39 protein-coding genes, 1 tRNA gene and 1 riboswitch are annotated in these 47,807 nt (G+C 66.1%); of the genes, 15 read left to right on the forward strand and 25 right to left on the reverse strand.

Annotation, left to right across the window (positions count from 1 at the left end):
* Positions 1-144 precede the first annotated feature (144 nt).
* Positions 145-381: an accessory factor UbiK family protein gene (locus tag DZC52_RS06745; protein WP_116650368.1), complete on the reverse strand. Its 237-nt coding sequence runs from the start codon at positions 379-381 to the stop codon at positions 145-147.
* Positions 382-560: 179 nt separating this feature from the next.
* On the opposite strand from DZC52_RS06745, the gene DZC52_RS06750 reads away from it, so the two are divergent.
* The 4 genes from DZC52_RS06750 to DZC52_RS06765 all read left to right on the forward strand — a co-directional run bounded on the left by DZC52_RS06750 (position 561) and on the right by DZC52_RS06765 (position 5,543).
* A complete protein-coding gene (locus DZC52_RS06750) occupies positions 561-899 on the forward strand; it encodes a P-II family nitrogen regulator (RefSeq protein ID WP_116650369.1) in 339 nt (112 codons plus the stop codon).
* Positions 900-1,009: 110 nt separating this feature from the next.
* A complete protein-coding gene (locus tag DZC52_RS06755; RefSeq protein ID WP_116650370.1) occupies positions 1,010-2,923 on the forward strand; it encodes a M1 family metallopeptidase in 1,914 nt (637 codons plus the stop codon).
* A gap of 294 nt (positions 2,924-3,217) precedes the next feature.
* Complete coding sequence (gene sufT / locus DZC52_RS06760; RefSeq protein WP_116650371.1) at positions 3,218-3,769, forward strand: putative Fe-S cluster assembly protein SufT; 552 nt, start codon at positions 3,218-3,220, stop codon at positions 3,767-3,769.
* The gene (locus DZC52_RS06765; RefSeq protein WP_147307630.1) at positions 3,750-5,543 is read left to right on the forward strand and encodes a SpoIID/LytB domain-containing protein; all 1,794 of its coding nucleotides are present in this window, start codon (positions 3,750-3,752) and stop codon (positions 5,541-5,543) included. Before sufT ends, DZC52_RS06765 begins: the two co-directional genes overlap by 20 nt.
* A gap of 65 nt (positions 5,544-5,608) precedes the next feature.
* Here the strand turns inward: DZC52_RS06765 and DZC52_RS06770 are convergent, their stop codons facing one another.
* The 3 genes from DZC52_RS06770 to DZC52_RS06780 all read right to left on the reverse strand — a co-directional run bounded on the left by DZC52_RS06770 (position 5,609) and on the right by DZC52_RS06780 (position 11,185).
* Positions 5,609-7,402 carry a TonB-dependent receptor domain-containing protein gene (locus DZC52_RS06770; protein ID WP_116650373.1) on the reverse strand — a complete coding sequence of 598 codons (1,794 nt, stop codon included), beginning with the start codon at positions 7,400-7,402 and terminating at the stop codon, positions 5,609-5,611.
* 118 nt (positions 7,403-7,520) lie between these two features.
* A riboswitch (cobalamin riboswitch) is annotated at positions 7,521-7,763 on the reverse strand.
* 57 nt (positions 7,764-7,820) lie between these two features.
* Entirely contained in the window at positions 7,821-10,304 is a 2,484-nt protein-coding gene (locus tag DZC52_RS06775) for an acyl-CoA dehydrogenase (protein WP_116650374.1), read from the reverse strand.
* 2 nt (positions 10,305-10,306) lie between these two features.
* The gene (locus DZC52_RS06780; RefSeq protein WP_116650375.1) at positions 10,307-11,185 is read right to left on the reverse strand and encodes an alpha/beta fold hydrolase; all 879 of its coding nucleotides are present in this window, start codon (positions 11,183-11,185) and stop codon (positions 10,307-10,309) included.
* A gap of 123 nt (positions 11,186-11,308) precedes the next feature.
* On the opposite strand from DZC52_RS06780, the gene DZC52_RS06785 reads away from it, so the two are divergent.
* Positions 11,309-11,902 (forward strand): TetR/AcrR family transcriptional regulator, encoded by a 594-nt coding sequence (locus tag DZC52_RS06785; protein WP_116650376.1) that lies wholly within the window; start codon positions 11,309-11,311, stop codon positions 11,900-11,902.
* Positions 11,903-11,926: 24 nt separating this feature from the next.
* Here the strand turns inward: DZC52_RS06785 and zapE are convergent, their stop codons facing one another.
* On the reverse strand, positions 11,927-13,015 hold the full coding sequence (gene zapE, locus DZC52_RS06790; RefSeq protein WP_116650377.1) for a cell division protein ZapE: 1,089 nt from the start codon (positions 13,013-13,015) through the stop codon (positions 11,927-11,929).
* A 5-nt stretch (positions 13,016-13,020) separates the two neighbouring features.
* A complete protein-coding gene (locus tag DZC52_RS06795; protein ID WP_116650378.1) occupies positions 13,021-13,680 on the reverse strand; it encodes an alpha/beta hydrolase in 660 nt (219 codons plus the stop codon).
* Between the two features lie 88 nt (positions 13,681-13,768).
* On the opposite strand from DZC52_RS06795, the gene DZC52_RS06800 reads away from it, so the two are divergent.
* Positions 13,769-14,377: an acyl carrier protein phosphodiesterase gene (locus DZC52_RS06800; RefSeq protein ID WP_116650379.1), complete on the forward strand. Its 609-nt coding sequence runs from the start codon at positions 13,769-13,771 to the stop codon at positions 14,375-14,377.
* On the opposite strand, the gene DZC52_RS15710 is transcribed toward DZC52_RS06800, so the two are convergent.
* The gene (locus tag DZC52_RS15710) at positions 14,353-14,865 is read right to left on the reverse strand and encodes a c-type cytochrome (protein WP_116650380.1); all 513 of its coding nucleotides are present in this window, start codon (positions 14,863-14,865) and stop codon (positions 14,353-14,355) included. The two genes, DZC52_RS06800 and DZC52_RS15710, sit on opposite strands and share 25 nt — an antisense overlap.
* A 66-nt stretch (positions 14,866-14,931) precedes the next feature.
* Positions 14,932-15,345 carry a hypothetical protein gene (locus DZC52_RS06810; RefSeq protein ID WP_116650381.1) on the reverse strand — a complete coding sequence of 138 codons (414 nt, stop codon included), beginning with the start codon at positions 15,343-15,345 and terminating at the stop codon, positions 14,932-14,934.
* Between the two features lie 188 nt (positions 15,346-15,533).
* Between DZC52_RS06810 and DZC52_RS06815 the strand changes: the two genes are divergently transcribed.
* Positions 15,534-17,798: a putative bifunctional diguanylate cyclase/phosphodiesterase gene (locus DZC52_RS06815; protein WP_181918820.1), complete on the forward strand. Its 2,265-nt coding sequence runs from the start codon at positions 15,534-15,536 to the stop codon at positions 17,796-17,798.
* A 94-nt stretch (positions 17,799-17,892) separates the two neighbouring features.
* Positions 17,893-17,969 (forward strand) — tRNA-Arg (locus DZC52_RS06820).
* A gap of 296 nt (positions 17,970-18,265) precedes the next feature.
* On the opposite strand, the gene DZC52_RS06825 is transcribed toward DZC52_RS06820, so the two are convergent.
* Positions 18,266-19,441, reverse strand: coding sequence for a serine hydrolase domain-containing protein (locus DZC52_RS06825; protein ID WP_116650383.1), 1,176 nt, complete (start codon positions 19,439-19,441; stop codon positions 18,266-18,268).
* 419 nt (positions 19,442-19,860) lie between these two features.
* On the opposite strand from DZC52_RS06825, the gene DZC52_RS06830 reads away from it, so the two are divergent.
* The 5 genes from DZC52_RS06830 to DZC52_RS06850 all read left to right on the forward strand — a co-directional run bounded on the left by DZC52_RS06830 (position 19,861) and on the right by DZC52_RS06850 (position 30,086).
* Positions 19,861-23,046: a M36 family metallopeptidase gene (locus DZC52_RS06830; protein ID WP_181918821.1), complete on the forward strand. Its 3,186-nt coding sequence runs from the start codon at positions 19,861-19,863 to the stop codon at positions 23,044-23,046.
* Between the two features lie 112 nt (positions 23,047-23,158).
* Positions 23,159-24,958 carry a diguanylate cyclase gene (locus DZC52_RS06835; protein WP_116650385.1) on the forward strand — a complete coding sequence of 600 codons (1,800 nt, stop codon included), beginning with the start codon at positions 23,159-23,161 and terminating at the stop codon, positions 24,956-24,958.
* Positions 24,955-25,641, forward strand: coding sequence for a 7-cyano-7-deazaguanine synthase QueC (gene queC, locus DZC52_RS06840; RefSeq protein ID WP_116650386.1), 687 nt, complete (start codon positions 24,955-24,957; stop codon positions 25,639-25,641). Before DZC52_RS06835 ends, queC begins: the two co-directional genes overlap by 4 nt.
* A gap of 73 nt (positions 25,642-25,714) precedes the next feature.
* Positions 25,715-28,099 (forward strand): serine/threonine-protein kinase, encoded by a 2,385-nt coding sequence (locus tag DZC52_RS06845; protein ID WP_116650387.1) that lies wholly within the window; start codon positions 25,715-25,717, stop codon positions 28,097-28,099.
* A 148-nt stretch (positions 28,100-28,247) separates the two neighbouring features.
* Positions 28,248-30,086 (forward strand): SLC13 family permease, encoded by a 1,839-nt coding sequence (locus DZC52_RS06850; protein WP_220338288.1) that lies wholly within the window; start codon positions 28,248-28,250, stop codon positions 30,084-30,086.
* A 7-nt stretch (positions 30,087-30,093) separates the two neighbouring features.
* Here DZC52_RS06850 and DZC52_RS06855 read toward each other — a convergent pair whose 3' ends face one another.
* Both DZC52_RS06855 and DZC52_RS15495 read right to left on the reverse strand, forming a co-directional pair.
* Positions 30,094-30,951: a substrate-binding periplasmic protein gene (locus tag DZC52_RS06855; protein WP_116650388.1), complete on the reverse strand. Its 858-nt coding sequence runs from the start codon at positions 30,949-30,951 to the stop codon at positions 30,094-30,096.
* Between the two features lie 71 nt (positions 30,952-31,022).
* Positions 31,023-31,367 (reverse strand): Rieske (2Fe-2S) protein, encoded by a 345-nt coding sequence (locus DZC52_RS15495; RefSeq protein WP_181918822.1) that lies wholly within the window; start codon positions 31,365-31,367, stop codon positions 31,023-31,025.
* A gap of 15 nt (positions 31,368-31,382) precedes the next feature.
* Here DZC52_RS15495 and DZC52_RS15500 point away from each other — a divergent pair, with 15 nt between their 5' ends.
* On the forward strand, positions 31,383-31,649 hold the full coding sequence (locus DZC52_RS15500) for a hypothetical protein (protein ID WP_181918823.1): 267 nt from the start codon (positions 31,383-31,385) through the stop codon (positions 31,647-31,649).
* Positions 31,650-31,685: 36 nt separating this feature from the next.
* Here the strand turns inward: DZC52_RS15500 and DZC52_RS06865 are convergent, their stop codons facing one another.
* The 11 genes from DZC52_RS06865 to DZC52_RS06915 form a co-directional block, all read right to left on the reverse strand.
* On the reverse strand, positions 31,686-33,371 hold the full coding sequence (locus DZC52_RS06865) for a Na(+)/H(+) antiporter subunit D (protein WP_116650390.1): 1,686 nt from the start codon (positions 33,369-33,371) through the stop codon (positions 31,686-31,688).
* Entirely contained in the window at positions 33,364-33,711 is a 348-nt protein-coding gene (locus tag DZC52_RS06870) for a hypothetical protein (protein ID WP_181918824.1), read from the reverse strand. The genes DZC52_RS06865 and DZC52_RS06870 overlap by 8 nt, the downstream gene beginning before the upstream one ends.
* Positions 33,708-35,174 carry a monovalent cation/H+ antiporter subunit D family protein gene (locus DZC52_RS06875; RefSeq protein WP_116650391.1) on the reverse strand — a complete coding sequence of 489 codons (1,467 nt, stop codon included), beginning with the start codon at positions 35,172-35,174 and terminating at the stop codon, positions 33,708-33,710. The genes DZC52_RS06870 and DZC52_RS06875 overlap by 4 nt, the downstream gene beginning before the upstream one ends.
* On the reverse strand, positions 35,171-36,643 hold the full coding sequence (locus DZC52_RS06880; RefSeq protein ID WP_116650392.1) for a monovalent cation/H+ antiporter subunit D family protein: 1,473 nt from the start codon (positions 36,641-36,643) through the stop codon (positions 35,171-35,173). The genes DZC52_RS06875 and DZC52_RS06880 overlap by 4 nt, the downstream gene beginning before the upstream one ends.
* Entirely contained in the window at positions 36,640-37,002 is a 363-nt protein-coding gene (locus DZC52_RS06885) for a cation:proton antiporter subunit C (RefSeq protein ID WP_116650393.1), read from the reverse strand. The genes DZC52_RS06880 and DZC52_RS06885 overlap by 4 nt, the downstream gene beginning before the upstream one ends.
* Positions 37,002-37,454 (reverse strand): Na(+)/H(+) antiporter subunit B, encoded by a 453-nt coding sequence (locus tag DZC52_RS06890; RefSeq protein ID WP_116650394.1) that lies wholly within the window; start codon positions 37,452-37,454, stop codon positions 37,002-37,004. The genes DZC52_RS06885 and DZC52_RS06890 overlap by 1 nt, the downstream gene beginning before the upstream one ends.
* Positions 37,451-37,978, reverse strand: a complete 528-nt coding sequence (locus DZC52_RS06895) for a DUF4040 domain-containing protein (RefSeq protein ID WP_245960779.1) — start codon at positions 37,976-37,978, stop codon at positions 37,451-37,453. Before DZC52_RS06895 ends, DZC52_RS06890 begins: the two co-directional genes overlap by 4 nt.
* A gap of 32 nt (positions 37,979-38,010) precedes the next feature.
* Positions 38,011-38,325, reverse strand: a complete 315-nt coding sequence (gene mnhG / locus DZC52_RS06900) for a monovalent cation/H(+) antiporter subunit G (RefSeq protein ID WP_116650396.1) — start codon at positions 38,323-38,325, stop codon at positions 38,011-38,013.
* A complete protein-coding gene (locus DZC52_RS06905) occupies positions 38,322-38,606 on the reverse strand; it encodes an MrpF/PhaF family protein (protein WP_245960780.1) in 285 nt (94 codons plus the stop codon). Before DZC52_RS06905 ends, mnhG begins: the two co-directional genes overlap by 4 nt.
* On the reverse strand, positions 38,603-39,082 hold the full coding sequence (locus tag DZC52_RS06910) for a Na+/H+ antiporter subunit E (RefSeq protein ID WP_116650397.1): 480 nt from the start codon (positions 39,080-39,082) through the stop codon (positions 38,603-38,605). The genes DZC52_RS06905 and DZC52_RS06910 overlap by 4 nt, the downstream gene beginning before the upstream one ends.
* Positions 39,083-39,151: 69 nt before the next feature.
* On the reverse strand, positions 39,152-40,633 hold the full coding sequence (locus DZC52_RS06915) for a phospholipase D-like domain-containing protein (RefSeq protein WP_116650398.1): 1,482 nt from the start codon (positions 40,631-40,633) through the stop codon (positions 39,152-39,154).
* A gap of 133 nt (positions 40,634-40,766) precedes the next feature.
* On the opposite strand from DZC52_RS06915, the gene DZC52_RS06920 reads away from it, so the two are divergent.
* Positions 40,767-43,319, forward strand: a complete 2,553-nt coding sequence (locus tag DZC52_RS06920; protein WP_181918825.1) for a serine/threonine-protein kinase — start codon at positions 40,767-40,769, stop codon at positions 43,317-43,319.
* 83 nt (positions 43,320-43,402) lie between these two features.
* On the opposite strand, the gene DZC52_RS06925 is transcribed toward DZC52_RS06920, so the two are convergent.
* The 3 genes from DZC52_RS06925 to DZC52_RS06935 form a co-directional block, all read right to left on the reverse strand.
* Entirely contained in the window at positions 43,403-45,469 is a 2,067-nt protein-coding gene (locus DZC52_RS06925; RefSeq protein ID WP_116650400.1) for a hypothetical protein, read from the reverse strand.
* An 86-nt stretch (positions 45,470-45,555) separates the two neighbouring features.
* Positions 45,556-46,182, reverse strand: coding sequence for a response regulator (locus tag DZC52_RS06930; protein ID WP_116650401.1), 627 nt, complete (start codon positions 46,180-46,182; stop codon positions 45,556-45,558).
* Positions 46,179-47,555: an FHA domain-containing protein gene (locus DZC52_RS06935; protein ID WP_116650402.1), complete on the reverse strand. Its 1,377-nt coding sequence runs from the start codon at positions 47,553-47,555 to the stop codon at positions 46,179-46,181. The genes DZC52_RS06930 and DZC52_RS06935 overlap by 4 nt, the downstream gene beginning before the upstream one ends.
* Positions 47,556-47,807 lie beyond the last annotated feature (252 nt).

Genomic DNA, 47,807 nt, shown 5'->3' on the forward strand with positions numbered 1-47,807 from the left:
GTGAGTCGCCGCAAGACCCCGCGAAGCGGGCCCGGGCGAAACAGATTTTGACTTGTCGAGACCACCAAAGCGCCCGGTGACACCATCCCGACTAACGCCCGCGAAGTGTCGAGACCCCCACAACCCTCGGTGGCGCCAGCCGTCCTAGTCGTCGCCCTCGAGCTGTTTCTCGAGCGCCTCGAGCTTTTCACGCGTACGCGCCAGCACTTTCTTCTGGATCTCGAATTCCTCGCGCGTGACCAGGTCCATCCGGTCGAAGGCGGACTCGAGTACGGCGCGGAACTGCTGCTCGAGTTCGGCGCGGGCGGTGCGCATTTCCCTGGGGACGGCGGCGGCGAGCCGGCGGGTGATTTCGTCGAGGGTCTGGAAGTCGGGGCGCATGTGTCTTCTCGAGTTGTTGAAACCGCAGATTGCGCAGATTAGCGCAGATCCAAACCTCAATGTGTGATTCTCCGGCGGCAGCGCGCCGGGAAGCCGGGTGCCCGTTCGGCGCTCATGCGCGTGGGAGCAATCTGCGTTAATCTGCGCAATCTGCGGTTCCACCAACTCGAAGCGAAACGATGAAACTGATTACCGCCATCATCAAGCCGTTCAAGCTCGACGACGTGCGCGACGCGCTCGGCGAGGTGGGCGTGACCGGCATGACCGTCAGCGAGGTCAAGGGTTTCGGCCGACAGAAGGGCCACACCGAGCTCTACCGCGGCGCGGAGTACGTGGTGGATTTCCTGCCCAAGCTCAAGCTCGAGATCGCCGTATCCGACGACGATGCCGACCGGGTGGTCGAGACCATTGTGGAGACCGCCTCTTCGGGCCGCATCGGCGACGGCAAGATCTTCGTCACCGCCCTCGAGCGCACGGTGCGCATCCGCACCGGCGAGGAGGGCGACGACGCCCTCTGAGCGCGTTGCCGCTCCTGCGCGGGCGACCGCGAATACATGAACGTGACCCAGGGCCGGATAGGCGTCTTGCCGGACAAGCCGGCCGTGCGGCCCAGACCGAGGAAACCGGAATGACTGGAAAATTTTACGGATGGCCGTTGGCCGCATTGTCGATCCTGTTGCTGGCCGCCTGCCAGAGCGAGGGGCCGGGCGCAGCGCTCGAGCCGGCCGAGGAGTGGGAAGTGCATACCGGCACCGACCCGCACAGCTTTGCCGAGTACGAGAAGGTCCGCGTCGAGCACCTGCGGCTGGACCTGGATGCCGACATGGATGCACACGTCCTGTCCGGGCACGTCACCCTGGAGCTGGAGCGGCTCGATCCCGATCATCCGCGCCTGGTTCTCGATACCCGCAATCTCGAGATCCGCGACGTGACCGCGCCGGAGTCGGGAGGCAACTTCCGACCCCTGTCCTGGCGTCTTGCCGAGGCGCATGACGACGCCGATCTCGGCAGTCCGCTCATCATCGCGCTGCCCGAGGGCGTGGAAACGGTCCGCATCGACTACGCCAGCTCGCCGGACGCTTTCGGCCTGCAGTGGCTCGACGGCGAACAGACTTCCTCGGGCGAGCCGTTCATGTTCTCGCAGAGCCAGCCGCACTACGCGCGCACCTGGGTGCCGCTGCAGGACACGCCGGCGGTGCGCTACACCTTCGACGCCACGGTGCGCGTGCCCGAGAACCTGATGGCCGTGATGGGCGCCGGCGGCAATGCCTTCGAGCGCAACGACCGCGGCGAGTACAGCTTTCACATGCCGCAGCCGGTGCCGTCCTACCTGATGGCGATTGCCGTCGGCGACCTCGAGTTCGCCGAGATCGGCCCGCGCTCGGGCGTCTACGCCGAGCCGCAATGGATCGAGGCCGCGGCCGAGGAATTCGACGTGCTCGAGGAAATGATCGACATCGGCGTCGACCTCTACGGCGAATACCGCTGGGGCCGCTACGACCTGCTCGTGCTGCCGCCGAGCTTTCCCTTCGGCGGCATGGAAAACCCGCGCCTGAGTTTCGTCACGCCGACCATCATCGCCGGCGACGGCAGCCTGCTGGCCCTGGTGGCGCACGAGCTGGCCCATTCCTGGTCGGGCAACCTGGTGACCAACGCTGCCTGGCGCGACCTGTGGCTCAACGAGGGCTTCACGGTCTATTTCGAGTCGCGCATCATGGAAGCGCTCTACGGCGAGCGAATCGCGGACATGTTGGCCGTGCTGGAATGGCAGGACCTGAAGGCCGAACTCGAGACCGCCCGCGACGGCATGGCCAGCCTGGTGCTCGACATCGACGAGCAGGACCCGGAGAAGGCCTTCACCGGCGTGCCCTACGCCAAGGGCCGGTTCTTCCTCGACTGGATCGAGCACCGCGTCGGGCGCGAGGCGATCGACACCTTCCTGCGCGCCTATTTCGACGAGTTCGCCTTCGAGTCGATCACGACCAACACCTTCCGCGAGTACCTGCGCGACAACCTGGTCGCGAAGCACTCCGAGGCCTTGAGCATGGAAGAGGTCGATCAGTGGCTCTACCAGCCGGGCCTGCCGGAGTACGCCGTGGCGCCGGAATCGGACGCCTTCGAGCGCGTCGACGCCTGGCGCGAGCGCTGGCTCACCGGTGACGTGAGCACCGAGGAGCTGCCCGGAGGAGAATGGTCGGTGCACGAGTGGCTGCATTTCCTCATTGGCCTGGAAGACAGCCTCGACGTCGAGCGAATGGCCGCGCTGGACGAGGCCTTCGAGCTGACCGGATCGGGCAACTACGAGATCCTGTTCCAGTGGCTGATGCGCTCGATCGAGACCCGCTACGAGCCGGGCATCGAGCGGCTCGAGACCTTCCTGCTCAACGTCGGTCGCAACAAGTTCACCCGCCCGCTCTACAGCGCCCTGGCCGACACCGACTGGGGCCGGGAATGGGCCATCGAGGTCTACGAACGCGCCAAGCCCGGCTATCACCCCCTTACCCGGCAGGCGAGCGAACGCGCGCTCGGCCTGGAGGGCTAGCGAGGCAGGGGGCGTCCTCCAAAACCTCATCAACGCAAAGACGCGAAGACGCGAAGACGCAAAGAGAATATGAAATTAGTCGTTGACTTGCAGGGACCGCTCGCCAAAGCCGCAGTAGCCGCCGCAATCAACCTGTCCGGTGCCTGACATGAGATTGTCTTGACTATTTATTTCCTTTGCGTCTTCGCGTCTTTGCGTTTTCAAGATTTTCAGGGCACAACCGCCGCCCCATTGAATCATCGCGGGCCCAGCCGGATATAATAGGGACCAATTCAATCCTGTTTCGGATGGGCCATGTTCGGCAACTCCTACACACCGGTGAAGTTCGAGCGCGACTGCGAGGTGGTGATGGTGCCCGAGGGGGCGCCGGTCGAGCTGCCCGCGGGCACGGTCGGCTACATCACCCAGCAGATGGGCGGCAGTTTCACCATCTACGTGGACGGGCGCCTGTTCCGGCTGGCCGGCGACGAGGCCGACGCCATCGGCAAGGAGCCGCCGCCGGCGCCGAAGCTGCCCGACGGCGCCACCGACGAGGATGTCGAGGCGCTGGTCATGAGCCAGCTCAAGACCGTCTACGACCCCGAGATCCCGATCAACGTGCTCGACCTGGGCCTGATCTACGAGTGCGAGATCGAAAAAGTCGACGACGACAAGCGCCGCGTGTCGATCGACATGACCCTGACTGCCCCGGGCTGCGGCATGGGCGACATCCTGGTCGCCGACGTCGAGGACCGGGTCGGGCGCATCCCCACCATCGAGAAGGTCGATGTGCGCCTGGTCTTCGACCCGCCCTGGAACCAGCACATGATGAGCGAGGAAGCCCGGCTTGAGACGGGCATGTTCTAGGCTCGCCGTTATTCTGGTATTGCTGCTGGCCTGGCTGCCAGCAGCAAGCCTCGCTTCCTCCACCCTCACACTTCGCGATGCCGCCACCGGGCTGGGCCTGGACGGGCAGGTAACGCTCGCCCCGGCGCCTGCCGATGCGGTGGCGCTGGCCGATTCGGTCGAGCGGATCCTGGCCCGGATCGACGACTCGCGCAAGCTCACTGTGGCCACGACGGCCCGTATCGACTTCGCAGGTCCGCAGGCCCTCATCGCCCGGGCGCCCGGTTATAGGCCCCTGCACACCGTCCTCCGACCCGCCGAATCGGGGCGGGGGGACTGGACGCTGCTGCTCGATCCGCTTGAGCCGCCCGACCGCGCTGACGTTTCGGGTGCCTCGCGCCTGCTGATCGACGGCTGGGTCCACGATCACCGGAGCTTTCGGCCCCTGGCCGGTGTCCGGATCGAAGTGGCGGGGCTTTCGGCAAGCACCAGGACGGGTGCCGATGGTTACTTCGCCCTGGAAATTCCGGCGCCGCGGGTCGAGCAGGGCCTGCCGAAGGCGCTGACCGTCATCGCCTCCAAACCGGGCTATTCCGACTGGACCCGGCACGGCCTGCTGGCCGGGTCGGGTCGGGTCGGTCTGCAGGTGGCGCTCGGAGGTCCGGCGCCGGCCGGGGACGGCCATCGCCAGTTGATGAGCCGGGCGGTCTGGCCCGACGCCGATCCCGGCGCGCGGCGCGCCGGCCAGCCGACCCACCTGCGGGCCGAGCAGCCGCCGGCCAGCATCACCGTGGGTTTCGGCGATGCGGCCTGCTCGGTTGCCTGCTGTACCGGCAAGTGTTCCAACAGTTGCGTGATGTCGCTGGAACGCTACGTGGAGCGAGGTCTGGACAATGAGTGGATCGCCTCCTGGGACCACGACGCGCTGGCGGCCGGGGCCGTCGCCTACCGCAGCTATGGCGCCTGGCACGTGCTCAATCCCCCGGCGCACGGCGCCTACGACATCTGCTCGTCGGCCTGCTGCCAGATGAACGAACCCGACACGCACAGCGGCAGCGACGAGGCCGTGGCGTCGACGGCGGGGCTCATGCTGATCCGGGAGGGCCAGGCCTTTCGTTCGGAATACTCGGCGCAGAACAACTGCCTGCTCGGCAGCGCCTCGTGCAGCAATGTCGACCTCAGCTGCGGGGACGGATTCGCCGGATCTCCCGAAACGGGCTGGCCCTGCCTGGACGACCCGGTGGGGGCCGGTCGCGACTGCTTCGGCCACGGCCGCGGCATGAGTCAGTGGGGCAACCACTACTGGACGCAGGGTCCGTCGCCCAGGCACTGGAAATGGCAGCTGAATCACTACTACAACGATCACGGCGCCGGCAGCGACCTGCGAACCGCCGCGATTTCGCAGGTGCTCTCGATCCTCTCGGCGCAGGCACCGGCCGAAGTCGTCTTCCCGGGCCAGACGTTCACCATCATGCTCGACGCAGAAAACCTGGCGGCGTCGGTGCACCGGAACGTGCTGATCGGCGCCAGCTTGCGGCGAGGTAGCGATCCCTTCATCGACGACCCGGCCAATGACCGGCTCGTCCAGCTGCCTGGCGGCGTCTCCTCTGCGCAGCGCGATTTCGATCTGCCGCCGGACGCGACGGCCGGTTCCTACGACCTGTGGCTGGCACTGTGGATCGACGTGGACCGCGACGCTGCGATCAGTGGTGACGACCTGTCGCAGGGCCTTGTGGTGTTCGAAGACGCCCTTCAGGTTGGCGAAGGGGTCTTCAGGGACCGCTTCGAACCTTAGGGAGCCTCTGGAAGGCTTTGCGCGGCATCCGGGCCGGCGGGGCCGGCCCGGGAGAATGCCCTCGATCAGGGCGTGCGCCAGCGCAGCGCGACGAAGGCGGAGCGGCGGTGGGCGTTGTAGCCGGCCAGCGGTTCGTAGTCCTCGTCGGTGAGGTTTTCCAGGCGGCCTTCCAGGGTCAGGCCGGCGCCCAGCGGCCAGCCGGCGCGCAGGTTGACCAGGGTGTAGCTCGGCAGCTCGGTGCCGAAGTCCGGCCGTTCGCCGACGTGGACGACCTCGGCGCCGAGCCAGCCGTCGTTGGCGAAGGTCCGGTCGAGCGCGATCGAGCCCTTGATGTCGGCGCGGCGCAACAGGTCGCTGTCGGTGGTGCGGTTTTGAGCGTCCTGCCAGGTCAGGTTCGACTCGGCCCGCCAGCGCCGGGCGCGGAAGCGGTAGCTGAGTTCGGCGCCGCGGATGCGCGCTTTCTCGACGTTGATCGCCTGGAATTGCGGGCCGGAGAAGGCGATCAGGTCGTCGATGTCGTTCTGGTAGACGCTCAGTCCGAGCCCGTGGCCGCCGGGGCCGAACCAGTCGAGGCCCAGTTCGCCGCTGATCGAGGTTTCGGGATCGAGATCCGGGTTGCCGGCGTACTGCCCGCCGAAGCCGGGCGAGTAGAGCTGGCTGAAGCTGGGCGCGCGAAAGGCCCGGCCCGCGCTGGCCGACAGGCGCAGGCGCTCGCCCAGGCGCCAGCCGCCGGCGAGATTGCCGGTCAGCGCCGAGCCGAACTGCCCGTCGTGGTCGGCGCGCAGGCTCGCTTCCCAGGACAGCGCGTCGCGCCGGCCGTCGATGCCGGTCCACACGCCGATGTTGTCGCGGTCTTCGTTGAAAGAGCCGCTGGTGTCGCCTTCGACCTGCCAGGCGTCGATGCCCAGCAGCCAGGAGGTGTCGCCCGCGATCGGGCGCTCGGCCTGCAGGCCGGCCTGGATGCGATGGGTCTCGGCGTCGGAGATGCTGAAGCCGTTGTCTGTTTCGAGGTCGTCCCGGTAGAACGCGGCCGAGCCTTCCCAGGTCCAGGGTCCGGCGGTCCGGCGACTATAGCTGCCGCGCAGGGCGTAGTTGAGGAAGTCCGACTCGCCCTGGTCGAATTCGACGTCGCCGCCGGCGAAGCGGGCCGACCAGGCCATCTGCCCGCCGCCGAGCGCATGGTCGCTGCGGGCGCTGAAGCTCAGGTTCTCGAAGCCGTCGTCGTCCGGGTCGTAGGCAAATCCCGAGGGGTTCTGCGAGGAGAAGCCCTCGACGCGGCGGCCGGCGATGTTGAAGCCGATGAAGCCGTTGCCCCAGTGGGCCGAGAGCTGCCGGTCGTCGTAGCGGCCGTAGGCGGCGCGGGCGCCGGCGCCGTCGGACAGGCGGGTGAATATCTGGATGACGCCGCCGACGGCGTCCGAGCCCCAGCGCGCCGCGCGCGGGCCGCGCACGATCTCGATGCGCTCGACGATGGCCGGGTCGATGATCTCCCAGGTGAAGGCGCCGCTGCCGGCAGCGGACACGCGCACGCCGTCGATCAGCACGAGAACGTGGTTGGAGTTGCTCCCGCGCATGAACACGCTGGTCTGTCCGCCGGGGCCGCCGCTGCGGGCGATGTCGATGCCGGTCTCGAGCCTGAGCAGTTCGAGCAGGTCGGGTGCCTGGGCGCGCTCGATGTCGTCTCGCGTGATCACCGAGACCGACGCCAGGGAATCGTCGACGGTCTGCTGAGAACGCGTGGCGGTGACGACGACCGGGTCGCCTTCGTAGGTGGCTTCGTAGGTGGACCGGGCGGTGGCTTCACCGCAGACGATGAGCATGCCGGCGGTCGCCAGCAAGCCGATGGTGGTGCGTTGCATGTTGTGTGCTCCTTGCGCTCACCCGCGCACTGGACCAGGCGCGCAGCAAGGCAGGGAGCCAAGGACGGCGCACGATCGTCGCCGTCTTCGACACCGGTCGCCCGCCGCAGCCCGGTATTCATGGTCGATGCAACAGGCCGGTCTCCTGACTTCCGGCGGCCCTTTCGTGTTCGAAAGGTCCGGGCTGGAACCTTCCCCCGCCTCGAAGGCAGAGTGGTCCTATCCAGCCGCGTCGATCCCTGACCGACGCCGGTTACAGTTGCGGGGGCAGTACCGGACTTGCACCGGTTTCCCGAAACACCCGTTGCGGTTTCTTCTTGCGTGCTTTCCAAAAGAAAGCGCCGGTGGCGGAGCCGACCGGCGCGGAAGAGTATAACGCGGCGAACCGATCAGCGACAGGCCGACCGGTCCGGGGCGATCAGGCGGCCTTGGAGGCCCGGGTGCCGCGAATCGCGTCGCCCGTCTCGGTCAGACCGGCCTGCAGTTCGGCGATATCGAAATCGTCGGTCGCGATGATCTCCATGCTGCGCTTGCGAACATCGGCCAGCAGGTCGGCTTCCTTCTCGGTCAGGATTTCCTTCTTTCTTGCCTGCTCGAGGCGCTCTTCGTAGGTGTAGCCGCTGATCTGTCCGGCGCGCTCGGCCTTGAGCAGCTTGCGTTCGACCGGTTCGGCGGCGATGACGTCGGGCAGCAGTTCTTCCATGATGCCCGGCCAGTAGCCTTCGCGTGCGGTCTTGTAGCAGCCGCGGGTCAGGCGATCGCGGGTTTCGGAGGGCGACAGCAGTAGCGAAGCCACCTTGTGACCGAGGCGATCGTTGGGCGCGCTCTCGCGCTGTCCCAGCGGAAAGACCACCAGCCGCAGCAGCGGGCGCACCCAGGTGATCGGGTAGTTGTCGATCACGCCGTTGAGCGCGCGCTGGATCTTGTAGATCGCGTCGTGGAAGGCCCAGGCCATGATCGGCTGGTCGGCCGCCGGCCGTGCCTCGTGCTCGAAGCGGCGCAACATGGCCGAGCAGATGTAGAGCTGGCTCAGCGCATCGCCCAGACGACCGGAGATTTTCTCCTTGATCTTGAGCTTGCCGCCGTAGGTGAGCATGGCGATATCGGCCATGTAGGCGAACGCCGCCGAGTAACGGCTGAGCTTGCGATAGTACTTGCGCGTGCGGCGGTCACCCGGCACGGCCGCGAACCTCGCAAAGCTCAGGCCGAGGACGAAGGCGCGCGTGGCGCTGGAGATGGAGTGGCCGATGTGCGCGAACAGCAGCTTGTCGAACTCGACCAGGCGCTCCTCCTCGTCCTCGATCTGCAGTGCCTGGAGTTCCTTGAGCACGTAGGGATGGCAGCGAATCGCACCCTGCCCGAAGATCATCAGCGAACGCGTCATGATGTTGGCGCCCTCGACGGTGATCCAGATGGGCGACCCTTCCCAGGCTCGTCCCAGATAGTTCTTCGGCCCCAGGATGATGCCCTTGCCGCCGTGGATGTCCATCGCGTCGCGGATGACTTCGCGACTCATTTCGGTGGCGTGATACTTGGCCAGTGCGCCAGGCACGGCCGGACGCTCGCCGTCATCAACGGCCGAAGCGGTCTGGCGACTGAGCGCGCTGATGGCATAGGTATAGCCGGCCATGCGCGCCAGCGCTTCCTCGACCCCTTCGAAGCGGCCGATGGGCAGTCCGAACTGCTTGCGAATGCGGGCGTAGGCGCCGGTGACCATGGTGGCGGCCTTGGCGCCCCCGGTGGTCGAAGACGGCAGCGAAATGGCGCGGCCGACCGACAGCGACTCGACCAACATGCGCCAGCCCTTGCCGGCGTACTCGGTGCCGCCGAGCAGGTAGTCCAGCGGCACGAAAACGTCCTTGCCGCGAATCGGACCGTTCGGGAACGGATTGTTGAGCGGGAAATGGCGTCGACCGATGTCCATGCCGGGGGTGTCGGCCGGCAGCAGGGCCACGGAGATGCCGATGTCTTCCTGGTCGCCGATCAGGCCGTCGGGATCGTAGAGGCGGAACGCCAGGCCGACCACGGTCGCGACCGGTGCCAGCGTGATGTAGCGCTTCTCGAAATTGAGCTTGATGCCCAGCGTTTCCTTGCCGTTGAACTTGCCCTTGCAGATCACGCCGTAGTCGGCGATGGAAGTCGCATCGGAGCCGGCGACGGTGCTGGTCAGTCCGAAGCAGGGGATTTCATCGCCGGATGCGAGCTTGGGCAGGTAGTGATTCTTCTGTTCATCGGTACCGTAGTGCAGCAGCAGTTCGGCCGGGCCGAGCGAATTGGGCACGGCGACGATCGAGCCCACGGTGGAACTCAGCCCGCCCACTTTCTCCAGCACGGCACGATGGGCCACGGCCGAAAATCCCAGCCCGCCGTATTCCTTGGGGATGATCATCCCGAAGAACTTGTGCTTCTTGAGGTGCTCCCAGACTTCGTCGGAGGTGCCGGCGCGATAGTGGGTGAACTCCCACTCGTCGATCATGCCGCACAGTTCTTCGACGGGGCCATCGAGGAAGGCCTGCTCCTCGGTGTTCAGGTCGTGCAAGGGCTTCTTGATGAAGCGGCTCCAGCGCGGATTGCCGCCGAACAGTTCACCCTCGAAGCCGACGGTTCCGGCATCCAGCGCGACCTGTTCGGTCTCGGAAATCGTCGGCACCATGTTCTGGAAGCTCTCGAGCACGCGCCGTGTGATGAATTCCCGGCGCCAGCTGCGGTTATTGAGCAGGGCGGCAATCGGTGCGAACAGCAGCCAGAAAAGCGTCAGGCTGATCCAGCCGGGCTCTCCTGCCAGGGTGAATCCCAGGCCCACGACGCCGGTGGCGATCGACCAGGTTGCCGCCGAGGCTCGAAGATAGGCGCAGGCCATGCCTGTAACGGCCAGTGCCAACAGGAACAGTAGAAGGGTCATGATCAGCTCGCTCCTTGCGCTGCCTGCCGTTTGAGGAACGGCGTGACGGCGCCCATGAAGTGGTCATTGCGGTCGCCGGCCACCATGTGGGAGGCTTCTTCGACGGTTGCCTGCTCGGCGTGCGGGGCCAGTTTGAGGAATTCCTCGATGTGTTCCTGACCGATCATCTCGCTCTGACCGCCGGCCACCAGCAGGGTGGGGATCTTGAGCCGGCGCGAGGCCGATTTCAGACGAGACTGCAGGTTGCTGCTCTTCTCGGCCAGCGCGAGCATGGCCGGATCCCAGTGCCAGTACCAGCGACCGTCGCTGGCCTGGCGCAGGTTGCGCGTCAGGCCGTCTCCCGAGCCGTTGCGCCGGCGGTGGGGCAGGAAGCCCCTGACGGCCTCGATGGCGTCGTCGAGCGTCTCGAAACCCTTGGGATTCTGGCGCATGAAGGCAAGCATCGCCTCCACGCCGCTGTCGTCCCAGCGCGGCGCGATGTCGACCAGAACCAGGGACGACAGGTCGACCTTGGGCTTTTCCGAGTGGGCCAGCAGAGCGGTCAGGCCGCCCATCGAGGCGCCGATCACGGCCGGACGGTTGGGCAGGGAAGCGCACACCCGCCGGAAATCCTCGATGAACTGCTCGAAATCATATTCGCCGCTGGGGGCGCGGTCCGATTCACCGTGACCACGAGCGTCGTAACTGACCGCCTGCCAGCCGGCGGCGGCCAGGCGACGGCCGGTTTCCTCCCAGGCATACTGGGTCTGGCCGAACCCGTGGGCCATGAGGACGCACGGAGCGCGGTCGTCACCGTAATAGCGCAGGCTCAGGCGGATGCCGTCATCGGTCCAGATCTGGCGTCGGCGGATGTCGTCGTTGAGTTTGCGTACAGCTTCCATACGGCAGAGTATGGGGTTACCCTATTCGTTAGTCAATCAGGTTTCATATTGGTTCGGTAGGGCCCTTAAACAAGAGCCCGTCAAGCCCCGCCGAAGCCCCGAGGAGTACCATCGCGGATCATCATGGCCAAATCAAGTACAGATAATAGCGGCGGCGGCGAGAAAGCTTCGTTGACCCCGGCCGACTGGGAGCAGGAAGCGCTGGCGCTGATCGCAGAAAAAGGCATTGCGGCACTGCGCGTCGAACCACTGGCGCGGCGTCTGGGTATCACCAAGGGCAGCTTCTACTGGCACTTCCCGGGGCGCGATGAGTTGCTGTCAAAGGCCCTGGCGCGATGGGAACAGCAGGACCGCCAGCATCTCAGGCTGTCGCTGAGTGCCGGCAGCGCACCGGCCGAGCGCCTGGCCGACTTTGTCTGGCGCACCAGCCGGCAAACGCTCACCCACCGGATCTACGTGGCGCTGTGCGCCAGCCCCGACCATCCTTGCATCGGCCCGGTGCTGCGGCGCGTGACCGAGCGCCGCATCAAGTACCTGGCGGCCGCGCTGGAGGAACTCGGCCTGCCGACGACCGAGGCGCGTCACCGCGCCAACCTGATGTATTCCTCCTACGTGGGCTACCTGCAGCTCCAGGCCCAGGGCCTGGTGCCGGACAAGGACGAGCCGGATTTCGACGCCTACGTGCAGCACGTCATCGAGACGCTGATCGAGATCTGACCCGCCAACCAGCCAACCTATCCGTCAGGGCCGGTGCTCGCGCCCCAGGTACTCGTGGCTTTGCATCTCGATCAGGCGCGAGACGGTTCGCTCGAACGGCGAGGCCAGGCGCTTACCCTGATACAGCGCCTCTGGCGCGACCTCGGCGGAGATCACCAGCTTCACGGCCCGGTCGTAGCATTCGTCCACCAGGTGGATGAATCGCCGTGCCGCGTTGTTGTCGCTTTCGTCCATGGCCGGCACGTCGCTGAGGAAGATCGTGGAAAAGCGTCGGGCCAGTTCGATGTAGTCGCCGCTGGCGCGCGGACCGAGGCACAGGGTCTCGAAATCGAACCAGACCACCGGCCCCGCCCGGTGCAGCGGTCGGAGCGAGCGGCCGCGCACGTCCAGCGGGGCGTCGCCGGTCGGTTCGCCGCGGGTGAGCGTGGCGAATTCCTGCCGCATTTCCTCCCGGGTCCCTTCGCTGGCCGGGTGATAGTAGGTGCGGTGGCGGCTGAGTTCGCGCAGGCGATAGTCGGTCTCGGCGTCCAGTTGCACCACTTCGCAGTGCCTCTCGATCGCCTCGATGGCGGGCACGAAACGCTCTCGCTGGAGGCCGCCGGCATACAGGTCGCCGGGCGCGGTATTGCTGGTCGCGACCAGGCACAGCCCGCGCTCGAAGAGCGGTTGCAGCAGGCCGCCGAGCAGCATGGCGTCGGCGATGTCGCTGACGTGGAATTCGTCGAAACACAGCACCCGGCAGCGGCCGGCGATCTCGCGGGCCATCGTCGGCAACGGATCGCGCTGGCGGCCGTGGCGCTTGAGTTCGTCCTGGACGTGATCCATGAAGCGGTGGAAGTGAATGCGCCAGGCAGGTACGCCCGCCTCGTGCAGGCTTTCGGCGAACAGGTCCATCAGCATCGTCTTGCCGCGGCCGACCTGGCCATGCACGTAGAGACCCTCGACCGGCGGATGGCGGCGGCGCCAGCGATCGATGAGGCCGGTGGGTCGGTCGAGCAGTTGCCGGTAGCGTCCCTGCAGCCGCTCGACAACGCCTTGCTGGGCCGCGTCGGCCTGCAGCTGGTCTTGCTCGACGAGTGCGCGGTAGCGCTCGAGCGGCCCGGCCCCGGCCATCGTCCTCAGGGCAGGTTGGGCTGTACGTGGTTCTTGATCAGGCCGCGCAGGTCCATGAGGCGTCGGTGGAAGAAGTGTCCGGTGCCTTCCATCACCACCAGGTTGGCGTCCTGCCCGAGCTTCTCGGCCCAGTCGTAGACCGCTTCGGGCGAGACGACCTCGTCCTCGTCGCCCTGCACCACAAGCCAGGGGCAATTGGGCGGCTGGAGATCGGCGAAGCCGTAGCGCTCCACCGGCGGTGCGATCGAGATGAGCTGGCGCACCGGCAGGTCCTGGGCGGCTTTCAGGGCGATGTAGGAGCCGAAAGAGAAACCGCCCAGCCAGAGGTCGTCGTCCGGGCGGACCTTGCGCACCCAGTCGATGACCGCCATGAGGTCGTCGGTCTCGCCGTCACCGTCGTCGAACTCGCCCTGGCTCTCTCCCACGCCGCGGAAGTTGAAGCGCACGGTACGCAGCCCCAGTTCGCGCAGGCTGCGCTCCATGATCGTGACCACCTTGTTGCGCAGGGTGCCGCCGTGCTGGGGATGGGGATGGCACAGGACTGCCGTGGCCGGGCGCTCCTCCCCTTCCTCGGGAACGTCGCCCAGGCACTCGATTCTGCCGGCCGGGCCGGTGATGAAGAATTCGGCGGATTCGGTCGGAAACTCGGCCGGGTCGGTATCCATTAAGCGTCCTTGACGGTTGCCAGCGCCGCTCACGCGGGGGCATCATCATAACCCACTCACCCCGGCAACTGCAGGTCCCCGACCCGCCATGAATCATCTCGCACACGTGGTGCTCGCGGGCCCTGATGAGGGCCTGAGACTCGGGGCCTTCCTGGGCGATCACGTCAAGGGCCGCGAGGCGCTCTCCGATCTGCCCCCGGACTGGGCGGCCGGCGTCGAACTGCATCGGTGCATCGACTCCTTCAGCGATGGTCATCCCGCCGTTCTCGGGCTGTTGGAGCGCCTGGAATCGCCCTGGCGACGCTATGGCGGTGTGATATCCGACGTGCTGTTCGACCACATGCTGACCCGCTACTGGTCGCGTTTTGGGCCGACCGATCTCGTGGAGCTGGGCGGGCAGGTCGACGAGTTGCTCGCCCGCCACGCCGAACGCCTGCCGCCGCGGCTGGTGCGATTCGGGGCCTGGGCACGCAGCCGGGGGTTGTGGTGGCGCTACGGCGAGCGGGACATGCTGGAGGAAATCTTCTTTCTGCTGGCCCGGCGGCATGGCCGGAGCTGGCCGCTTTCGCACGGCGCACGCCTGCTCGACGACCACGAAGCGGCCATCGAGGAGGCGTTTCTGGAGCTTTTCCCGGACCTGCAGGCCCGGGCAAGCGAGGATCGGGAGCGGCTCTACTCTACCTGGTCGAGCATGTAGTCGACCGAAGCGGCGACCTGCTCGTCGCTGAGGTCGGATCGACCGCCGCGCGCCGGCATGGCGTTGATGCCGTTGATGGCATTGCTCACGAGCGTTTCGCGGCCCTTGTCCGCCACCCGCGCGCCCATTTCCCCGGCAACCAGGCGCGGTGCGCCAGCGGCACCGGAGTCGTGACAGGCGGCGCAGACGCGACCGTAGATCATTTCGCCGTCGGTCGAGCCCTCGAAGGCCACCTGAGGTTCCGAGCTGGCGGCGGCCGCTTCGGCTGCGGCCTGCGCCGCGGCGCGACCGGTCTCACCGGCATAGACGCCGCCGACCGGTTGCAGGCGTTCCTCGACGGCGGCCTGGCGTGCGGCGCTCTGTTCGCCGTCGAACTCGCGGTCGTGGATGATCAGGGCCAGAATGATGATGACCACGGTAAAGGCGACCAGCCCGGCCAGCACCGCGCTGAACGTTTGAATGAATTGACGATCATGTTGCTCGGACACGCCGGACAGACCTCGCGATTAATTGGATTGGAACACGGTCCGATGGCCGGACCGCAAAAACCGCGATTATACCGCCTGGTCGCCCATGGATACAGTCTCGCGCCCCAGCCGCGCAACGAGTGCTGTCGCAGCGGCCGAGCCGGCCAGGGGCAGGGCGGCCGCCAGCAGGGCCATCGGATTTCCGGGCATGACCAGGCCGACCAGCAGGAAAGCCGGCAGGCCGAGCAATCCCCCGGCCGCCACACCAAGCGCCGGGTGCGGGCCGGCGGCCGCGGCCATGGTGCCGGCCGCCAGCCCCCCGAGCATCCACACCAGGGCGGGAACGGGCAGCAGCGGCCAGACCAGCGAACCGGCATAGCCGTCGGCGGCTTCCACGTACATCAGGGGTGCGGGCAGAAGAACCGCAAGGCCGCTCGAGACGGCTTCGATCAGGATCACGCCGATGACCAGGCCCGCTGTCAGGGCTCCCAGGACGCGCATGTTCTCAGTGTTCCCGACGGTGCCTCGGACCAGTTTAGCAGCCCGATCCGGTGTGTGACCTATCCGACGCCTGCGCTATACTGCCGCGCACATCAGAAGCGATGCCAGCAGTTTCAGGGCATCCGAGGGGTCGGCCAGTCCATGAACTTTCCGCCAGCACCGGCAAGTCGACGCGCGGGGCATACCGCGTGAGCGCCGCCGACCCCGTGGCGACACCCGGCGGCGAGCGCCCCCAACGCTGGAGCCCGTGGATGGCGGGGCTCCTCATGCTCGCCGGTGTCGCGGGAACGCTGTTTCTCTACCGGGGCCTGCAATCGGCCGAGGACGCGTCACTGGCGCGCTATGTCGACAATCTGGCCGGCTACATCGAGGCCGACATGCTGGCCGATATGCGCGAGCAGATGAACGCGCACCGCCGCATGTCGGCACGCCTGGCTCACTACGGCCTCGCCGATCGCGAGGGCTGGGAACTCAACGCCGAGCTGTTCCTCGATCACTACGACTACTACCGCACTCTGGCCGTACTCGGTCCCGACTTGACCGTGCGCTGGATTCGCAACCGGGATCTCGAGGTCGTCGGGCCGGGCGAGACCTTTCCGGTCGACGAGGATTTCCGGCCGGCCGTGTCGCGTGCCGGCGCCACCGGCGAGATGGTTGCCACCCGGCCGCGCTTCCTCCCCGACGGGAGACCGGGTATCAGCCTCGTCAGCCCGATCGGCACCGGCGATGAGCACGTCGGCTATTTGGCGACCACGATGGACATTCCCGCCGCGATCGACGCGATGATTCCCGCCCTGTTCCGCGAATCGCTCGATCTTCACGCCGTCGCTCGCGGCCGAAATGTCTACCCTTTTCCGCCAGAGGCCGAGCCGGCCCGCTGGGACGCTGGCTTCACCGTCGACATGGACAACGACGAGGCCGGCTTCCTGTTCGAGTTTGCCGTCAGCGACGAGATTCGCGAGCAGCTCAGCACGGCGATGCCCGAGGTGGTCCTGCTCAGCGGCATCCTGCTTTCACTCCTGTTGGCGGCGGTCGTCTATCTCGGACTCAATGCCAGCGGCCAGGCCCTGGTCATGTCGCGGGCCAATCGGCGCCTGGAAGAGGAAATCGGCGAACGCGAAGCGGCCGAGCGCGAGCTGGCATTTCTGGTCAATCACGACGGCCTGACGGGTCTTCCCAACCGCTTCGGAATTTCCGAGTACCTGGCCGATCTCATCGAGCGTCACGGTGACCACGAGTCGCAACTGGCGGTGCTGTTCCTCGATCTCGATCAGTTCAAGGACATCAACGACTCCCTCGGGCACCAGCTCGGCGACCAGCTGCTGTGCGAAGTGCCGCGCCGGCTCGCCGGCGTGCTGCGCGACCGCGATTTCGTGGGTCGTCACGGCGGCGACGAATTCCTGATCGCGGTCGAGCGCGCCGACCGCGAGCAGGTCGAGCAGTTGGCGGCCAACATCCTGCGCGCGCTCGACGGCGGCTTCGCGGTCGAGGATCATCGCCTGTTCATCTCCGGCAGTATCGGGATCGCCTACTATCCGGAATCCGGGCGCTCGGTCAGCGAATTGATCCAGAATGCCGACACGGCCCTGTTCAAGGCCAAGAACGCCGGGCGCAACCAGTTCGCCGTGTTCACCCGCGAGATGTTCGCCCAGGCGCAACACCGTCTGCACCTCAGCCGCGACATTCGCCACGCGCTGGAGGACGGCGACTTCCGCGTGGTCTATCAGCCCATCATCGACATCCGGGACCTTTCCATGATCGGTGTCGAGGCGCTGCTTCGCTGGGAGCACAGCGACGGCTACGCGGTGCCGCCGCAGGAGTTCATTCGCGTCGCCGAGGAAACCGGCATCATCGGTCGTCTGGGGCAGTTCGCCCTCGATCGCGCGCTATCGGACATGGCCCACTGGAAATCCCTTTCCGCGGACTTGCCCTGGCTGGCGGTCAACGTCTCGGGGGCGCAGATTCACGAAGCCGGCTTCGCCGAACAGCTCAGCGTGCTTCTGCACCAGCACCGCATCGAACCCGAGCAACTGCACCTGGAGATCACCGAGGAAGTGCTGATCGAGAATCTGGCCCGCAACCGCCGCATGCTTCACAAGCTCGACGAGATCGGCATGCGTATCGTGGTCGACGATTTCGGCGTCGGCTATTCCTCGCTGAGCTATCTCAAGAATTTTCCGATTTCCGTGGTCAAGATCGACCGCGGCTTCGTGCGCGATATCGTGTCCGACCCCGAAGACCAGGCCATCACGCGCACCATCTGCAGCCTGGCCGGCGACCTGGGCATGCAGACCGTCGCCGAGGGTGTCGAGACCGACGAACAGCTGGCCCTGCTGGCCAGCTACCGCTGCTCCTTTGCCCAGGGGTTCCTGTTCTCCCGCCCGGCCGAGGCCGACGACATTGCCGAGATGATCGCCGGCAGTCTGCCCTGGCGGGAGGAGTCGGCGGGCTAGCCCTGCCTGGCCTATGGGGAGAATTCGGTTACAATAAGCGGCTGTTTGCGCCACGCCATCGGCCATCGCGGCGCGGCTTACAATCAGTTTCCCAGCGCCCGTAGCTCAGCTGGATAGAGCACTGCCCTCCGAAGGCAGGGGTCGCAGGTTCGAATCCTGCCGGGCGCGCCAGTTTCTGAAGAAAGCCTCGTCACCCGACGGGGCTTTTTCGTACCCATAGCCCAATTCAAACCTGCGACCCATCACGATCCAGGTTCGAAAATCGCGCGTCAGCGCGGTTTCGCTGGCGCGAAGTCGCCAGCCAAATTTCCTTGATGTTTCGCTGGCGCGAAGTCGCCAGGCCGAAGGCCAAGCCCGCGCAGCGGGCGCAGCAATCCTGCCGGGCGCGCCATCATCTCCAAAAGCCTCGTCCCGGGACGGGGCTTTTCGTTTCAAGAGTTCCATTCGAACCCGCGACCCGTCACCACTCAGCTACAGGTCGAAGCGTTTTCCTTTGCGTCGAGAATCCGCTTGATCGTCTCGGCCAGCTCCGGTATCCACCGCAGCACCACCACCAGGTCGTTGCACTCGTCCACGTAGATGTAGTTGCCGCCGAAGCCGGCCGCCCAGTAAGCGTCTTCCGGCGCGGCGGGAATGCGCTCGCGGTCGGTGTTGAGCCACCACATGTAGCCGTAGTCGGGGCGGGCCTCGGTGGGTTCGCGAAGCCGTTCGAACCATTCGTCGGGAATCAGGCGACGGCCGTCCCAGACGCCGCGGTTGAGCATCAGCAGGCCGTAGCGCGCGTGGTCCTGGGTGCTTATGAACAGCCCGCCGCCGAAGTGGCCGCCGCCCGAGACCGACTGGATGCGTCGGGCGTCGACAGTGACCCAGGAGTTCTCGTAGCCGTGCCAGCGCCAGGTGTTCGAGGCGCCGATGGGATCCATGATCGCTTCGCGCAGGACGACGGGAAGCGGTTCGCGAAACACCTGCAGCAGGCTGTAGGCCAGGAGATTGACGCGCACGTCGTTGTACTTGAAGTGAGTGCCCGGTGGGTGCAACTCCCGGTTGCGCCAATCTTCCGGGTCATCGCCAACGGGCCGGTCGGCCCAGTCGGGTGTGTCCCACAGCGAGCCCGACCAGTCGGAGGTCTGCTGCAGCAGGTGGTGCCAGGTGATCTTCGCGTTGTGTTCCCCGTCGAACTTGCCGTCGGTGACGTACTTTGCGACCGGGTCGTGCAGGGACTCGATCAGGCCGCGTTCGACGGCGAGAGCCGCCAGCGTGGACAAGTAGCTCTTGACTACGCTGAAGGTCATGTCGACGCGGTTGACGTCGCCCCACCGGGCAACGATCCTGCCGCCCGAGAGGATCATGCCGCTGTCGCCGTCGCGGGGATGAGTCGGCCCGAGCACCCGATAGTCCGGTTCGCGCGGTGTGTAGGTGTCGAGCAGGACCTGATGCAGGTCCGCGGGATCCGTCACGGCACTCGAGCGGGCGAACCGTATGGCCGATTCGAGCGATTCCCGATCGAACCCGGCCGCAGCCGGTGCGGCCGCCTGCCAGTCGTGAGGCCCGGGGAAATAGGGATCACCGAAAGCCGGTGCAGTTGCCAGGCCTGCAGCCAGGCAGAAGATCCAGGCGATGGATCGGGTCGGAAGAATCTGCATTTCGAGTCGTATTCGAATGATCGCTGCCTCGGGAGCATATCACCAGGCATGCATAAATGACCGACGTTGCCCGACTTGACTCTGCTGGGCGCAGCGACGAAGCTGTGCGCGCCGGACAAGCGTGACGGGAATCACGTTCGGACCCATCGGGGTCCGCTGCCCCTTCCTTTTGACCGGCGCATAGCTGTCAATCGCTCGCCGAGTCGCGTGGCGACGTCTACCGGGACGTTGCCGGAGGGAATCGTGCGCTCGGCCAATGTGCGTTGGCTGTCGCTTTCGTATTGAGGGAGAAATCCGGAATGATATCGAGCTTTTCACGAACCGCACTGGTAGCGGTTCTCCTCGGTGCTTGTCTGGCCGCCAGCCTGGCGGTTGCAGGGGATGCACCGTCAAATCTGTCTCCGCGTCATGCCGCGGCCGTGGACACCGCCCTCCGGCACATCGAGCAAAGTCTCGATGCGATGGGCCTGGTCTCGACAGACACCGATGATCTGGTCGTCAGTGACGTTTACGCCAGTCGCCACAATCGGGTGGTTCACGTCTATTTTCAGCAACGGTTTCGGGGTATCGAGGTCTACAACGCCCTGATCAATGTGAACATCCTCCCGAGCGGCCAGGTCTTTCATTCCGGTAGCCGGGCAGAAGGTCGGCTGGAAGAACGCAGGCTGGCTACGGATCCCGTGATCGACGCGTTGGCGGCGGTCAATCAGGCCGCTCATGCGGTCGGACTGACGGCGACCGAACCGGTCGTGCAGATCGAGCGTTCAATGGGTGCGGATCGCCACACCGTCTTTTCGAAGGCAGGCATCGCGCTCGAACCCATCGAGGCTCGGCTGGTTTACTTCGACGACGGCAAGACCGGCTTGCGCCTTGCCTGGCAGGTGGACATCTACGAGCGTTCGGCACAGCACTACTGGGTCAGTTTCGTCGATGCGGAATCCGGCGATCTGCTCGAGCGCCGAGATTTCGTCGTACACGATCGTTGGGACGGCGCGCACGATCACCAGGGCGGCAAGGCCGTCTCTGGCGATACGGGCTCGGCACCGGCCCGCGCGGGTGATCCCGCACCGCTGCCCCTGTCGGCGGCCGATGGCTCGCAATACCGGGTTTTCGAGATGCCCAAGGGGCATCCGGACGACGGTGCGAGAACGCTCGTCGGGGAGCCTGCTCACGAACCCGCCTCGCCTTACGGCTGGCACGACACCAATGGCGTCGACGGCCCCGAGTACACCATCACGCGCGGCAACAATGCGCACGCCTACCAGGACCGCGGCAATAACGACGCTTCGGTGGGTGATGAGCCCGACGGCGGCGCCAGCCTCAGCTTCGATTTCCCGCTGGATCTCGGCCAGGAGCCGGACCAGTACATCGATGCGGCCGTGACCAACCTGTTCTACTGGAACAACCTGCATCACGACCTTATCTATGTGCGCGGCTTCGACGAAGCCGCCGGCAATTTCCAGGTGACCAACTACAGCGGCGACGGTGTCGGCGGCGATGCCGTGCGAGCCGAAGCCCAGGACGGTTCGGGTACCAACAACGCCAATTTCTACACGCCGCCCGACGGCAGCGCGCCGCGCATGCAGATGTATACCTGGGACACGACCACGCCGGGCCGCGACGGGGACCTGGATTCCGGTATCGTTCTGCACGAGTACGGACACGGCATATCGATTCGCCAGACGGGCGGGCCGAGCACTTCGTCCTGCCTGTCGGGTTCGGAGCAGGCCGGTGAAGGCTGGAGTGACTGGCAGACCCTCGTCTACACGGCCCAGGCCGGGCATGGCCGCACGACCAACCGCGGTGTGGGCACCTATGCGCTCGGCCAGCCGGTCGACGGCCCGGGCATTCGTGCCTATCCCTACAACACGGACATGGGCGTCGATCCGCGCACCTATGCGGATACGCAGAGCGCCACGCCGCCCCACGGGGTGGGATCGATCTGGACGGCCATCCTGTGGGAGGTCTACTGGAACCTGGTGGACGAGTACGGCTTCAATCCCGACTTCTTCGCCGACTGGGACCAGGGCGGCAACCTCCTGGCCATGCAGCTGGTCAACGACGGGTTGAAACTGCAGCCGTGCAACCCCGGTTTCGTCGATGCGCGTGATGCCATCCTGGCCGCCGACCAGGCCCTGACCGGCGGCGCCAACCAGTGCCTGCTCTGGGAGGGTTTCGCCAAGCGCGGGCTGGGTTTCAGCGCCTCGCAGGGCAGTTCCGGTTCCAACGGCGACAACGTCGAGGCATTCGACCTGCCCGCCGAATGCGAATTCGGCACGGCAACGCCTTCGGAGGCGATGGCATGCGCCGGTCAACCGGTCGATTTCACGATCGCGCTGGGCAGCGCATGGTCCGCGCCGGTCAGTCTTTCCGCCAGCGGCCATCCCGGAACCGCCGCATTCAGCCAGAACCCGGTCAGCGCTCCGGGTGATTCGATCCTGACGATCGACAACACCGGCGGTGAAGCCGCCGGCGCCTACAACATCACGGTCGACGGCACGGACGGCAGCGAGAACGAGCAGTTTCCGCTCGTCCTCGAGCTGTTCGAGCAGTCTCCCGGAGGCGCCGTTCCGGACGCCCCGGCGGACGGGGCAGGCAACGTGCCTTTCCAGCCGACCTTCAGCTGGGCGGCGGCGCCGGGTGCGGCCGGCTACCTGATCGAGGTCGCTACCGATGCCGGATTCGTCAACACGGTCTATTCCGAAACGGTCGAAGGCACCGTCCACCAGACGTCTTCGGCGCTGGCGGCCGACACCACGCACTACTGGCGCGTCCAGGCTCTCAATCCCTGCGGATCGGCGGCCGCGTCACCGACCTACAGTTTCACGACGGCGAGTTCCTCGCTGATCTGCGGCGGTTCCGTGGACTTCGAATCGGGCATCCCCGGCGACTGGACCGTCACCGACGATTCGCCGAGCGGCGACGGGATTGTCTGGGTCACGAGCGAGGATGTCGAGTGCGACACCGGGAACAACACCAGCGGTTCGGGTACGGCCGCCTGTGCCGACAGTGACTACGCGGGTTCGGGGTCGCCGGCCTACGACACCTCGCTGGTCACCCCGCCGATCGACCTGTCGGGAGTGACTTCGGCGGAACTCACCGCCAGCGTGTTCTTCCGCTACTACGACGTCTCCCAGATGAGCATCGAGATATGGAACGGCTCCGGCTGGGATGTAGCCTGGTCGGCCGATGCCGACGCAACGGCCGACGTCACTCTCGATCTCGATACCTATACCGGCTCGGATGCCGTGCAGGTTCGTTTCCGCTATTCCGGCGACGGCTGGGACTGGTACTCCCAGGTCGACGATGTGGCGATCAACTGCGCGGGCGTGATCTCGCACACGGTAAGCGCTTCGGTCGGCTCCGGTCAGGGCAGCATCTCGCCGTCCGGTGCACAGGCGGTCGATCACGGCAACAGCCTGCAGTTCACGCTGGAGGCCGATCCGGGCCATGGCGTCGACTCGGTCGGCGGCACCTGCGGGGGCAGCTTGTCGGGTCAGATCTTCACGACCGACCCGGTCGAGGGGGACTGCTCGGTCGAGGCCTTCTTCGACGTCATCGTCGACGAGCTTTTCGAAGACCAGTTCGAGCCGCAGCAGCCCTGAGCGCGGGACCCTTTGAAGCCGGCCCCTCCGGGGGCCGGTCATCGAAGCCATCCCGGTCTGCTGCACAGCAATCGTGGCTTGTCGGCGCAAGCCTGCCGACTATACTGACGCCATGCTGAATATTCGCGTGTTGTTGCCGCTGGCGCTATTGATCCTGGCATTCCCGGCCCGCTCGGAATCGCCCGGCTGTGGTGAACTCGTCGATCTCGCCGCGGAAGTTCGCGCCATGCGCGACCACGATCCCGCCTCGGGCGTGGATCGGGGGCGGGAGTTTCTGGCGCAGGCCGGAGAGGATTGCCCGACCGGGGAAATGCTGCTGCACTCGGCTATCGCTTCCAATCTTCACATCCTCGGACGGAGTGAAGCCGCCGTCGAGGCTGTGGATGCGGCGCTCAGCCTGATCGGCGAGACCGACGATCCGGTCCAGTCGGCCGCAGTGCGGCGCACCGCCGGCGTGATCTACTGGGAGGTCGGTGCCCACGACCGCGCCCTCGAGCAGTACCTCGCGGCCCTGGAAGCCAGTCGTGCGGCCGGAGACGTGGCCGGCGCGGCCCGGGCGGCGGGCAATATCGGCAACCTGCACAATTCGATGGGTAACTGGGAAGAGGCGCGCGATTATCACCGCCAGGCTCTGAGCGGATTCGAGGAAATCGGCTGGCAGGAGGGCGTGGCAGGGACCCTCGTCAACCTTGGCGCCCTGTCGGCCCGGATCGCCGAGACCCTGGAACAGGCCGGCGAAACGAGCGAGGCAAATGCGGAGCACGAGGCCAACCTGGAATACAACCGCCGCGCCCTGGACATTTTCGAGGAGATCGGGAACCCGCGCGGCATCGCCTATGCAGCCGACAACATCGCTCGCGCCCTGATTCATCTCGGGCGCGTCGAGCAAGCGCTGGAATTCCAGCGCCGGTCGCTCGAGCTGCGGCGCGAGGTGGGCGACACCAGCGGGATCGTCAACTCCCTGCTGACCGGGGCCGAGGCCATGCTCGGTCTCGACCGACCCGGATCGGCGCTCGAGATGCTCGATGAGGCTGAATCGATCGTGCCCGAAAACAACCGGGGCTTGCTCGTCGAGGTTCTGGGGCTTCGAACCGACGCGCACGAACGCATGGGCGACTTCGAATCCGCCTTTCGCGTCCAGCGGCGGCTGATCTCGCTCAACGACGCCCAGGCGGCCGAAGACCTCGCCGCGCGTGTGGAGCAGCTCCAGCAGACTTTCCGCGCGGAGCAACTCGAGCAGGAACTCGCGCTGCAGCGCGCCCGCGCCGAGGTGTCCGAGCAGCGCGCCAGGCGCCAGCAACTGATCAGCACGGCTTCGATCGTTTCCGTGCTCCTGCTGCTGTTGGTGTTGGGCTTGCTCTACAGCCGCTACCGGCTGGGTCGGCGGGTTTCCCACACGCTTGACCGCGCGGCGCGGACCGACCCGCTGACCGGCCTTTCCAACCGGCGCGACATGACCGAGCATGTCGATCGCGCCATCCTTCGGCGCAACGAGGACAACGAGCCCGCTTCGCTGATCATGGCCGATATCGACAGTTTCAAGCGAATCAACGACACCCTGGGCCATCAGGTCGGAGACCAGGTGCTCGTTCATGTGGCCGAGTTGATCGGAAAGCAGGTTCGCGGCGTCGACGTGACGGCGCGCTGGGGCGGTGAGGAATTCCTGATCCTCCTGCCCGGCACCCGCGAGGACGGCGCGCGCTGCGTTTCCGAGAACCTCCGCCGCGTGATCGGCGAGTCACCGCCGCAGATCAACGGGCGGTCGCTCTCGCTGACGCTGACCTTCGGCGTGACCGAAATCGAGCCCGGCGCGAACTTCAACGACCTGGTCAAACGAGTCGACGATGCGATGTACGCCGGCAAGGCGCGCGGCAAGAACCGCGTGGTTTCCGCAGGCGAGGTGGTTGCGTGAGCGAGTCGGTTCGCAAGGCCGTCGTGCTGGTCTCCGGGGGGCTGGATTCGGCGACCGTCCTGGCCGAGGCGGTGGCAGCCGGCTACGAGTGCCACACCCTTGCCGTGGACTACGGCCAGCGCCACCGCGCCGAGCTGGCCGCCGCGAGGCGCGTCAGCGAAGGCTTGGGCGCCGCTTCGCACCGGGTCGTCGGGGTGGACCTCCGGGCGATCGGGGGATCGGCCCTGACCGACGACATCGACGTGCCCGAGGAAGAGACTCCCGGCATTCCCGCCACCTATGTGCCCGCCCGCAACACCCTCATGCTTTCCCTGGCCCTCGGGCATGCCGAGGTGCTGGGTTCGCTGGATCTGTTCGTCGGCGTCAACGCGGTGGACTATTCCGGCTATCCCGATTGTCGGCCGCAGTTCGTCGTGGCGTTCGAGGCGCTGTGCCAGGTGGCCACGAAAGTCGGCGTCGAAGGCGGGCGCTTTCGGGTGCACGCGCCGCTGATCAGCCTGTCGAAGGCCGATATCGTGCGTCGTGGCACGGCACTGGGTGTGGATTATTCACGGACCGTTTCCTGCTACCAGGCGGATGAGGACGGGCGGGCTTGCGGGCGGTGCGACTCCTGCCGGTTGCGGCGCGCCGGTTTCGAAGCCGCCGGCCTCGCCGATCCCACCCGCTATGCACCTGATGCCTGAATCATTCCCGTTGCCCGGTGCTGCCTGATCAGTAACATGAAGGTTTGACGTCGCTGCAATAGGGGTCGTGCCAATGAGCGAGCGAACGCCTGCGGAAGACGATCGAACCATCGTCGATGGGCAGGGGGATGAGGGGCTGCGGGCCGATGACGTGCCGTCCCGGATCGGTCCATATCGACTGATCCGGGAATTGGGGCGCGGCGGCATGGGAGCGGTCTACCTGGCAGAACAGCTCGAGCCGGTGCAGCGCGAAGTGGCCCTCAAGCTCATCGGAGAGCGCCGGGCGGGCGGCTCCGCCGGTGCCATGTTCGAAGTCGAGCGGCAGATGCTCGCGCGCATGCATCATCCCGCCATTGCGCAGGTCTTTGACGCCGGCACCACGCCCGGCGGGCGTCCGTGGTTCGCGATGGAGTGGGTTCGTGGCGAGCCGATCATCGATCACGTCGAGCGTCACGGTCTTGGCGCACGAGAGCGGATCGAGCTTTTCGTGCGGGTCTGTGCCGGCATCCAGCATGCCCATCAGCAGGGCGTGATCCATCGCGACATCAAGCCGGCCAATGTCCTCGTCGACCGCGTCGATGGCGTGTCCATGCCCAAGATCATCGATTTCGGGGTCGCCGCCGGCATCGTGGAGCACGACGGGCGTACGCGGTCGGATACCACCGACCGGGCCGGCACGCGCGGCTACATGAGCCCCGAACTCCTGGCCGGTCCGGCCGCAGAGGTCGACACGCGGACCGACGTCTACTCGCTGGGGGTACTGCTTTTCGAGTTGCTCACCGAACGCCGACCGCCGCCGGCTAGCGACACCATGGCGCTGGAGAGCATTCGCAGGATGCTGGTCGGATCGGCCTCCGGTGGCAGCGAGCTCGATGACCGGACGCTGCGTTCTGGCGAGGACGCGCGACACCTGCCGAGGGAGTTGCGCTGGATCCTGGCCCGCGCGCTTGCGCCCGAGCGCAACGAGCGCTACGACTCGGCGGCCGCCCTGGCCGCCGATTTGCGGCGTTACCTGGCCAACGAAGTGGTCGAGGCCGTGCCGGCCAGCCGTGCCTACCGCTTTCGGAAGTTCCTGGCGCGCAACGCGCTGGCGGTCGGCGCGAGCGCGACGGTGTCGCTGGCGCTCGTCATCGGGCTGGTGGTTGCCGTCTACGGCCTGCTCGAGGCGCGCGCTCAGGCCGACCGGGCCGAGCAGATCGCTTCGTTCACGACGCGGATGCTCTCTTCCATCGACCCCCGGATTGCCGACGGCGCCGAGACGCCGGTGCTGGATCGCGTGTTGTCGGATGCGGCCGAGCGCGTACGTGACGAGCTGGCCGGGCAGCCCGGTATTCGGGCCGAAATCGAGCTGACCATCGGACAGGTGTATGCCTCGATTGGCCAGCACGAGCGTTCGAGGAAGCATCTGGAGAGCGTGCTCGATTTGCTGGCCGGGGATCGCTCGAGCCGGAACTTTCTCGAAGCCGGGGCCGAGCTGAGCCTGATCGATATCCAGCAGTCGAAGATCGCGGCGGCCGAGCGGCGTGTCGAAGAACTGCTGGAGATTGCCGAGCGACATCGTCCCGAAACCAGGGAGGCCTGGCTGGACCTGTTGTCCATCCGGGGCAACATCCGCTACGAGCAGGCGCGCTACGACGACGCGCTCGCCATTTACCGGCGCATTCTCGGTGAGATCGGTCCCCGTCCGGCCGACCCCACCCGATCGATTCGAATCGGTGTGATGCGCCAGATGGGGCAGGCGTACTCCGAGATGCACGATCTCGAGCGGGCCGGCGAATGGTTCCAGGCCGCCATCGACGCGGCTCGGGAATGGAACGATCCCACGGCGCGAACGATCCAGGCCGACTTGCTCAACGATCGCGGCGTGGTGTTGCTGCGCCAGGAGCGCTACGCCGAAGCCGAGTCGGTGCTGCGCGAGGGGCTGCGGGAAGCCGAGCGCCTCTATGCACCCGATCATCCCAACGTCATCGTGCAGTACGGCAACCTGGCCGGCGCCATTCGGCAGCAGGGCGGCAGCGAGAAGCTGGAGGCCTCCCTGCCGATCTACGAGAAGGCCCGCCGCCTTGCGATCGAGCGTTACGGCCCGGATCATCCGCAGTCGGTGGCCTTCACCTATAACCTCGGCAATGCCTACCGGGAGTTGGGGCGCGTCGATCGGGCGCTGGCCATGCATCGGGAAGCGCTGCAACGTCGCGAAGCGCTTCCCGAAAACCACATGTTCCAGGGGCTTGTGCACCTCGGCCTCGGACAGAGCGAGCTGGCCGGCGGCAACCCGGAGGTCGCGCGCGATCACCTCCAGGCTGCGGTCGACCGCCTGGGCGAACTCGTTGGTAAAGACTTCCTGCGGAGGATCCAGGCCATGGAGGCATTGGCGGACGCCCACGAGAAGCTCGGCGAGACCGAGCGTGCAGCGGCGCTTCGCCAGCAGGCGGCGGCCCTGAAAAAGGGGAGCGACTGAAACCTCGCCCGGAAACCGAGCGCCGGGCGGTCCGGGGCGGGGTGCGGCCGGTCGATCGTCCGAAAAGGCGGGCAAACGCCACAGCCATCGGGTAAGGTAATCGTTCAGAATCCATCAAGACGAAGCACGGACCCGAAGCGCATACGGAATGGACGGCGGCCTGAATCTCAGCGGCGACATGATACTGGTGCTGATGCTGCTGGGGCTGACTGTCACGCTTTTCGTCACCGAACTGGTCCGCCTCGACGTTGCAGCGATCTGCATCATGGTGTTGGTCGGATTGCTCGGCCTGATCCCCGGTGATCAACTCTTCTCGGGCTTTGCCTCCAACGCCGTCATCGCCATCATCGCCGTGATGATCCTCGGCGCCGGTCTCGATCGCACCGGTGTGATGAACGTGGTCTCATCCTTCATCGTCAAGATGGGCGGGCCCTCCGAGTCGCGGATTCGATCGATGCTCTCGGCCACCGTCGGGGTCACCTCCAGCTTCATGCAGAACGTCGGAGCGACGGCGTTGTTCATGCCCGTGGTCAGCCGCATTTCGGCGCGGCTGGACATGCCGCTGTCGCGCCTGCTCATGCCGATGGGGTTCTGCGCCATCGTGGGCGGCACGCTGACCATGGTCGGTTCCTCGCCGCTGATCCTTCTCAACGATCTGATCGATACGTCCAACCGGTCGCTTCCGCCCGGCGCCGAGGCCATGCAGCCGTTCCAGTTGTTCGACGTCACGCTGGTGGGCCTGGGGCTGCTGGCGAGCACGCTGATCTACTTCCTGGTCGCAGGGCCCGCCTTGCTGCCGAAGACCGAGGAGAAGAAGCCGGCTTCTCCCGGACGCACCAAGAGTTACTTCAAGGAGGTCTACGGCATCGAGGGCGACATCTACGAGATGCTCGTGACCGTCGATTCTCCGCTGGTGGGCATGCGCATTGCCGAGGCCGAGAATCTCGATGGGGCGCCTTTGATGCTGGCCATCCAGAACACCGACCAGCCTCGCCTGGCCCCGCCGGCCGGGGAGATGATCTGGGTGGGCACGGTGTTGGGCGTGATGGGAACGCGCGAACAAGTCGGCGAGTTCGCCCTGGCGAACAATCTGCGGCTCCAGCCGCGGCTGAGAACGTTCGGCAGCCTGTTCAATCCGACCCGCGCCGGTATTTCCGAGGTGGTCATACCGCCGGGTTCTCGCCTGATCGGCCAGACCATCGGTGAGGCCCGCCTGCGCTCTCGTTTCGGCATCTCGGTGCTGGCCATCAATCGCCGCAACGAAATCATCACCCACGACCTGCGCGAGGAAGTGCTGCAGGTCGGCGACTGTCTGGTCAGCCACTCGACCTGGCGGGACCTGGCCAACCTCGCCCGCGACAAGGACTTCATCGTCGCCACGGATATCCCCAAGGAAGAACAGCGGCCGCAGAAAGTCGTGCATGCGGTCAGCTTTTTCGGCCTGAGCCTGTTCCTGATCCTGTTCACGGACTTCGAGTTGTCGGTGGCCCTGATGGCGGGCGCCATCGGGATGGTTCTGACCGGTGTGCTGAGTATGGACGAGGCGTATCAGGCGGTCAGCTGGAAAACCGTCTTTCTCATGGCCGGTCTGATTCCGCTCGGTGTGGCCATGGAGGTGACCGGCACCGCGGCCTGGCTGGCGCAGCAGGTGCTCGGACTGCTCGGCGATGTGCCGCAGCTGGTCGTGCAGCTGGTGCTGGCGACGATGGCCACGCTATTCACCCTGGTGATGTCCAATGTCGGCGCCACCGTGCTGCTGGTGCCGATCGCCATCAATATCGCCCTGGCCACCGGCGGCAACCCGGCCGTCTATGCGCTGCTGATCGCGCTGGCCACATCCAACGCTTTCATCCTGCCCACACATCCGGTCAATGCACTCATCATGGGGCCGGGGGGCTACAAGGTGAAGGACTTCGTTCGCGTTGGCGGCATCATGAGCGTCATCTACATGACGGTCATGCTGTTCGGCCTCAATCTCGTTTTCTGAAGCACGCTCAGTCGGTCTGCCGGTAACGGTCCAGAATGCGCTGGTGCTCGCCGTTCTCACGCAGTTCCGACAACGCGCGGTCGAAGCGCTCGATCGTTGCCATGTCCACGCCGGACTGGCTGAACATCAGGTGGACATCGCCGCTGTACACGTCGAGAGGCAGGGCTTCGAAAGTCACGCCCCAGTCCCGCCGGTGGTCGATGCTGGCGGCCACGAAGGGATCCTCCAGGAATCCGTCGATGCGGAAGTCCATCAGATTGAGGAAATTGAGCTCGCCGACCGGAACCTCCACAAGCTGGTCTGCCCAGCCGGGATCATCGAGTACCCGCTCGACTGCCTCGCCGTAGATGTAGCCGCGCGTGAGTCCGAGCCGGAAATCGTTCTCCAGCAGTTCCGTGAGCGACATCCCGGACCATTTCTCCGCTTCGTCGGCGCGGACGTGGATTCTGAACGACTCCCGGCGGTAGGGTTGGGAGAAGTGGGCGAAGGCCTCGCGCTCGGGTGTGCGGGTTGCGCCGGGCAACAGGTCTAGGTCGCCGGACCGCACCAGTTGGAGCATGCTGGCCCAGCTGCCCTGCTCCCATTCCAGCTCGCAGCCGGCCCGCTCGGCCATGGCGCCGATCAGGTCGACGTCGAGGCCCTGCACGCGGTCGCCCACGGGCTGGTAGTGGTAGGGTTCCCAGGGATCCCAGCCGACCGTCAGCCGGCACGGCTCCGGGGCCGCTTCGGCCTGGGTGCTCTGCTCGGTCTCGGCGGTCGCTTGCTGCCGGGTCGTCTCCGTCCCGGATTCGGCGGCGGGGGGCTCGGGGCTCTGGCAAGCGGCCAACAGCAGCGCCAGGGCCATGATGAGGGGTGCTCTGTACATGGGCGGTCTCCGGCAGTGACCTGAAATCACTGTAGCCGAATCGCCCCGGTGCGGCAATTCCGTGCCGTGGGTTATGCTGGGTCGGTTGCGAAAATGCGTCCTTCGGATTCGCCGACGTCGATCTCTCGAAGGGCGGCGTTCTTGCAGGGGCCGGCGACGCAAACGCCGCTGTCCGGGTCGAAGACCGCGCCATGATGGGCGCAGACGAGCCGGTTTTCATCGTCGCTGAGGAAGCGGTCGGGCGCGAAGTTGAGCGGCCGGCCCTGGTGGGGGCAGAGGTTGAGCCAGGCGCGTGGACGTCCGCCGCGCCGGGTGACGATCAACCAGGCGGGCTGGGCGTCCAGTTCGAGCTGGAATTCTCGGTACTGGCCCTCGGCCAGTTCGTCGGCGGGGCACAGGAACACTGGTTCATTCACGGGGTCAGACAGTACATGCAAGATCCATGGCAAAGATTCTATCAGCCGCCGGCGAGTCCGCTGGCGCGTTTCGGGCTGGTTCTCCTCGGAATCGGCGTTCTCGCCCTGAGCTTCCTTCTCGGCCTCGTTTTCCTGGCCGTGGCCGTCGGCATGGCCGTGATCGGCTTCATCGTGCTGACGGTTCGCCGCTGGCTTGGTCGCTCGGGCTCGGGCAAGCGCGACGACGGCCTGGTCGACGTGGAGTACCGCGTGGTGCACCGCGAACGCAACGACCGGGAGTGAACGCGCAATGGCGGGCCGATCGGCCCGTCCCTTCCATCAGCCCCGGCTGAAGGCCATCAACACGATCACCGCCAGCAGGACCGCCATCCAGATCGCCATCTGTCCCATCGGGCTTCGGCTCGAGAAGAATCGGTAGGACTGCACGCGAACTTGCGTGATGGCCCGGCTTCCACCCGAAAGCACCGCTTCGATCGTGCGATCCCTGGCGCTGGCAAGCGAACGATCGATGAATCCGGCAATCTTCGGGATCATCCGTCGATAGAAATAATCGAAGTCGAGCGTGATGGTGAGCGTGCGCTTCATCATCGGCAACATCACGAAGAATGCCAGGCCGGCGAACAGCAGCAGTTGCAGCTGGCTGAGTACGTGATCGGGCGTGTACGGCTTGTAATCGACCGGGTAGGGCAGCAGCGAATACAGCAGCCCCGGGAAGACGCCGAGCCCGATGCAGATGATCGAAAAGAAGATCATGGCCGCCCGCATGTTCCAGGGTGCTTCGGGCGGCCGCAGGCCCGAGTCCTTCTGGAAGAATACGAACCACGGGAACTTGATGCCCGCATGCAGGAATACGCCGGCCGACGCGGCGACCAGCAGGTACCAGACCAGCGCCATGTGCTCGTAGGCCGCGCCCGAGGAGATCATGGACTTCGAAATGAAGCCCGAGGTCCAGGGGAAGGCCGAGATCGCCAGTGCGCCGATCGTGCCGCACACGGTCGTCAGCGGCATGGTGCGGAACAGTCCGCCGAGGTTGGAGCACTTGCGCACGCCGGTCTGGTAGAGCACCGCGCCGGCGCTCATGAACAGCAGGCCCTTGTAGATGATGTGGGCGAAGGCGTGCGCCGCCGCGCCGTTGAGCGCCAGCTCGGTGCCGATGCCCACGCCGACGACCATAAAGCCGACCTGGTTGACGATCGAATAGCTGAGAATACGCCGCATGTCGTTTTCAAGCAGCGCCCAGATGATGCCGTAGAAGATCATGATCAGGCCCAGCCAGACCAGCAGCTCGGTGCCCGGGAAGAGCATGATCAGGGCCAGGACCGCGGTCTTGGTCGTGAAGGCCGACAGGAACACCCCGCCCATGGGGCTGGATTCGGGGTAGGCATCGGCCAGCCAGACGCTGATCGGCGGTGCGGCGGCATTGATCAGCACGCCGATGAAGATCATCCAGGTGTCGAAGTTGCCCAGGGTCAGGGCGCGGATCTCGGGTGAGCCGGTGTGGATGATCAGGCCCTCGATGCCGATCTTGAGGACGATGCCGCCGACCAGGTGGATGATGGCGTAGCGGATGCCGGCCGCGCGGGCTCGCTCGGTTCCCCCGCACCAGACCACGACGGTCGAGAACAGGGCCATCAGTTCCCAGAACAGGAACATCACGATCAGGTCGCCGGCGAAACTCACGCCGATCGCGCCGGCGGCGTACATCAGGGCCGCGGAGAGCTCCCACCATTTCGATTGCCGGAAGGCGAACAGCGCCCCGCCGAAGCCCATGATGGCGAACACCGTGGCGAACAGGCGCCGGAGGTCGCTGCCTTCAACGAATTGCACCTCGTAACCCAGGAAGGTGGCGGTCAGCTGCACGCCGTCGGGCACCTGCCAGATGGCGTAGAGCGTGATCAGCGGCGTGGCCAGGGCGATCAGGGGCCGCAGGGCCGGCCGCGCGACACCGATCAGCACCGCGCCGGCAATCATCAGTATGGCCGGTGGCAAGATGAACTCAAACATCCTTGCCGCCCTCCTCGGTCCGGACCTTGTCGGTCAGCTGGCTGGGCGCCAGCTCGGTTTCGCGGAAGTAGTAATCGTCCGGCCGCTTGAGCAGGAAGCCGAGCAGCTTGGCGCCCACGACCATGCCCACGCAGGTCAGGAAGCCGTAGAGCGCGTAGAAGCCGAACCAGCCGTCCACCCCGAAGTAGGTATGGAAATGAACGAAGAACTGGCCGGCTACCGTCAGCGCCAGGATGGCGCCGAAGATCCACCAAAGCAGTCGAATGGTCTTCGGGCGGACCAGCCAGTGGTCGTGATCGGGCTGCTTTTCCGGGTTCTGCGGAAGGGGCGACTGGCTCATTGGCCCACCTCCAGGATGCGCGATTCGATGTCCACGATCGGTCCGTTGAATGCGAAGAACAGGATGACCAGGGCGGCGGTGAAGGTCAGCGCCGCAACCATCGGCCAGGGCGCCTCGCCGTGCTCGACCTTGGGCGGCACGTCTTCGTCGCGGAAGAAGGCGCGGAAGACGATGGGCAGGAAGTAGGCCGCGTTCAGCCCGGTCGAGAGCATCAGGACCACCAGGGTGAAGTAGTTGTCGACCTGGAAGGCGCCGGCGATGATGTACCACTTGGACACGAAGCCGGCGGTGGGCGGCACGCCGATCATCGACACCGCCCCGATGGTGAAGGCCACCATGGTCCATGGCATGCGTCGCCCGATGCCGCGTATTTCGTCCAGCCGGGTTTTCTTGGAGGCGACGTAAATGGCCCCGGCACAGAAGAACAGGGTGATCTTGCCGAAAGCGTGCGCCACGATGTGGACGGCCGCGCCGATTTCGGCGAACGGCGCCAGCACCAGCGCGGCCAGCACGATGTAGCTGAGCTGGCTGATCGTCGAGTAGGCCAGCATGCGCTTGAGCTCGACCTGCTTGAGCGCGATGATCGAGGCGGCGACGACGGTGAAGCCGGCGAGGTAGACGAGCCACTGTTCCAGCGGCACGTTGGCCAGGAAGTCCAGCCCGAAGATGTAGATGACGACCTTGGTGATGGTGAACACGCCGGCCTTGACGACGGCCACCGCGTGCAGCAGGGCCGAAACGGGGGTCGGCGCGACCATGGCGGCCGGCAGCCAGCGGTGCATGGGCATGACCGCCGCCTTGCCGATCCCCAGAACGAACAGGGTCAGCAGGATGGCCGCCTCGGTCGGCCCGAGCGTGCCGAACAGGATACCGCCCGGCGTGAAGTCGGTGGTGCCGGCGGCCATCCAGGTCCAGATGATGGCCGGCAGCAGCAGGCCGATCGACGTGAACAGGAGGATCCCGAGGTAAGTACGGCCGCCGGCCCGGGCGGCATCGTTCTGCTTGTGCGTGACCAGCGGCCAGGTGCTGATGGTCAGTACTTCGTAGAAGATGAACAGGGTCAGCAGGTTGCCGGCCGTGGCCACGCCCATCGCGCCGCTGATGGCGATGGCGAAGAAGACGTAGAAGGACGTGTGCCGTGGCTCTTTCGCGCCGCGCATGTAGCCGATGGCATAGACCGAGGTAACGAACCACAGCAGGCTCGCCAGCAGGGCGAAGATCAGGCCCAGCGGTTCGAGCCGGAAGGTGATGGCCAGCCCGGGCAGGATCTCGATCACTTCCAGGGCCACGTCGTAGCGGTTGACCACCGGACCGATGAGCTGCGTGGCCAGGCCGAACAGCGTGGCGGCGGTGACCAGCGTCGCGGTCTCCCTCAGGTTGGGCCAGCGGCCGAGCAGGCCGACGGCGAGTGCGCCGAGCAATGGGGTGACGATGAGCGCGACGATCAGCATGGCCGGACTCATGGCGAGCCTCCCATCAGCATTTCGGCGCCGCGGCGGGCGACGTCGACGGTCAGGCGGGTATCGATCCCGAAGTAGAAATTGGCCGCGACGAGAATCCACATCGGCACGAGCAGACCCGGATGCGCCTCGCGAACGGGTTCACGCCCCTCGGGCGCGGGTCGGAGCCAGGCCGCTTCGGCGACCTTGCCGATATACATGACGGCCAGCAGCGAACCGACCAGGACGACGACCACGGCAAACCAGTTCCCGTCTGCCATGGCGGTTTCGATCAGCAGCCACTTACTGATGAAGCCCACCGTCAGCGGCACGCCGATCAGGCTCAGGCCGGCCAACACGAACGCCAGCATCGTCAGGGGCATCTGGCGGCCCAGGCCGCGGAAGGCGCTGATATGCGGCGAGCCCACCTGGTAGATCACGGTGCACACGCTCATGAACAGGGCCGCCTTCATCAGGGCGTGGTTGAACATATGCACCAGCCCGGCGCTGATGCCGGCCACGGAAACGAAGCTGATCGCCAGCGCCATGTAGCCGACCTGGGCGACGCTGGAGTAGGCCAGCAGCCGCTTGGCGTTGTCCTGCTCGATCGCCCAGATCGAGGCGAACAGGATGCCGATGACGCCGAGCACGAAGAACACCTCGGCAAACGGCATCTGTCGGACGAACTCTATGCCGAAGACCGTGAAGACCAGCCGCAGCAGCACGTAGATGGCGACCTTGGTGGCCGTCGAGGCCAGGAACACGGTCACGGCCGACGGCGCGTTGGCATAGGCGCCGGGCAGCCAGCGGTGCAGCGGGAACAGCGCGAGTTTCAGGCCGATGCCGACGATGATGAAGGCGAAGGCGGCCTGCACGGCCCGACTGTCGGCCACGGCCGGCAGGCGTTCGGCCAGGTCGACCATGTTGAGCGTGCCGGTCATGATGTAGATCAGGCCGATGCCGATCAGGTAGAAGGTCGCGCCCAGCGTGCCCATCACCAGGTAGCGGAAGGCCGACAGCGGCGCGGCCCGGCTGCGGCCCTGGGCGACCAGCACGTAGGTCGACAGCGAGGAAATCTCGAGGAAGACGAAGACGTTGAAGGCGTCGCCGGTCAGCGTGATGCCCATCAGGCCGGCGAAGGAAAGCAGGAACAGCGCGTAGAACAGGCCCTGCCGCTGCGGCACCTCGCGGTTCACGCTGATGCGTCCCCAGGGCAGGATCACGGTGCCCATCACCGCGATCAGCAGCCCGATGAAGGCGTTGACCGCGTCGACGCGGTATTCGATGCCGATCGGCGGCGGCCAGTCGCCGAAAAAGTAGCGCATCGGCTCGTTGACCGCCTCGGGCAGCACGAAGGCCATGATGACCGCGGAGGCGGTGACGCTGGCCATGGCCAGCAGCCAGGGCAGGAATCGGCCGGGCAGCAGGGCGCAGACCGGCGCGGCGAGCAGCGGCAGCAGCACGCTGAACGGCATCCACTCGAGAATGCTCATGTGTGGGGCTCCCCGTCCTCTTCCTCGGTGAGCTGGTCGTCCTGGATGCTGCCGTAGTTCTCGCGCACCCGCACCGCCAGGGCCAGGCCGACGGCGGTCGTCGCCACGCCGACGACGATGGCGGTCAGGATCAGTACGTGCGGCAGGGGGTTGGAATAGAGATCGACGCCTTTCTCGAGCACCGGCGAGGAAGCGCCGATGATCTTGCCCGCCGAGATGAACAGGATGAACACCGAAGTCTGGAAGATATTCAGCCCGATGATGATCTTGACCATGTTGCCGCGCGCAATGACGGCATAGAAGCCGGTCATCATCAGGAAGATCACGACCCAGTAGTTGAAATGGCCCAGCCAGTCCATCAGTCGATCTCCTCCCGGGTCAGGTCCGCCACGACCCGCAGCCGGTCCGCGAACAGGGTGTAAATGAGCATCACCACCGCGGCCACCGTGATGCCGACGCCGAGTTCGACGAGCACGATGCCGGCTTGCTGGGCCCCCTGTGGCGAGCCCGGGATGAGGGGCGTGAATTCGAGGAACTGGCCGCCCAGGACCACGCCGAGCACGCCGATGGTCGCGTAGAGCATGACGCCGATGCTCGCCAGGACCTTCTGGGCGCCGGCCGGCACAACCGCCAGGGCTTCGTCGAGGCCGAACACCAGCGCGAACAGGATCCAGGCGGCGGCGAAAATCACCCCGGCCTGGAAGCCGCCGCCGGGCGAGTACTCACCGTGGAACTGGATGTAGAGCGCGAACAGCATGATCAGCGGGATCAGGAACCGCGTGACGACGCGCAGGATGCCGTTGGTCTTCATTCGGTCTCTTCCCCTTCGATCGGCTCATCGGCCGGCTGGCGCCGGCGTCTGCGGGTCGCCCCGAGCAGCATCATCACGCCGATGCCGGCGGTGAAGATCACGTAGACCTCGCCGAGCGTATCGATTGAGCGGTAGCTGGCCAGTACCGAGGCGACGACGTTGGGAATGCCGATGTCCTTGTAGGACTCCTCGAGATAGTAAGGCGCGACATGCTGGTGAATCGGGTTCTCGGCCGCGCCGAAGGGCGGCAGGTCCCAGGTCGCATAGACGAGCGTGGCGCCGGTGACGAGTACCACCACCAGCGCGGTGAGGTTGCGGCCCCGACCGCGATCCTCGTGGCGCGGCGCCAGCGACAGGGCCACCAGCATCAGGATGGTCGAGATGCCGGCGCCAACGGCCGCTTCGGTCAGGGCGACGTCGCCGGCATCGAGCACGGCGAACAGGGAGGCCGACACCAGCGAATAGATGGCGAACAACATGACCGCGGCGAACAGGTCGCGCATGCGCAGCACGGCGACCGCCACGATTGCCAGGAAGGCCAGCAGCGTGAGATCGATCAGTTGTTCGATGACTGCTCTCCTTCGGGTTTGAGACCGTCGGTCAGGGCGGCGCGCGCCAGGGCATGCGAAGCCGTCGGCGAGGTAAACAACAGGAAAAGCAGGATCAGGGCCAGCTTGATCGACAGCAGGGAAAGTCCGGCCTGCAGGATGAGTCCGGCGATGATCATCAGGGCACAGAGCGTGTCCGTCATACCGGCCGCGTGCAGCCTCGAATAGAAATCGGGAAAGCGCAGCAGGCCCACGCCGCCGAGAATGCCGACCAGCCCGCCGCCGAGCAGCAGGAACCAGCTGAGCACGTCGACGACGATCATGGTTCTTCCCCTTCCCGGCCGATCTCTTCGGGGCGCTGAAGGCGGACGAGCTTGAGCACCGCGATAATTGCGATGAAATTGATCAGGGCGTAGACCAGCGCAATGTCGATGAACAGGTCGTGGCCCATCACGAAGCTGATGAGCGCGACCAGGAGCACGGTCTTGGTGCCGAAGACGTTCACGGCCACGATGCGGTCCCAGACGGTGGGGCCGAGCAGGGCGCGGGCCAGGGCCAGGGCCATCGTGGCCAGCATGGTCAATGCTGCCAGGGTGTAGATCACTTGGATTGGTCCTCCAGCCAGCAGACACGGTCGCCCATCTCGCCCGACAGCACGCCTTCGGCGCCTGCCCGGGTCAGGGCGTGAACCACGATTTCATTACCTTCGAGCCGCAGGCTGACGGTGCCGGGTGTGAGCGTGATCGAATTGGCGTAAGTCACCCGCGTGAGTTCGCGCGATTGCTTCGCCGGCACCCTCAGCACCCGCTGGTGGATGTGGCCGCGCGGATTGAAGACCGCCCTGGCCACGTCGAGATTCGCGACGACGATCTGCCACACCAGCCAGGCCCAGTAGACAGGCAGGCGCCACGAGAACAGGCCCGGGTTGTGTTCGACGCCGATGACGTCCATGCGCCAGGACAGCCAGGCCGCCAGCGCGACGGAGGCGACGCCGAGCGCGAGGATGACGGGCTTGAACAGGCCCGACAGTCCCAGCCAGAGTGCGGCCATCACCAGGGCCAGTGAGATCACGTAACGCATAAGACCGCGAATATTACCAAAACCGTGTGCACGCGGGCCATGTTCCGGACGCCCGGTTCGGTCCGAAACCTACAGGTAAGGGCTGAAAAGCCAGCAGGCGGCATCCCTCAGCCGCGCCGGGAGCGATCGGCCGTCGACCTCGTCGAGGCGCAACTCCCTGCCGGCCGCGGCAGCCGCGTCGATCCGTTCGGACAGGCTGCCGGCGAGCGTCGCGTCGTAGGCCTCGACCTGCAGTTCGAAGTTCAGCCTCAGGCTGCGCGGGTCCCAGTTGGCCGAACCCACCAGGCTGTAGAAATCGTCGACGACGAAGAGTTTGCCGTGGTTGAACGGCGCCGGCTGCAGGCTCACACGCACACCGCGGAAGAGCATTTCCCACAGCATGTTGCGCGTCGCCCAGTCCACGAAGCGAAGATTGCTCTTTTCGGGAAGCACGATGTGAACGTCGATACCGCGCACCGCCGCCGCCTGCAGGGCGCCGATGAGCTCGCGCGGCGGCAGGAAATAGGGCGTCATGATCCGGATCGAGTGCCGGGCGCTGGCGATCGCCGCCGACAGCAGCATCGTCATGCGATCGAGGTCCTCGTCGGGACCGTCGGTGAGGGTCCGGCAGATCACCTCGTCGTGGCCGGTCTCGACGGTCGGGCGATAGCGCACGATCTCGCTGGTGGCGAACTCCCAGGTGCGGTAGAACTCCAGCGCGAGCTGCCCCACCACGGGCCCCCTGAGCCGAAAGTGCACATCGGCCGTCGGCCTGGCCTTGCCGGACTTTTCGACGCAGTGTCGGTCGCTGATGTTCATGCCGCCGGTGAAACCGATCCGGTCGTCGACGACCAGGATCTTGTGGTGGTTGCGCAGGTTGATCGACATCGAGGGCGGCAGCAGGCCCGGCGGCAGGAAGCGCGCCGTGCGCACGCCGGCCTTGCGCAGACGGTGGCCGGCGCGCGGCCGCGAATACCATTCGCCGACGCCGTCGATGAGCACGCGCACGTCCACGCCGCGCGCAACCGCCGCGGCGAGGGCACGGCAGAAGGCCTGTCCCGTCTCGTCCTGATCGAGGATGTAGGTGGTCAGGCAGATATGGTCGCGGGCGGCTTCGATGGCCTCGAGCATGGCCGGGTAGGCCTGTTCGCCGTTGTACAACGGCTCCACGCGGTTGCCGCCCACCAGGGCGTGCCGGCTCAGCGCCCGGCCGCTGCGGGCCAGTTCGGTGAAAGCCTCGGGCAAGTCCTCCGGCAGGGGGTGGAGGCGGCTGACCGCCTGCCCCCGCTCTCCCGATCGCAGGGGAGGCATGGCGAAACGCTGGGCCCGGTTGCGCGTGCGATTGACGCCGAAGAACAGGTACAGCACCGGCCCGGCCACCGGCGCGACCACGCACACGGCGATCCACCCGAACGCCCCGCGCGGCTCCCGCTTGTAGAGCAGGGCATGAATCGCCGTGGCCGGTGCGAGCACCGCATGGAACAGCAGCAGGATGAAAGTCTCCGGGCTCAGTTCGCTGACCTTTTCCGAGGGCCTGCCGCCATGATACGTGTCGATCGGGACTTCGCGCATGGGTCGGCTCGTTGCGGCATCTGGTATAAGAGCAGGCTCCAACCATTCCCGGCCCCGTGGGCCAATGTCAGGAAACCGAGTTGATGATCAACAGTTCCGAGCCCGCCGTGGGGCGCCACCGAAGCACCTGGCGATGAGCGCGATCGGTCAGGGTGGCGGGGGTCGACTGCTGGAGGTGGTGGCGCGTGCCCAGGGGCTCGCAGAGTCGGACCGGAAAGCCCTGTTCGAACGGGAACTGGCGTCCGATTCGGGCTTGATTGCACAGGCCGAGCACCTGGCGCGGCTGGTCGACGAGGCGACCTGCGTTCCTGATCCGTTGCCCCGGGGTGTGTCGACCCACGGGCTCGCGCGTATCCCGGGTTTCGAATTGATCGAACTGATCGGCCAGGGCGGCATGGGCTCTGTTTACCGCGCCCGTCAGCTCTGTCCAGATCGGGAAGTGGCCGTCAAGCTCCTTCGTGCCGACATGATTTCGCCTGAAGCCCTCGACCGCATGGAGCGTGAGGGCCGGATTCTGGCGCGCCTCAGTCATTCTGGCATCGCGCGGGTCCTGGCCGCCGGCCGAACCCGGGTCGAAGATGGGCCCGAGCTGTCGTGGCTGGCCATGGAGCTCATCGAAGGGCGGCGCCTGGACGCCTACATCGAGGAACGGCGCCCGGGCGAGCGTGAATTGCTCCGATTGTTCGAGCAGATCTGCGAGGCCGTCCAGTATGCGCACCAGCAGGGCGTCATTCACCGCGACCTCAAGCCCGGCAACATCCTGGTGGACGACCAGGGGCGGCCCCATGTACTCGATTTCGGCGTCGCCCGTTTTCTCGAGGTTGATCCCGCTCAGGCTTCGACGGTCCTCACGCCGGGTCAGGTCGTCGGCACCCTGGGTTACATGGCGCCGGAGCAAGTCGATGGTCGAGCGGACACCCGCAGCGACGTCTACGCGCTCGGGGTGATGCTCTACCAGGCCCTGTGCGGCCAATTGCCGCTGAGGCTCGAGGGTTTAAGCCTGGTCGATGCGCTGGGGCGGATCGCGCGTGCCCGACCGGAAGCCTTGCGGAGCCAGCGGCCCGGTCTGGCGCCCGAGCTCGAGACCCTCGTGATGCAGGCGCTTTCCGCCGACCCCGCCGATCGCTACCCTTCGGCTTCGCAACTGCTGGAGGATATCCGGCGCTATCTCGATCATCGGCCCTTGCTGGCGCGTGCGCCGGGTCGTTGGCGCAGCGGCCTGCTGTTCGTTCGGCGCCATCGATTCGGTGTGGCTTCGGCCCTGATCCTGATGTTGGCGATCGGCGTCGGCGCAGTCGTCTCCGCCCATTTCGCGTGGCGAGAGGCGCAGGCCAGAAAGCAGACGGAGATGCGGGCCGAGCAGCTCGCGGCGGTCAATCGATTCATCCAGGAGATGCTGCTCGCGGCCGACCCGGAGAGGACCCTGGGCGAGTCGGTCACGGTAGTCGATACCCTCAGCGAGGCGGCGCGACTCGTGCCTCTCGACCGGGATCTGTCTCCGGCGGCACGCTCGGAACTGCAGCGCACGATCGGCTCGGTTCTGCTCAACCTTGGTCGAACTGCCGAAGGGAGGGTTCAACTGGAGCGAGCCTGGGAGGCGGTTCGTGACCGTGACGATATCGCCGAGGAGGATCGGCAGCGAACGCGCATGGAGCTGGCCCGGGCCGACCTCGAGTCGGGTCGAATCGACCAGGCCCTGGCCGTGCTGGAGGCGATCGATCGGGATACGGCCGACTGGCCGTCTTCCCAGTTGCTGCGCTACGAGCTGGCCAATCTGATCGGCCGCGCCCTGCTCGAAAGCGGCCGAGTCGACGAGGCGGCCGTGCTCGTCGATGATCGTCTCGTTCAGGCCAGCCGCGCATTGGGTGAAGAGCACTTGCTGACCCTGGTGCTGCGCAACCTGTCGGCGGTGATCGCCGGCCGTCAGGGCGAGCCGCTACGCGAAGTGGCGATCCAGAGGGATGTGCTTTCCTTGCGCCGTGAGCGCTTTGGCGAGGAGCATCCGCAGACGCTGGCGGCAATGAACAACCTGGCTCATGCCCTCAGTGGAGCCGGACAGTCCGAGGAGGCCGAGCGGTATGCGCGCGAGGCGCTCCAGGGGCGCGAGCGGGTCCTCGGAGAATTCCACCCCTCGACGGTGGTCAGCAGAAACAACCTGTCGGCGCTCTACATTCAGCGCGGTGCCATCGACGATGCGGAGCCTCTGGTCCGGAGCGTCGTGGCCTGGAACGCCGAGCACCTCGGGCCGCTGCATCCGAATACGCTGACTTCGCGGAATATCCTGGCCTACCTGCTCGAGGAGCAGGGCAGTCTGGCCGAAGCCGAATCCCTCTACCGCGAGATCCTCACTGCCGTCGACCGCGGCGGAGACGACGGGTTGCGCAGCCAGATGCTGGCGGTTGGAAACAACCTGGCCATGCTGCTGCTGTCTCGCGGTGACGCGGCTGCTGCGGTCGGCGAGTTCGAGCGACTCATGCGCGAGGCCGCGCGTCTGCTTGGTGACGGTCACCCCAATTTTGCCGTGTTCCAGGCCAATCACGGTTGGGCGCTTCATCAACTCGGGCGCAGCGAGGAGGCTGTGCAGCTTCTCGAGGCCAGTCTCCGGCAGCTGCGCCCGGCGCTGGGTGAGACGCATCCGAGGGTGGCCATGACCGAAGAGCGGCTGTCGCAGGCGCGCGGCCGGTAGAAAAAACCGGGGCGCGAACGCCCCGGCAAGGTTCCATCCGACTGGACCAGCAACCGATGGATGGAATTTGGAGAGTGGCTGGATCAGTACCTTGAAGGCTGTTCCGAACAGGTGGTCTGGCCGATGTGATAGAGGCGTTCCATCTGGATCTGACCGTTGCCGTAGGCCGGGTCCTCGGCGCTGTAGGACAGGGTCAGCAGGTCGCAACCCTGATAGTCGATCTGCAGCTCGCCCCAGTACTCGTCGACGACGGACTCCGGGTCGAAGTCGGGGCCGAAGTCGGCGCCCGAAAGATGGCGCAGGTTGTCGATGACGATGCGTTCGCCTTCGATGGATCCAAGCCCGAGCAGCCACATCTGGCGGCCATCGGCATCATAGGTGGGCCAGTAGACCACCGGGGTTCGGGCGCCGTCGATATCCGTGACGTGCACCTGCAGGCCTTCCCCGGAGCGCTGGCGATTGTAGAACCCGCCCGAGAAGCCGTTGAGGATCGTGCCAGCGGTTTCCCCGCAATCGAGCCCGGCAATATTCGATAGCCGCACCAGCTCGAACTGACCCGATCCCTGGCCGAGCTCGCTGTCGTAGCTCACCGTGCCCCGGTCGCAGTCTTCGAAGTCGATCACGATGCTTCCCCAGCTCGTTGCCGTGACCGCGGCCCGATCGAATGCCGGGCCGAATCGACCGCCCTCGGTCACGTAGACCTGGTCGAGAATGATGCTGGCGTCGACGGTTTCGCCCAGGGCGGTCAACCACATCGGCTCGCCGTTGTCGTAGGTGAACCAGAACATCAGAGCGCGTCCGTCCGGCAGCGTGTCGATCATGAAGCCTTCACCGCTTCGCTCGGGATTGAAGAACAGGCCGCTGTGTCCGGTCGACACTTCGAACGGCGTTCCGGTCGGGGGCGGGGTGGGTCCACCCTCGCGCTGGAAGTGATACAGGGCGGCACGACCGCCGGCGGGCGTGGCCACCGCCTTGACGAGCAGGTCGGTGCCATTGCTCGACACATAGGTGCCGAACAGGTCGCTCTTGTCGCTATCGACCGGAGCCTGCAAGGTCTGGATCAGTCGGTATTCCCCGCCTTCGCGCCGGTAGACGAAGACGGCTCCGGCGGCGGGTTCGCTCTGCCTGCGACCGTTCTCCGCGCCGACGAACAGCAGATCGCCGGAGAAGCGGGCGACTACGCCGTAGAGATCGTTTGCGGCCCGATCGGGCGGTGTCAGTTTACCGGCGGGCTGCCAGCTGCCGCCTTCTCGCCGATACAGGAACACCGCACCCTGCGCACCAATGTTGAGTGCGCCAACCGCCATCCAGTCGTCCTGGACGTCGACGAAGTATCCAAAATTGGCTTCGGGGCCGGCATCGAGGGTTTGCGCCAGCGTCAACTGCCCGCCCTGGCGATCATAGACGTAGACGCGGCCGGCTCCGCCGTAGGTCTGGGTTTCGGGCGCGCCGACGATGAGCTGTTCGTCGCTCAGGGTGTAGCCCAGGCCGAAGAAATCCGTGTTCTCCGAGACGCGGCCGATTTCCTGCCAGCCGCCGCCGATTTCACCGAACAGCACGACACTGTCGCTTCGGGCGAAGTTGTAGCCGTAGGCGTTTTCAAATACATGCGATTGCACGGCCAGCACGCCGTCATTGAATTCGACCAGGCCGCCGAGGGCGCGATCGGCGCCGCCCTCGGACTCGGACAGTCTGGCGATCGGGCGCCAACCGGCGTTGATTCCGCCCGGGTTGTAGCCGGGATCACGCTCGAACAGGTGGACGGCCGAATCGCTGGCATCGCCCTGTCCGTCGAAGCGTAATCCGGTGAACGCCGGCACGGCCAGCAGGTCACCCTCCAGTGCAACGCTGGTGGCACCGAACATGTCGCCGGGGCTGCAGTCGGGCGCCTGGAGAATGCCGAGCAGCTCCCAGCGGCCATCGGCATTCTTCTCGTAGTGATAGAGCTCACCGCAGGCCGGGGCCGGATCGGGGTTGCCGAAGCCGTGCGGCCAGCTGGCAAACATCTCGTTGCCGAAGACTTCGACACCGATACCGAAGTCTTCAAGTTCCCCGCCCGACGGCGTCAGATCTTCCACGAATTCGAATTGAGCCCTCAGGCCGATCGGGGTGAGGGCCAGCAGTATGGTCAGCAAGCGAATGAACGCCATGGTGTTCTCCCTTTTTGATTGGTTGCTGTGGCAGGGAGAATCCTGCGCCGAAGCCTTCGGGGGCGGTACCCCCCGATCGGGGGGGATCAGCGCAGCAGGCCGAACTCGGCCGCCTTGAGCGCCGCTTCCGCGCGGGAGCTGATGCCGAGCTTGCGGTAAATGTCCTTGACGTAGCCCGCCGCGGTGTTGCGGGTGATGCCGAGCAGCCGACCCACTTCCGTGCTCGAGTAGCCCTTGCCGATGAGTCGGAGTACCTCGGTTTCGCGTTCGCTCAGCGGCGCTTCGGGCTGATCCTCATGCTGGAAGTAGGCCATCAGCCGGCGTGCCACATCGGGAGAAAGCGGCGGTTGACCGTCGGCGATCTCGGTCAGTAGCCGGGCCAGCTCGGCCCGCCCCTGGTCCTTGGTGAAGTAACCGTCTGCTCCGGCGCGCAGGGCGGGAAAGATGTGGGTGTCATCGGCGAATGTGCTGGCGACGATGCACAGGGTCGCCGGATGTCGGGACTTGATCCAGGCGATCAGGCGAGTGCCGTCGCCGTCGGGCAGGCCCAGGTCGATCAGTGCCATGCCCGGCCACTGGCGGTCGAGGGCGTCTCTGGCGCCGGCACAGTCGGCAGCCATATCGATCTGGGAGGTCGGGAAGGCAAGATGCACGCTTTCGGCAAGCCACTCGCGGGCAGCCGGCAGGTCTTCGATGATCAGCACGCGTTTCACGGGGCCGGATTTCGGGGCAGGTCGAGGGAGGCCTGGATCTCCTTGCCGTCCAGGCGCCAAGCGACGCTGCCGCCAAGTTGTCGGCAGCGTTTGCGAATATTGGCCATTCCACGTCCCGGCCGCCACGCCTGCGGATCGCTGACCTCGCCGTCGTGCTTGAGCTCGAGCCCTAGCCGGCTGGAAGTCATGCGCCAGTCGAAGTCGATGCGGCTCGGCCGAGCGTGTTTCAGCGCATTGGTTGTCAGTTCGCGCAAGCAGCGTGAGAGCAGGCTGGCCGTGCGCCCGCTCCAGAGAATCGAGGAGTCCGCGCCGGGATCCGACCACTTGAAGCTCGCGCCGGAGCCCTGGGCCCGCTGCGCGGCCTCGGATCGCATCTGGGCCAGCAGGGCATCGAGCGGCAGTTCGGCCCGCGCGGGGCGGGAGACCACGTCGCGCAGGTCGACCAGCATGGCCCGGGCCTCGTCGGCCATTGCGGCGTCGGGCGCCTGGTAGATCAGATTCAGCAGGCGCGCGCCCAGGTCGTCGTGCAGGTCCTGGTAGATCTGCTCGCGCTGCTGCCACAGGCTGCGCTCGTGCTCGAGTCGTGCAAAGGCGAGTGAGGCCGTCTGGATGAGCGCCTGGCAGAAGCGGGCGGCGTCCGGTTGGGGTGGTGCCTCTTCGTGGCGCGCATCGAGGTACAAAAGCATCTCACCACTGTGCTGCGCAATCGTGGCGACCAGGGCGGCGGTAATCCTTTTTGCGATGACGCTTTCGCTGGCCTGCGCTTGCCCGATGTGGTCGAGACAGGCGACCCGATCAGCGCGTGCGCTGGCCAGCAGTCGCCGGCTGACTTCAGCGGTATCGGAGCCCTCGGGCAGGCTGGCGAGCGCGTGCAGCGTGCCTTCGGATCGCTCCAGTAGCCAGGCTCGCCTGAATCCGGTGCCCGCGCAGGCGGTCTTGAGCAGGCATGCGGCAATCTCTTGCGGGCGGTCGAGGGTATTGATGCGGCTGCAGAATGACAGCAGCAGTTCCAGGCGGGGCAGGGCCAGACTGGTCTGCAGTGACGCCACGGTGATTTCTTCGTCGTGCCGCGCCGAATTGGCCTCGTCGGCCAGCGCGAACTGCCAGGAGCCGATGGTGATCAGGTCGCCTGCCGCCAGCCGCGCACGGCCAACGCGCTCCCCGTTGACGAGGGTGCCGAGCGGGCCGCCCAGGTCCTCGAGCAGGGCCTCGGGTCCGAGCTCGAGGCGAACGTGTCGACGCGAGATGGTCGGCTCCGGCAGGATCACGTCGGCCTCGAGCCCGCGGCCGATCGTGAGGGAAACAAGCTGTGGGATGTCTACCCGCGGTCCGGCGACCTGTATCAGTTGCCAGGCAGGCTTGAGTTGTCTCATCGCGCTTTGTGTCGCACTCCGCGTTTCGGCGATTCTTGCACATTCGGAGTCCGGGAGCGACTAACTACGACTCGAGGTTTTAGGTGTCCCTCGCGCCGCCTGTTGCCTCCCTGTCGATGGTGCCACGAGATGGAGGCGCCCGGGTCGAGCCCGGGGCGACGAGCAATCCTGTTGTCCGGAACCCGGAAACCGGAACCCGGAACCCGGAACCCGGAACCCGGAACCCGGAACCCGGAACCCGGAACCCGGAAC

The organism is Wenzhouxiangella sediminis (assembly GCF_003410055.1).
In the GTDB taxonomy this organism is placed as follows: Bacteria; Pseudomonadota; Gammaproteobacteria; order Xanthomonadales; family Wenzhouxiangellaceae; genus Wenzhouxiangella; species Wenzhouxiangella sediminis.

What these genes read in the sequence shown, in the direction of transcription:
- DZC52_RS06745 (WP_116650368.1), bottom strand. Translation starts at nt 381, where the DNA reads ATGCGCCCCGACTTCCAGACCCTCGACGAAATCACCCGCCGGCTCGCC.
- DZC52_RS06750 (WP_116650369.1), top strand. Translation starts at nt 561, where the DNA reads ATGAAACTGATTACCGCCATCATCAAGCCGTTCAAGCTCGACGACGTG.
- DZC52_RS06755 (WP_116650370.1), top strand. Translation starts at nt 1,010, where the DNA reads ATGACTGGAAAATTTTACGGATGGCCGTTGGCCGCATTGTCGATCCTG.
- sufT (WP_116650371.1), top strand. Translation starts at nt 3,218, where the DNA reads ATGTTCGGCAACTCCTACACACCGGTGAAGTTCGAGCGCGACTGCGAG.
- DZC52_RS06770 (WP_116650373.1), bottom strand. Translation starts at nt 7,402, where the DNA reads ATGCAACGCACCACCATCGGCTTGCTGGCGACCGCCGGCATGCTCATC.
- DZC52_RS06775 (WP_116650374.1), bottom strand. Translation starts at nt 10,304, where the DNA reads ATGACCCTTCTACTGTTCCTGTTGGCACTGGCCGTTACAGGCATGGCC.
- DZC52_RS06780 (WP_116650375.1), bottom strand. Translation starts at nt 11,185, where the DNA reads ATGGAAGCTGTACGCAAACTCAACGACGACATCCGCCGACGCCAGATC.
- DZC52_RS06785 (WP_116650376.1), top strand. Translation starts at nt 11,309, where the DNA reads ATGGCCAAATCAAGTACAGATAATAGCGGCGGCGGCGAGAAAGCTTCG.
- zapE (WP_116650377.1), bottom strand. Translation starts at nt 13,015, where the DNA reads ATGGCCGGGGCCGGGCCGCTCGAGCGCTACCGCGCACTCGTCGAGCAA.
- DZC52_RS06795 (WP_116650378.1), bottom strand. Translation starts at nt 13,680, where the DNA reads ATGGATACCGACCCGGCCGAGTTTCCGACCGAATCCGCCGAATTCTTC.
- DZC52_RS06800 (WP_116650379.1), top strand. Translation starts at nt 13,769, where the DNA reads ATGAATCATCTCGCACACGTGGTGCTCGCGGGCCCTGATGAGGGCCTG.
- DZC52_RS06810 (WP_116650381.1), bottom strand. Translation starts at nt 15,345, where the DNA reads ATGCGCGTCCTGGGAGCCCTGACAGCGGGCCTGGTCATCGGCGTGATC.
- DZC52_RS06825 (WP_116650383.1), bottom strand. Translation starts at nt 19,441, where the DNA reads ATGCAGATTCTTCCGACCCGATCCATCGCCTGGATCTTCTGCCTGGCT.
- DZC52_RS06835 (WP_116650385.1), top strand. Translation starts at nt 23,159, where the DNA reads ATGCTGAATATTCGCGTGTTGTTGCCGCTGGCGCTATTGATCCTGGCA.
- DZC52_RS06845 (WP_116650387.1), top strand. Translation starts at nt 25,715, where the DNA reads ATGAGCGAGCGAACGCCTGCGGAAGACGATCGAACCATCGTCGATGGG.
- DZC52_RS06850 (WP_220338288.1), top strand. Translation starts at nt 28,248, where the DNA reads ATGGACGGCGGCCTGAATCTCAGCGGCGACATGATACTGGTGCTGATG.
- DZC52_RS06855 (WP_116650388.1), bottom strand. Translation starts at nt 30,951, where the DNA reads ATGTACAGAGCACCCCTCATCATGGCCCTGGCGCTGCTGTTGGCCGCT.
- DZC52_RS15500 (WP_181918823.1), top strand. Translation starts at nt 31,383, where the DNA reads ATGCAAGATCCATGGCAAAGATTCTATCAGCCGCCGGCGAGTCCGCTG.
- DZC52_RS06865 (WP_116650390.1), bottom strand. Translation starts at nt 33,371, where the DNA reads ATGTTTGAGTTCATCTTGCCACCGGCCATACTGATGATTGCCGGCGCG.
- DZC52_RS06870 (WP_181918824.1), bottom strand. Translation starts at nt 33,711, where the DNA reads ATGAGCCAGTCGCCCCTTCCGCAGAACCCGGAAAAGCAGCCCGATCAC.
- DZC52_RS06875 (WP_116650391.1), bottom strand. Translation starts at nt 35,174, where the DNA reads ATGAGTCCGGCCATGCTGATCGTCGCGCTCATCGTCACCCCATTGCTC.
- DZC52_RS06880 (WP_116650392.1), bottom strand. Translation starts at nt 36,643, where the DNA reads ATGAGCATTCTCGAGTGGATGCCGTTCAGCGTGCTGCTGCCGCTGCTC.
- DZC52_RS06885 (WP_116650393.1), bottom strand. Translation starts at nt 37,002, where the DNA reads ATGGACTGGCTGGGCCATTTCAACTACTGGGTCGTGATCTTCCTGATG.
- DZC52_RS06890 (WP_116650394.1), bottom strand. Translation starts at nt 37,454, where the DNA reads ATGAAGACCAACGGCATCCTGCGCGTCGTCACGCGGTTCCTGATCCCG.
- mnhG (WP_116650396.1), bottom strand. Translation starts at nt 38,325, where the DNA reads ATGATCGTCGTCGACGTGCTCAGCTGGTTCCTGCTGCTCGGCGGCGGG.
- DZC52_RS06910 (WP_116650397.1), bottom strand. Translation starts at nt 39,082, where the DNA reads ATGCGTTACGTGATCTCACTGGCCCTGGTGATGGCCGCACTCTGGCTG.
- DZC52_RS06915 (WP_116650398.1), bottom strand. Translation starts at nt 40,633, where the DNA reads ATGCGCGAAGTCCCGATCGACACGTATCATGGCGGCAGGCCCTCGGAA.
- DZC52_RS06920 (WP_181918825.1), top strand. Translation starts at nt 40,767, where the DNA reads ATGAGCGCGATCGGTCAGGGTGGCGGGGGTCGACTGCTGGAGGTGGTG.
- DZC52_RS06925 (WP_116650400.1), bottom strand. Translation starts at nt 45,469, where the DNA reads ATGGCGTTCATTCGCTTGCTGACCATACTGCTGGCCCTCACCCCGATC.
- DZC52_RS06935 (WP_116650402.1), bottom strand. Translation starts at nt 47,555, where the DNA reads ATGAGACAACTCAAGCCTGCCTGGCAACTGATACAGGTCGCCGGACCG.